The sequence below is a fragment of the Mycobacterium parascrofulaceum ATCC BAA-614 genome, from assembly GCF_000164135.1.
Taxonomy (GTDB): Bacteria; Actinomycetota; Actinomycetes; order Mycobacteriales; family Mycobacteriaceae; genus Mycobacterium; species Mycobacterium parascrofulaceum.
This window is the reverse complement of the sequence record NZ_GG770558.1, coordinates 121271-177596: the sequence shown is the minus strand read 5'-3', so window position 1 is coordinate 177596 and position 56326 is coordinate 121271. Positions and strand designations below refer to the sequence as shown.

Sequence of the window (56326 nt, the reverse complement as noted above, 5' to 3'; positions counted from 1 at the left end):
TGGCGCGGGTCAACGCGAAGTCCGGCACGCTGCCGGCGGCGAAGGCGGTCGGCCCGCGCACCAGATCGTTCCAGCCGAGGTCTTCGTCGGGCATCCGCAGCCGCACCACCGGTTTGCGGCCCTCCGCGAGGAACGCCGCGCGCTGGGAATCCGTCAGCTGCCGGTCGAAGTTGTCGTACCCCAGCTTCGGGTTGCGCCCCGCCGCGATGTGACGCGCCTCAACCTCTTCCGGTGTCGAGAACGCGTGGTAGGCCTCGCCGGCCTCGAGCAGCTTGGCCACCACGTCGCGGTAGATGTCTTTGCGCTGCGACTGCCGGTACGGGCCGTAGGGTCCGCCGACCTCGGGCCCCTCGTCCCAGTCCAGGCCAAGCCAGCGCAGCGCGTCGAGCAGGGCCAGGTAGCTTTCCTCGGTGTCGCGCTGCGCGTCGGTGTCCTCGATGCGAAACACGAAGGTGCCGCCCGTGTGCCGGGCGTAGGCCCAGTTGAACAGCGCGGTGCGGACCATGCCGACGTGCGGGGTGCCCGTGGGCGACGGGCAGAAACGGACTCGTACTGTCACGACTTTCCCTTACGGACCACGGGATTGGTGAGGGTGCCGATGCCCTCGATGGTGATGGAGACGGTGTCGCCGTCCTCGATCGGACCGACGCCGGCCGGTGTCCCGGTGAGGATGAGGTCGCCGGGGAGCAGGGTCATCACGGCCGAAATCCATTCCACGATGGCGCCGACGTCGTGAATCATCAGCGAGGTGCGGCTGTGTTGCTTCACCTCGCCGTTGACCTCGGTCCGGATCTCGAGATCGGCCGGGTCGACATCGGTGACGATCCAGGGACCCACCGGGCAGAAGGTGTCGTGCCCTTTGGCCCGGGTCCATTGGCCGTCGGCTTTTTGTTGGTCACGGGCCGACACGTCGTTTCCGATCGTGTAGCCGAGGATGCTGTCGGCGGCCTCGGCGGCCGACACGTCCTTGCAGGGCCGGCCGATGACTGCGGCCAACTCCCCCTCGAAATGCACGGGTGATGCATTGGCCGGCAACCGAATCGGCACGTTCGGCCCGACGATGGCCGTATTGGGCTTGAGGAAGATGATCGGGTCCGCCGCCGCCGGGCCGGTGAGATCGGTCATCTCGGCGATGTGGTCGGTGTAGTTCTTGCCGATGCAGACGACCTTGCTCGCCAGTATCGGAGCAAGCAGCCGCACATCGGCCAGCGGCCACGAGCGGCCGGTGAAGTTCGGCGTGCCGAAGGGATGCTCGGCGATCTCGCGGGCAATCATTGCGGCGGGATCGGCGAGTTCGCCTTCGATGCTGACGAAGGCGACACCGTCCGGGCTGGCGATTCGACCAAGGCGCATTTCGTTGAGCCTACTGATGGGCGCCCGCGCCGGGCATGGCCGGGCATCGCATCGGCGGCGGCCCCACGAGCATTACCAGCGGATTCCGGTGCGTGTGCAAGCATTGGGGATGCAGAATGCGGCGGCCACCGAGCGCGAGCTGGGCGCGGGAGCGCGCTGGTCCATCCTGGTCGTGTCGCTGGTGGCCACGGCCAGTTCCTTTCTCTTCATCAATGGCGTCGCCTTTCTGATCCCGTCGTTGCAAACGGCGCGCGGAATCCCGCTCGACGAGGCCGGTCTGCTGTCCTCGATGCCCAGCTGGGGCATGGTGGTCACCCTGGTGCTGTGGGGTTACGTGCTGGACCGAGTGGGCGAGCGGATGGTGATGGCCGCGGGTTCGGGGCTCACCGCGGTGGCGGCCTACGCCGCGGCGTCGACGCATTCGATGGTGCTCATGGCCGTCTACTTGTTCCTCGGCGGCATGGCCGCCGCGAGCTGCAACACCGCGGGCGGGCGGCTGGTGTCGGCATGGTTCCCGCCGCACCAACGCGGCCTGGCCATGGGTTTCCGCCAGACCGCGCAACCCCTGGGAATCGCGTTGGGGGCGCTGGTGATTCCCGAGCTGGCCGAACACGGGCCGAGTGCGGGCCTGAGGTTCACCGCCCTGGCGTGCGCGTTGGGCGCGGCGGCGAGTGCTGTCGGCATCATCGACCCGCCGCGCAAGCCGCGGGCGAAGGCCAGCGATGCCGAACTGTCCAGCCCCTACCGAGGATCGTTGACGCTGTGGCGAATTCACAGCGTGGCGGGTCTGATGATGGTTCCGCAGACCGTGACCGTCACGTTCATGCTGGTGTGGCTGATCAGGAATCTGCACTGGTCGGTGGCGGCCGCGGGCAGTCTGGTCACCCTCTCGCAACTGCTGGGCGCCCTCGGCCGCGTCATGGTGGGCCGCTGGTCCGACCGCGTCGGCTCGCGAATGCGCCCGGTGCGCATCATCGCGGTGGGCGCCGCCGTGACGCTCTTCCTGCTGGCCTGGGCCGACTTGCTGAACTCGGTCTACCAGGCGCCGCTGATGGTCGCCGTCTCCGTGATCGCCGTGCTGGACAACGGTTTGGAGGCCACGGCCATCACCGAATTCGCCGGACCGTTTTGGAGCGGGCGCGCCCTGGGCATTCAGAACACCACCCAGCGGGTGATGGCGGCCGCGGCGCCGCCGCTCTTCGGTGCCCTGATCACCGCCGCGAAATACCCGAATGCGTGGATATTGTGCGGCCTGTTCCCGGTATTCGCGGTGCCGCTGGTGCCGGCGCGCCTGCTCCCGCCCGGCCTGGAACCTACAGCCCGGCGGCAATCCGTTCGCCGACTTCGGTGGTGGCGGGCCGTTCGCTCCCACGCGTTGCCAGGTAAGCCTCGACGGCACGGTCCACCCGGCTAGCCGCATCGTCCTCGCCGAGGTGGGCGAGCAACAGCGCCACCGACATGATCGCCGCGGTCGGGTCGGCGATGCCCTGACCGGCGATGTCCGGCGCGCTGCCGTGCACCGGCTCGAACATCGACGGGTTGGTCCGGGTGGCGTCGATGTTGCCGCTGGCGGCCAAGCCAATTCCGCCACACACCGCGGCCGCCAGGTCGGTGATGATGTCGCCGAACAGGTTGTCGGTCACGATCACGTCGAAGCGGCCGGGGTCGGTGACCATGAAGATGGTTGCGGCGTCGATGTGTTGGTACGCGACCTCGACGTCGGGGTAGTCCCGCCCGACCTCCGCCACGATCCGTGACCACAGCTTGCCGGCGAACGTCAGCACGTTGGTCTTGTGCACCAGCGTCAGGTGCTTGCGACGGCGCTGGGCGCGTTCGAAGGCGTCGGCCACCACGCGGCGCACGCCGAATGCGGTGTTCAGGCTCACCTCGGTGGCGACCTCGTGGGGCGTCCCGGTGCGGATGGCGCCGCCGGTACCGGTATACGGGCCTTCGGTGCCCTCGCGCACCACCACGAAATCGATGTGCGGATCCCCCGCGAGCGGGCTGCTCACACCGGGATACAGCCGGCCCGGCCGCAAGTTGACGTGATGATCGAGCTCAAAACGCAGGCGCAGCAACAGCCCCCGTTCCAGCACCCCGCTGGGTACCGACGGGTCGCCGATCGCCCCCAGCAGGATGGCGTCGTGCTGGCGCAGCTCGCCGAGCACCGATTCCGGCAACAGCTCCCCGCTGGCGTGGAAACGCCGCGCGCCCAGGTCGTAATCCGTCTTCTCGACACCGGGCAACACCGCGTCAAGGACTTTGAGCGCCTCGGCTGTCACCTCCGGCCCGATGCCGTCGCCGCCGATAACAGCGAGTTTCACGACAGATCAACCACCTCGAGCTTGTTGGCGCCGACCGCCGCGCCGATCGCCGACCGCACCTCGTTCGGCACGTCCTGATCCAGCCGCAGCAGGATCGTCGCGCCCGGACCCTCGGCGTCCTCGGAGAGCTGCGCGGCCTGGATGTTCACGCCCGCCGATCCGAGCAGGGTGCCGATCTTGCCCAGCGCCCCGGGTTGGTCGACGTAGTTGATCACGAGGTTGGTGCCCTGAGCGCGCAGATCGAAGTTGCGGCCGTTGATCTGCACGATCTTTTCGGCCAGCTGCGGCCCCGACAGCGTGCCGGCCACGTTGACGGCGGTGCCGTCGTGGGCGACCGCGCGCACGTCGACGACGCTGCGGTGGTTCGGGCTCTCCGAGGCCTTGGCCAGCTCGGCGGTGACGCCGCGTTCCTCGGCCAGCGCGGGCGCGTTGACGAACGTCACCGGGCCCTCGACCACCGCCGAGAACAGTCCGCGCAGGGCCGAAAGCTTCAGCACCTCAACATCTTCGGCGGCCAGCTCGCCGCGCACCTGTACGGACACCGACACCGGCGGCCCGTCCGACAGCGAGGCGGCCAGCACACCGAGCTTGCGCACCAGGTCCAGCCAGGGCGCCACCTCTTCGTTGACCACACCGCCGCCGACGTTGACGGCATCGGGGACGAATTCCCCGGCCAGCGCGAGTTTCACGCTCGCCGCGACATCGGTGCCCGCCCGGTCCTGGGCCTCGGACGTGGAGGCGCCCAGGTGCGGGGTCACGACCACCTGCGGCAGCTCGAACAGCGGGCTGTCGGTGCAGGGCTCTTTGGCGAAGACGTCGATGCCGGCCGCCCGCACGTGTCCGCTGCTGACCGCTTCCGCCAGCGCGGCCTCGTCCACCAGGCCGCCGCGGGCGGCGTTGACGATGATGACGCCCGGCTTGGTCTTCGCCAGCGCCTCCTTGCCGATCAGGCCGGCCGTCTCGGGCGTCTTCGGCAGGTGCACCGAGATGAAGTCGGCGCGGGACAGCAGCTCGTCGAGGGGCAGCAGCTCGATGCCCAACTGGGCGGCCCGGGCCGGCGAGACATAAGGGTCGTAGGCGACGAGGTGGGTGCCGAAGGCCGTCAACCGCTGGGCGACCAACTGCCCGATCCGGCCCAGTCCCACCACGCCGACCGTCTTGCCGAAGATCTCGGTGCCGTTGAACGACGACCGCTTCCAGGCGTGTTCGCGCAGCGAAGCGTCCGCCGCCGGGATCTGCCGGGCGGCGGCCAACAGCAGCGCCAACGCGTGTTCGGCGGCGCTGTGGATGTTCGAGGTGGGCGCGTTGACCACCAGCACGCCCCGCTCGGTGGCGGCGTCCACGTCGACGTTGTCCAGCCCCACGCCGGCGCGGGCCACGATCTTCAGCTTGGGCGCGGCCGCCAGCACCTCGGCGTCCACGGTGGTGGCCGAGCGCACCAGCAGTGCGTCGGCCTCGGGCACCGCGGCCAGCAGCTTCTCCCGGTCCGGCCCGTCTACCCAGCGCACCTCGACCTGGTCTCCCAGGGCGGCGACGGTCGATTGGGCGAGTTTGTCGGCGATCAATACAACAGGCAGATTCACCCGGCCAGCCTATCGGCTGCGTTTGACGGGAATTGACGGGCTCACCACTGCCCTAACCTGCGCCGACGCCTGGTTGGCCATGGGTCGTCGCCGTCCTACGATGCGCTCGTGACCAAACTCGCGATCGTCTACTACTCGGCCACCGGCCATGGCACGACGATGGCGCGGCGCGTCGCCGCAGCGGCCGAGTCCGCGGGCGCCGAGGTCCGCCTGCGCCACGTCGCCGAAACGCGCGACCCGCAGTCGTTCGCCCAGAATCCGGCGTGGACCGCGAATTACCAAGCGACCAAAGACCTTCCGGCGGCGACCGGCGAGGACATCGTCTGGGCCGACGCGGTGATCTTCGGTTCACCGACGCGGTTCGGCTCTCCGGCCGGGCAATTGCGCACCTTTCTCGACTCCCTGGGCGGCCTGTGGGCCGAAGGCAAGCTCGCGGACAAGGTCTACGCGGCGTTCACGTCGTCCAACACCCTGCACGGCGGTCAGGAGACCACGCTGCTCTCGCTCTACATCACGCTGATGCATTTCGGCGGCATCATCGTGCCGCCCGGCTACACCGACCCGCTGAAGTTCGTCGACGGCAATCCGTATGGGGTGAGCCTGGTGTCCACCCACGACAACATCAGCGAGCTCGACGAGGCCACCGAGAACGCCCTCGACCATTTGGCCCGCCGGGTGGTCCTGACGGCCGCCCGCCTCGCGACGCGCTAGATGGCCGAGCGTCACGCCAGAGTGACCGTGGTGGCCGGGCGCCACTCTGGCGTGACGCTCGCGGTTACGCCGTCTCGGTGATCGGCCGGTCGACCCAGCTCATCAGGGCGCGCAGCTTCTTGCCGGTCACCTCGATGGGATGCTCGGCGTTCTCCTTGCGCAGCTGCTCGAGTTGCTTGTTGCCACCCTCGACATTGGCGACCAGCTTCTTGGTGAAGGTGCCGTCCTGAATGTCGCGCAGGATCTCCCGCATCCGCTCTTTCGTGCCGGCGTCGATGACCCGGGGGCCCGACAGGTAGCCGCCGAACTCGGCGGTGTCGGACACCGAGTAGTTCATCCGGGCGATGCCGCCCTCGTACATGAGGTCGACGATCAGCTTGAGCTCGTGCAGCACCTCGAAGTAGGCCATCTCCGGCGGGTAGCCGGCCTCCACCATGACGTCGAAACCGGTCTTCACCAATTCCTCTGTGCCACCGCACAACACGGCCTGCTCGCCGAACAGGTCGGTCTCGGTCTCGTCCTTGAAGGTGGTCTTGATGACGCCGGCCCGGGTGCCGCCGATGGCCTTGGCATAGGACAGCGCCAGCGCCTCACCCTTGCCGGTCGGGTCCTGGTCCACCGCGATCAGGCAGGGCACGCCCTTGCCGTCGACGAACTGGCGGCGGACCAGGTGGCCGGGCCCCTTCGGGGCGACCATCGCGACCGTGACGTCGGCGGGCGGCTTGATCAGATCGAAGTGAATGTTGAGCCCGTGCCCGAAGAAGAGCGCGTCACCGGGGTTGAGGTTGGGCTCGATGTCGTTCTTGAAGATGTCGGCCTGCGCGGTGTCGGGCGCCAGCAACATGATCACGTCGGCCCACTTGGCCACCGCGGCGGGGGTGTCGACCTCGAGACCCTGCTCGGTGACCTTGGCCCGGGACTTCGAACCCTCCTTCAACCCGACGCGCACCTGCACACCGGAGTCGCGCAGGCTCAGCGAGTGCGCGTGCCCCTGGCTGCCGTAACCGATCACGCCGACCTTGCGGCCCTGGATGATCGACAGGTCCGCATCGTCGTCGTAGAACATTTCTAGTGCCACTGTTGAATATCTCCTTGTGTGTAATTGGCGTAGCTATTTGGCGCCCAAGCCGCGCGGGCCGCGCGACAGCGACACCACGCCGGACTGGACGATCTCGCGGATGCCGAACGGTTCCAGCACCCGCAGCAGCGCCTCGATCTTGCCGCGGTCGCCGGTGGCCTCGATCGTCAGCGCCTCGGGCGACACGTCGATCACCTTGGCGCGGAACAGGTTTACCGCCTCGATCACCTGGCTGCGGCTACCGGCGTCAGCGCGCACCTTGATCAGCGCCAGTTCCCGCGACACCGCGTGACCCTCGTCCAGTTCGACGATCTTGATCACGTTGATCAGCTTGTTGAGTTGCTTGGTGATCTGCTCGAGCGGGGTCTCCTCGGCGCTGACCACGATGGTCATGCGCGACATGTCTTTCTGCTCGGTGGCGCCGACGGCCAGCGACTCGATGTTGAAACCGCGTCGCGAGAACAGCGCCGCCACCCGCGCGAGCACGCCGGGTTTGTCTTCGACCAACACCGACAGCGTGTGCGTGTGCATCAGGCGTGCCCTTCGCTCTCGTCGTCGAACAGCGGGCGAATGCCGCGGGCGGCCTGGATTTCGTCGTTGCTGGTGCCGGCGGCCACCATCGGCCACACCTGCGCGTCCGCGCCGACGATGAAGTCGATCACCACCGGACGGTCGGTGATCGCGCGGGCCTGATTGATCACGTCCTCGACGTCTTCCTCACGCTCGCAACGCAATCCGACACAACCCAGCGCCTCGGCCAGCTTGACGAAGTCGGGGATGCGATGCGAATGGGTGGCCAGGTCCGTCTGCGAATACCGCTCCTGGTAGAACAGCGTCTGCCACTGGCGCACCATGCCCAGGTTGCCGTTGTTGATCAGGGCCACCTTGATCGGCACGCCCTCGATCGCGCAGGTGGCCAACTCCTGGTTGGTCATCTGGAAGCAGCCGTCGCCGTCGATGGCCCACACCTCCGCCTCCGGGCGAGCCATCTTGGCGCCCATGGCCGCCGGGATGGCGAATCCCATGGTGCCCAGGCCGCCGGAGTTGATCCAGGTGCGCGGCTTCTCGTACGAGACGAACTGCGCCGCCCACATCTGGTGTTGGCCCACCCCGGCGACGTACACCGCGTCCGGGCCGGCGATCTGGCCCAGCTTCTCGATGACGTACTCCGGGCCGAGGCTGCCGTCGCTCTGCGGGCCGTAACTCAGCGGATAGGTGGCCTGAACGCTGTCCAGGTAGGCCCACCATTCGGTCATGTCTGGGATTGCCGCGGTGCCGGAATGCTCGTAGTGCCGCAGCATCGCGATCAGCTCGGTGATGACCGCCCTTACATCGCCGACGATCGGCACGTCGGCGTTGCGGTTCTTGCCGATCTCGGCGGGGTCGATGTCGGCGTGGATGACCTTGGCCTCCGGGGCGAAGGTCTCGAGCTTTCCGGTCACCCGGTCGTCGAACCGGGTGCCCAGCGCGATCAGCAGGTCGCTGCGCTGCAGCGCCGCCACAGCGGCGACGGTGCCGTGCATGCCGGGCATGCCGAGGTGCTGACGGTGGCTGTCGGGGAACGCACCGCGCGCCATCAGCGTGGTGACCACCGGGATGCCGGTCAGTTCCGCGAGCTCGCGCAGTTGCTCGCTCGCCTCGCCGCGGATGACGCCACCGCCGACGTAGAGCACCGGTTTGTGGGCGTCGCCGATCAGCTTGGCGGCCTCGCGGATCTGCCGGCTGTGCGGCTTGGTGTTGGGCTTGTAGCCGGGCAGGTCCATGCGCGGCGGCCAGCTGAACGTGCACTGCCCCTGCAGCACGTCTTTGGGGATGTCGACCAGGACCGCACCCGGGCGTCCCGAGGCGGCGATGTGGAAGGCCTCGGCGATCACCTGCGGGATCTCGTCGCCCGAGCGGACCAGGAAGTTGTGCTTGGTGATCGGCATCGTGATGCCGGAGATGTCGGCCTCCTGGAAGGCGTCGGTGCCGATCAGCGTCCGGCCGACCTGGCCGGTGATGGCGACCACGGGCACGGAGTCCATCTGGGCGTCGGCCAGCGGCGTCACCAGGTTGGTGGCGCCGGGTCCGGAGGTGGCCATCATCACGCCGACCTTGCCGGTGGCGTGGGCGTAGCCGCTGGCGGCGTGGCCGGCGCCCTGCTCGTGGCGAACCAGCACGTGGCGCAGCTTCTTCGAGTCGAACAGCGGGTCGTAGACCGGCAACACGGCGCCACCCGGGATCCCGAAAATGACCTCGACGCCGAGTTCCTCCAAGGAGCGGATCACCGACTGGGCGCCGGTAAGCTTCTCGGGCCCAATGCGTTTCGGCTTGGTGGTCGGCGACTTCTCGGCGGGCTTGGCCGCGTCCGTGGCGATGTCGGCGGCACGCTGCGGCTCGGTGGCGTGCGGCCTGGCGGGAGCGCTCACTGTCTTTGATCCTTATTCACTCTGGGAATCTCGCTCGGGGGCAACAAAAAACCCCCGACAGCTCATCTGCTGCACGAGGGTTGCGCGTTGGTCTGGATAGCTTCAAATGCCGAAGAGGCTAGTCAGGCACCAACGCGCCGACTAATTACTACGAGCATCCCGGGCTTTCCGGCGGTATCCATAACACCCGACGGTAGCCTTCGCACAGCTCAGCAGTCAAATCCGTGACCGTCGGCTCGCGCCGAGGTCCAGGGCCCCCGCGCCGGGTGAAATGATGGTCGGGTGGCTACCGGTTCGTCTTCCCACACACCCGTCGTGATCAAGGTGTCCCCGATCGCGCACCTGGCCGTCGGCTTCGTGACCCTGGGGTTGCTGATACCGGTGATGCTGTGGCCGCCCTCGGCTCCGCTGCTGCTGATCCCCGTGGTGCTGTCGGCGATGATCGTCCGCCTGCGCACCGTCGCCGACGACCGGGGCGTGACCGTCCGAACGCTACTGGGCGGCCGGGCGGTGCGGTGGGATGAGATCGACGGCCTGCGCTTCCACCGGGGCTCCTGGGCGCGGGCGCACCTCAGGAGCGGCGCGCAGTTGCGTCTGCCCGCGGTGACGTTCGCGACGCTCCCACAACTGGCCGAGGTCAGCTCCGGGCGCGTGCCCAACCCCTACGCGTAGCCGGCCTATGCGCAGGCGGATCAGGCGATCGGGTTGACCCCGTTGAGCAGCACCCACACCGCGACCCCGGCGGCGATGCCGACCAGGAGGGCGACGAACGACCCGATGAAGGGCCGGTGGGCCCAGCCGCGCCGCGCGTCCAGGCCGTAGCGGCCCGGCCCGCACAGGATGACCGCGACGGCCACGACGATCAGCGTGATTTGGTACTCGTGCCCGTCCGGCAGGAAGTAGGCGAAGGTGTGCGGGTGCGGCCGCGCCGAGATGGTGGCCAGCAGGCCGTTGATCAGGAACGCCAGCGCACCGGCCGCGGCCACCGGGGTGAACAGCCCAAGCACCAGCAGCACGCCCGCGACCAGCTCACCACCGGCACTGACGTAGGCGAGGATGTCGGCGTGCTGGTAGCCGACGTCCGACAGGGAGTTCTTGAACCCGCCCACCCCCGAGCCGCCCCACCAGCCGAACAGCTTCTGCAGCCCGTGGGCGGCCAGCACGAACCCGAGCCCGACCCGCAATATCAGCAAACCCAGGTGCTGGGTGCCGCGACGCCCGACGTCGTGCAGGCGGCCGTAGTGTTCGTCCCCGTCGATCTCGACGGGCTCGGCGGCCGCGTGCCGGGTGGGTTGCGGCTGGACGTAAGGCAGGGGCTCCTGCTGGTCGAGCACGTTGTAACCCGTCGCCCTGGGGCCGCCGACGGCGGCGTGGTCGCCCATGTAGGGGATGACGGTGGTGGTTCCGGTGGAGGGGTTGAAATCGCCGGGGTAACCGACGGGCGTCAGATCATCCTCGGGGTCAACCACACGCGCCGTGGCGGGGCGTCCCGGGGTCGGCTCCGGGGATTCGCCGGGCCGTTGCCAATGTCCGTCATTCGGTTGACTGGTCACGGGTGTCAGGGTAAGGGCATTTGGCGCTGAATTGGGGATTTGAGCGGCGCTTTCGCCAGGCAATCGGTGGTTTGCCTGCCGAACAAGCCCAGATTGGCCCGAAATGGGCTCGCCGGGGGCTTTGGCGGCGCCGTCGCCGCGGAATCGGGGCCGGAATGGTGCTTACCGGTGCGCGCGAAAATGGCTGCGGTGGAGCGGCGACGGGTAGGCGGGCCGCAGGCGTGTGGCGGGGGCGGGCGCACTGTCCGTAGCCTGTCGGTCATGCGACTACGGCGCTCGGTTCGGTGCGGGTTTGCCGCGCTTTGCGCGGTGGTGCTGGTCGCGAGCGGGTGTGCACGGTTCAACGACGCCCAGTCCCAGCCCTTCACCACCAACCCGGAACTCAAGCCGCAACCCAGCTCGACGCCTCCCCCGCCGCCGCCGCTGCCGCCCACGCCGTTCCCCAAGGCGTGCCCCGCCCCGGGCGTGATGCAGGGCTGCCTGGAGAGCACCAGCGGCCTGATCATGGGGCCCGACAGCAAAACCGCCCTGGTCGCCGAGCGCACCACCGGCGCGGTCAAGGAGATCTCGGTCAGCGCCGAGCCGAAGGTGAAGACGGTCATCCCGGTGGACCCGGCCGGTGACGGCGGCCTGATGGACATCGTGCTGTCGCCGACCTACACGCAAGACCGGCTGATGTACGCCTACATCAGCACGCCGACCGACAACCGGGTGATCCGGGTGGCCGACGGCGACATCCCCAAGGACATCCTGACGGGCATCCCCAAGGGGGCCACCGGCAACACCGGGGCGTTGATCTTCACCAGCCCCACGACGCTGGTCGTCATGACCGGCGACGCGGGCAACCCGGCGGCGGCCGCGGACCCCAAGTCGCTGGCCGGCAAGGTACTGCGCATCGAGCAGCCGACGACCATCGGGCAGGCGCCGCCGACGACGGCGCTTTCCGGCGTCGGCGCCGGCGGCGGAATGTGCATCGATCCGGTCGACGGCTCGCTCTATGTCGCCGACCGCACCCCGACGGCGGACCGGTTGCAGCGCATCACCAAAACGTCGGAGGTCTCCACGGTGTGGACGTGGCCGGACAAGCCCGGCGTGGCCGGCTGCGCGGCGATGGACGGCACCGTGCTGGTCAACCTGATCAACACCAAGATGACGGTGGCCGTGCGGCTGGCGCCGGCGACGGGTGCGGTCACCGGGGAACCCGACGTGGTCCGCAAGGACACCCATGCCCACGCGTGGGCGCTGCGGATGTCGCCGGACGGAAACGTTTGGGGCGCAACCGTCAACAAGACCGCCGGCGACGCCGAGAAGCTCGACGACGTGGTCTTCCCGCTGTTCCCGCAGGGCGGCGGCTTCCCGCGCAACAACGACGACAAGACCTAGCGCGGTCTTCGCGAATCCGATATCGCGGGCGATAGCGCTTTCGACACTCGCCAAATGATCGGCTGACGTCTCGCGCCCGCCGCGAAGCCGCGCCGGCCGGTCTAGCTCTGCCCGCAGGCGGCCAGCACCAGTTCGCGCACCCGCGCGGCGTCGGCTTGCCCCCGGGTGGCCTTCATCACCGCGCCGACGATCGCGCCGGCCGCGGCCACCTTGCCGCCGCGGATCTTCTCCGCCACATCGGGATTGGCGGCCAGCGCCTCGTCGACCACGGCCTGGGTGACCGAGTCGTCGCGCACCAGCTCGAGGCCGCGGGACGCCATCACCTGCCCGGGTTCACCCTCACCGGCCAGCACCCCCTCCACGACCTGGCGGGCCAGCTTGTTGGACAGCTTGCCCTCGTCGACGAGCGCGATCACCGCGGCGACCTGGGCGGGGGTGATGGCCAGTTCGTCCAGCGCGACGTTCGCCTCGTTGGCCTTCTGCACCAAGAAGTTTCCCCACCAGGCGCGCGCCTGCTCGCTGGACGCGCCGTGCTTGACGGTTGCGGTGACCAGGTCCACGGCGCCGGCGTTGACGAGGTCGCGCATCACCTCGTCGGAAACGCCCCATTCCTGTTGAATCCGCTTGCGGCTCAGCCACGGTAGCTCCGGGATGGTCTGGCGCAGCTGCTCGACCAATTCACGGCTGGGCGCGACGGGTTCCAGGTCGGGTTCGGGGAAATAGCGGTAGTCCTGGGCGGTCTCTTTGGCGCGGCCCGGGCTGGTGTACCCCGCTTCGTGGAAGTGCCGGGTCTCCTGGATGATCTGCCCACCCGACGCCAGGACGGCGGCCTGCCGCTGCATCTCGTAGCGGACCGCGACCTCAACGCTTTTCAGCGAGTTGACGTTCTTGGTCTCGGTGCGGGTGCCGAACTCGGTGGTTCCGGTGGGCATCAGCGACACGTTGGAATCGCAACGCATAGAGCCCTGGTCCATCCGCACATCGGATACGTCCAAGGCGCGCAACAGGTCTCGCAATGCCGTGACGTACGCGCGCGCGATCTCCGGCGCCCGGGCCCCGGCGCCCACGATCGGCTTGGTCACGATTTCGATCAGCGGCACACCGGCGCGGTTGTAGTCGAGCAGCGAGGTGGTGGCGCCGTGGATGCGGCCGGTCTCGCTGCCCAGGTGGGTCAGCTTCCCGGTGTCCTCCTCCATGTGCGCGCGTTCGATCTCGACCCGCCAGGTGGTGCCGTCCTCCAGCGGCGCATCCAGATACCCGTTGATGGCGATCGGCTCGTCGTACTGGGAGATCTGGTAGTTCTTCGGCATGTCCGGGTAGAAGTAGTTCTTCCGGGCGAAGCGGCACCAGGGCACGATCTCACAGTTCAACGCGAGTCCGATCCGGATCGCCGACTCCACCGCCGTGCGGTTGAGCACCGGCAGCGAACCCGGCAGGCCGAGGCACACCGGGCAGACCTGGGTGTTGGGTTCGGCACCGAACGCGGTGGAGCAGCCGCAGAACATCTTCGTCACGGTCGACAGTTCGACGTGCACCTCGAGGCCGAGGACCGGGTCGAAGCGCGCGATGACGTCGTCGTAGTCCATGAGATCGGCGCCGGCAGCAACACTCATGCCGTCGATCGTAGTGGTGACCGCGAGCGCGGCGGAGCCGGGCGAAGCGGGTCACCACCGTCAGGCCCGTGGTGACCGCGAGCGCGGCGGAGCCGGGCGAAGCGGGTCACCACCGTCAGGCCCGTGGTGACCGCGAGCGCGGCGGAGCCGGGCGAAGCGGGTCACCACCGTCAGGCCCGTGGTGACCGCGAGCGCGGCGGAGCCGGGCGAAGCGGGTCACCACCGTCAGGCCCGTGGTGACCGCGAGCGCGGCGCTGGGGGCGCCTCCCGCTTGCGGAGGAGGGCGATCTCAGGGCCAGTGCGGCGAGCGGGGCGCCGGGAACCGGCCGAGCTCCTCACCCCTGTCGGGGAACATGTCGGCCAATACTGCCGCCATCTCGAGGTAACTGCGCCGGTTTTCCTTGCTCAGTCGATCCAGCCCGATCTGTTTGCCCTCGTGGATGTGCCGATCGAACGGCAGCACCACCGTCGCGGCGACGCGCGCGGACAAGCGCTCGAGTTCCTTGGCGGCCAACAGGTCCACCCTGGCCGGCTCGATGTGGTTGATCGCCAAAACCGTCGACCGCACCAGCGGCTGATATCCGTTGTTGCCCAGCCAATCCAGCGTGGTGGCCGTCTTCCGGATCGCGTCGATGGAGGTGCTGGTCACCACGACCAGCGCCCGCGCCTCGGGCAGGACCGCTTCCATCACACCCGAATTGAGGGCCTTGGCGCAGTCCACCAGCACCACCGAGTAGTGGTTGCGCAACAGGGAGAACGCCTTGACGACATCGTGGCGCTCGAGTCTCCAGTCGGTCTGCGCATAGTCCGGCAGCGCGAGCACTTCCAGGCCGAAATTGTTCATGTACGTGTGAGCCCGGATGTCCGCATAGTCGGTGATCGCCTTGTCGGCCAGCAGCTCGGCCATGCCCGGCGAGTGCGGACGGCCGTGCCGCTCGGCGAGGTCGCCGGCGTCGATGTCGACGGCGATCACCCGATCGTGACGCACGTCGGCGAACGTCGACCCCAGTGCCTCCACGACCGCCGTCTTGCCGACACCACCTTTGAGGTTGAGCACGGCGATGGGAAATGCGCCGCCCACGGCCGCGCGGATACGGGTGCGCAGGTCCTCTTTGTACTGCGCCTCTTTGCCGACGCCCAGATCGACGCCGGTCACGCGATGGACCACTTCTCGCCAGCTAAACCGCGAGGAATCAGCCCGTTGCTGCTGGTCGAGCCCGTCCAGGGCCGTGCCGCCGGGCAGCCAAGGCCGCCGCGGGGGCGAGGATTCCCGCGAAGTCGCGACGGGCGCGGGCGGGGGCACCCTGGCCGGCGGCCGGCGCACGGATGGCTCCGAGCGGTGCGGCTGCGGCACCGTGGCGGCCGCTGGATCGGCGTCGATACGCCAACCCGGTGGCCGTGGCGGGTTTACCGGCGGGCCCGGTGGCCCAGCCGACGCCGCGGGGTGCTGAACGACTCCGCGAATCGAACCGCGGTTGCTCACACCCCCGGTATAACCGTTCGGAACCAGTCCGGAAACCACTAATTTGTGCCGATCGGCTTTAAGCTGGCCAATCGCCGGGCAAATTCAGGCCGCCGTCAGGCCGGGGCAACCCGCCGTTTGCCGAATCCGTGCGATCAGCCGAAGAAGGCGGCGGCGTCGTCGTAGCGGCTTTCGGGCACCAGCTTGAGCTGGCGCACCGCGTCGGCCAGCGCCACCCGGCCGATGTCCTGCCCCCGCAGCGACACCATCTGGCCGTATTCCCCCGCGTGCGCGGCGTCGGCCGCGTTGACGCCGAACCGGGTGGCCAGCACCCGGTCGTAAGCGGTGGGGGTCCCGCCGCGCTGGACATGGCCCAGCACGGTCACCCGGACGTCCTTGTTGATCCGCTTCTCCACTTCGGCGCCCAGCTGGGCGGCGACACCGGTGAACTTCTCGTGGCCGAACTCGTCAAGCCCGCCCTCGCGCAACGAGATCGAGCCCGCGACGGGTTTCGCACCCTCGGCGACCACGCAGATGAAGTGCGAATCCCCGCGCTGGAAGCGGCGTTTGACCAGCCGGCACACCTCCTCGATGTCGAAGGGCTGCTCGGGAATCAGCGTCATGTGGGCGCCCGAGGCCAGGCCCGCGTTCAGCGCAATCCAGCCGGCGTGCCGGCCCATCACCTCCACCAGCATGACCCGCTGGTGCGACTCGGCCGTGCTGTGCAAGCGGTCGATGGCCTCGGTGGCCACCGTCAGCGCGGTGTCATGGCCGAAAGTGACGTCGGTGCAATCGATGTCGTTGTCGATGGTCTTCGGCACCCCGACGACGGGAACGTTTTCCTCGGACAGCCAGTGCGCGGCGGTCAGGGTGCCTTCCCCGCCGATCGGGATGAGCACGTCGATGCCGTTGTCGTCCAGTGTCTGCTTGATCTGGTCCAGCCCGGCGCGCAGCTTGTCCGGATGCACGCGGGCGGTCCCGAGCATGGTGCCGCCCTTGGCCAGCAGCCGGTCGTTGCGGTCGTCGTTCTGCAGTTGTATGCGCCGGTTTTCCAGCAACCCGCGCCACCCGTCCTGGAAGCCGACCACCGACGAGCCGTACCGCGCGTCGCAGGTGCGCACCACCGCCCGAATGACGGCGTTCAGCCCTGGGCAGTCGCCGCCTCCGGTGAGAACTCCGATCCGCATGCCCTTATCTTGCCTGGGACGGCGGCCGGTGGCGCAATTAACCCGCGACTAGATCGCGCTCGGCAGCGGGCCGCGGGCGGCCTCGTAGGCGGCACCCACCCGGTAGAGGCGATCGTCGGCCAGCGCCGGCGCCATGATCTGCAGACCGACCGGCAGGCCGTCGTCCGGCGACAGCCCCGCGGGCACCGACATGCCGCAGTGGCCGGCCAGGTTCAGCGGCAGCGTGCACAGGTCGAACAGGTACATCGCCAGCGGGTCGTCGACCTTCTCGCCCAACGGGAAGGCGGTGGTCGGAGTGGCGGGCGAGACGACCACGTCGACGGACTCGTACGCCCTGTCGAGGTCGCGGGCGATCAGGGTGCGCACCTTCTGCGCCTGGTTGTAGTACGCGTCGTAGTAACCGGCCGACAGCGCGTAGGTGCCGATCATGATGCGCCGCTTGACTTCCGGTCCGAACCCGGCGGCGCGAGTCAGCGCCATCACTTCCTCGGCGCTGTGCGTGCCGTCGTCGCCGACGCGCAGGCCATAGCGCATGGCGTCGAAGCGGGCCAGGTTGCTCGACACCTCCGACGGCAGGATCAGGTAGTAGGCGGCCAGCGCGTATTCGAAGTGCGGGCAGTCGACTTCGCTCACCTCGGCGCCCAGTTCGGTCAGTCGCCCGACGGCGGCCTCGAACGAGGCCAACACTCCCGGCTGGTAGCCCTCGCCGCGCAGCTGCTTGACGACTCCCACCCGCACGCCCTTGAGGTCGCCGGCCGCGCCGGCTTTGGCGGCACCGACGACATCGGGGATCGCGGCCTCGACGGACGTCGAGTCGCGGTGGTCGTGCCCGGCGATCACCTGGTGCAGCAGCGCGGTGTCCAGCACGGTCCGCGCGCACGGGCCGCCCTGATCCAGCGACGACGCGCAGGCCACCAGGCCGTAGCGCGACACGGTGCCGTAGGTGGGTTTGACACCGACCGTCGCGGTCAGCGCGGCCGGCTGCCGGATCGAGCCGCCGGTGTCGGATCCGATGGCCAGCGGCGCCTGGAACGCGGCCAGCGCCGCCGCGCTGCCCCCGCCGGAGCCGCCGGGCACCCGGTCGAGGTCCCACGGGTTACGGGTGGGCCCGTATGCGGAGTTCTCCGTCGACGAGCCCATCGCGAACTCGTCCATGTTGGTCTTGCCCAGGATCGGGATGCCCGCGGCGCGCAGCCGCGTGGTGACGGTCGAGTCGTAGGGTGAACGCCACCCCTCGAGGATCTTCGAGCCGCAGGTCGTGGGCATGTCGACGGTGGTGAAGACGTCCTTGAGCGCCAGCGGCACCCCTGCCAGCGGCGACGGCAGCCGCTCCCCCGCGGCGACCGCCTCGTCGACGACGGCGGCCGCCCCCAGCGCCTCGTCGGCGGCCACGTGCAGGAAGGCGTGATACCGCTCGTCGGTCGCCGCGATCTGGTCCAGGCACGCGCGGGTGACCTCGACCGACGACAGCTCCTTAGCGGCGATCCGGGCGGCCAGGCTGGCGGCGTCGGACCGGATGACCTCGTTCACTCGCTGTCCCCCAGGATCTGGGGCACCGCGAAGCGGCCGTCGGCGGCCGCGGGCGCCTCGGCCAGCGCTTCAGCCTGGGTCAGGCACGGGGTCGGTTCGTCCGGGCGGGTGACGTTCACGTCCTTGAGGGGGTTGCCGGTCGCTTCGACACCGGTGACGTCGACCGCCTGCACCTGGCTGACGTGGGTCAAGATGGCGTCGAGCTGGCCGGCGAAGCTGTCCAGTTCGGCATCGGTCAGCGCCAGCCGGGACAGCCGGGCCAAGTGCGCCACCTCGTCGCGGGAGATCTGAGACACGACACGAAAGCCTAGCCGCGGGCGTGCGCGCGGGTTCAGGCCCGCCGGTTATCCGTAAAAATGCAGCCCCCGCATCACTGTGCAACAGTGTTGGCCGTGCCGTCCTATCTGTTGCGCATCGAGCTGGTCGACCGCCCGGGCAGCCTGGGGTCGCTGGCCGTGGCGCTGGGTTCGGTGGGCGCCGACATTCTGTCGCTGGACGTGGTGGAGCGCAGCTCGGGATACGCGATCGACGACCTGGTCATCGAGCTGCCGCCGGGAGCGATGCCGGACACGCTGATCACCGCCGCGGAGTCGCTTTCCGGTGTCCGGGTGGACAGCGTGCGTCCGCACACCGGGCTCTTGGAAGCGCATCGCGAATTGGAGCTGCTCGACCACGTTGCGGCCGCCGCCGACCGGGCGTCCCGGCTTCAGGTCCTGGCCGACGAGGCGCCCCGCGTGCTGCGTGTCAGCTGGTGCACCGTGCTGCGCAGCGCGGACGGCGCGCTGCACCGCCTGGCCTCCAGTCGTGGGGCGCCGGAGACGCGGGCGGATTCCGCCCCGTGGCTGCCGATCGAGCGGGCCGCGGCGCTGGACAGCACCGGCGACTGGGTGCCCCAGGCGTGGCGCGACATGGACACCACGATGGTCGCGGCCCCGCTGGGCGATCCGCACACGGCGGTGGTGCTCGGCCGCCCGGGCCCGGAATTCCGGCCCTCGGAGGTGGCTCGGCTGGGCTACCTGGCCGGGATCGTGGCCACCATGCTGCGCTAGCGCCGGCTACGCGGGCACCCGGTCCAGCAGGCTGTTGTAGATGGCGATGATCTTCTCGGTCTGCACGGATTGCCGGCCGCCGTCCCGGTGCCGCGTGGCGACGTCGGACATCTGCCGCAGTCTGTCGCGATCCGAGGCGAGCACACGAATCGCCGCCGCCACCGCGTACGGGGACGGATCGGCGGCGAGGATGCCCCCGCCTTCGGGAACGGTTTCGCTCAGCGCGGGGTCGCAGTAGATGACGGGCGACGACATCGCCACCGCCTCCAGCAGGACGAGCCCCTGGGTGTCGAAGTCATAAGAGGTGAACAGCAGGGCATCGCTCGATCCCATCGCGACCAAACAGGCTTCGCGGTCGACCCGACCGTGCAGGCGGACTCGTTGCGCGAGTCCGGCGGAGCGGATGAGTTTCCTCATCGCCGCCTCCAGGTGGCCCTGGCCATAGATGTCGAGCGTGCAGTTGTCGACCTGAGCGACGGCCTCGATCGCTTCGAGGGCCCGCTTCTCCGACGACAGGCGCCCACACCAGACGAGTCGCAACGGCTCGTCGTCAGACAGTCGGGCAGCCACGGCCGTGCGGGCCCGGTCGACGACGTCGTCGTCAAACCCGTTGGAAATCGCCGAGATCGGACGGGTGACCCCGCGCCTGGCCAGCGACCGCGCAAAATGCTGCGTCGGGGTGATCTGGTGGTCCACGGCCTGCGCGTTGGCCACCATGAACTGCCACGCCAGTCGCGAAGCCGCACTTTCCTTTTCGCGGGTCAGGTGGAATTTCTGTGCCAGATAGCGTTTCTGCACCTGGCTGACCAATACCGCCAGGAAGAGCGGGGCGGGGGTGGCTTGCTCGAAATAGGTGTCGTAGCGGGTGTGCTTGGTCTGAACCACCGGAATACCATGCCGGCGAGCGGCTTCCGCGCCGGCTATCGCCACCCCCAAGTCGCCCTGAGTGTGCACGATGTCGATGGGCCCGCGGCTGCCGAACGCCTCGTCGATGATCGCGCGGTTCGTCTTGGAGGGCCATACCAGGACAAAGTCCTCATGCCTGCCCAGCTTGCGCATGATCGCGTCGACGACGGGTACCGGCTTCAATTCGACGACGCAGGGGTCGGGGTCGACCGCGCCGGGCATCGGTGCCGTGAAGACCGTGACCCGGTGCCCGCACTGCTCGAGCGCACGACGCTGAGTGGCCACCGAAACCTGCGTCCCTCCGAGGCCGGCGGGGTGCAGATCGGTGAAAAGTGCGACATGCATGGAGAACCTCACGAAAGCTGAGTCGGATGACGATTGCCCATCGGATGTGGTCGGCAATCTACGATCGCCCGCCCGCTCTGCCACGAGGGATCGAGCGGTCGTCGGACGCATCCTACTGACCGACCCGGCGGCACCCGCAGGGTGTGGCGCCGCGATCGTTGCGCCGGCGCTAAATCAGTGCACCTGCTAGTTCGATCCCGCCAGCACCGCGTGGTCGTCGTCGTCCCACAGCAGCAGCTGCCGGACCGCCGGCCGCGGACCGTAGGGCCGCAACATCGTGCTCGCCGGACGCGGGCGCACCCGTTGCGGCCACCAGAACCACCGCCCGAGGATTTTCGCGACGGAGGGCGTCATGAACGAGCGCACGATCAGCGTGTCGAACAGCAAGCCGAGCCCGATCGTCGTGCCGATCTGACCGAGGACCTGAAAACCGCTGAACACGAACGCACACATGGTGACGGCGAAGACGATGCCCGCCGAGGTGACCACCGATCCGGAGCCGGCCATCGCGCGGATGATGCAGGTGTTCAGCCCGGCGTGGATCTCTTCCTTGAACCGCGAGATCAGGAGCAGGTTGTAGTCGGATCCGACCGCCAGCAGCAGGATCACCGCGAGCGCAAGCACGACCCAATACAACTGGATGCCGAACAGGTACTGCCACACCAGAACCGACAACCCGAACGAGGCACCCAGCGACATGGCGACAGTGCCCACGATGACAAGCGCGGCGATCAGGCTACGCGTGATGATCATCATGATCAGCAGGATGAGACTCAGCGCGGCGAACGCCACGATCATCAGGTCGTACTTGGCGCCGTCCTGAATGTCCTTGTACGTCGAGGCGGTCCCACCGAGATAGATCCCCGCCCCCGCCATCGGCGTGCCCTTGAGGGCCTCGCGGGCGGCCTTCGCCATCGGATCGATGTGCGAAATGCCCTCGGGTGTCGCGGGATCGCCTTCGTGCGTGACGATCATGCGAGCGGCCTTGCCGTCGGGCGAGAGGAACAGCTTCAGCCCGCGCTTGAAGTCGGGGTTGTTGAAAACGTCGGGCGGCAGGTAGAAGGTGTCGTCGTTCTTGGCGGCGTCGAACGCCCGCCCCAACGCCGTCGCGTTGTCGATCGCGGCCGCGGTCTGCGCGTAAATGCCGGACAGCGTGGCGTAATTGGCCAACGTCAGATCGCGGTTGGTCTGCTGGCTGTCAATCTGCGGAGGTATGAGCGCCACCAGTTTCGGCTGCAGCGCGTCGAGTTTGTCGAGCGAAGCGGTGAGACCCTCGAACTTCTCGGTGAGCTGGTCGATGCCGTCGAGCGCGTCGAACAGTGACCGGAAAGCGAAGCAGGCGGGAATGTCGAAGCAATGCCTCTCCCAGTAGAAGTAGCTGCGGACCGGCCGGAAGAAATCGTCGAAGTTGGCGACCTTGTCGCGCAGATCCTGGATGGTGCTGAGGGTGTCGTGGAAGCTTTGCGTCTCGTCTTGGGTGGTGGTGGCCAGCTGCTGCTGCAAGACGTACTGCTGCCGGAGGATGTTGATCGTCTTGTTCAGTTCGTTGGCCTGCTTGAGGGCATCGTCGGCCCGATCTCGTTGATAGGTCAGGTTTTCCCGCTGCACCGCACTGGAATTGCTGACCACGAAGGCGAGCGAGCTGTGGACCAGCGGGGTGCCCAGGGGACGGGTGATGGTCTGCACCTGCGCGACGCCGGGGACGTGAAACACGGCCTTGGCCACCTTGTCCAGGATGAGCATGCTTTCCGGGTTGCGCATGCCGAGCTGTCGGTGTCGAACTCTCCGAACTTTTCACCGATGCGCTTGATGGCCTTGAGCGATGGGGCGTCGGGCGAGTTCAGCGCCACATTGTGCGTCTTGCCAACCTCTTCCAATTGCGGGACCGCGATGTTGGTGATCGCGGCCAGCGCCACCCAGAACAGCAGGATGGGCAATGCGAGCCGGCGGATGGTGCGCGGGACGAAGGCCCGCGACTGTTCGTGGTTGCTCATCGGGGATTCATCCAGACTTGTCCGGGCAGAAGGTGTAGGCGTCGGCTTTGTCAACGGTGCGTTGGTCTTTCACTTCCCCTTTGACGGTGATGCGGCAGCCGAGGCTGTCCCCGTTGCCCTGCGCGACGACGTTGCCGATGACCGCGGGCTCTGTGGTGGTGATCGTGAACGACCACGGCAACGGCGCGTCCTTGACTTGCTGCGGCTGGGCGTTGACATCAAGGTAATTGATGGTCGCGGTGGCGCCCGGCCTGCCGAAGACCTCGAGCACCACGTGTTTGGGGTTGAACGGGACGATCTCGTTGGCCAGGCCGCTGTTGGCCGAGGTGCCGCTCTGGGAGCCGAAGATTCCGTTCAGGCGGTAGATGGCGAATCCCGCGAGCACGACGACCAGCACCGCAACGATCACCATCCACCCGCGTTTGACGAACGCGGCCAACGAAATCCCCTACACCCGTTCACCTTTCGATCATCGGGCGGCGCCGTCACCCCGAATCGGCGGCGACTTGCCGGCGGGACGGGCGTGATCGACACGTATGGCAGTACGGTACGGGACCGTACTGTACAAGAGACGCGCGCGTACACATTCCGTCTCGGCGATCAAGGCGGCGTTACGCGGTGGTTCTGGTCAAACCCGGGATCAGGAACCCGTCGACGAGCGCTTGCACGGTGCGGCGGGTGGGTGGCCGGCCCGGGATGATGGACCGGAAGATGAGGTACCCCGGCAGCAGGTCCCAGAGTTAGTCGGTGACGACGTCCTCGCTGATCTCACCGCGGTCGACGGCCTGGCGCAGCACATGCTGAATCAGCGCCTTGCGCTGCTTGAGGAATTGCTCCTGCAAGGCGTCGTTGAGCGCCGGGTGCCGCGACACCTCGACCATCACCGCGCGAATGGTGCTGGCGTGCTCGGCGCCGTGCTGGCCGCACGTCTCCCCCATGCTCAAGAGGTCGCCTCGCAAGGTGCCGGTGTTCGGCGGGAGCGCGACCTGGCGGACGCCCTCGATGAAGGCGGCCAGCACCAATTCGGCCTTCGAGGGCCAACGCCGGTACACCGTGGCCTTGCTGGCGTGGGCGGCGCCGGCCACGGCTTCGACGGTCAGTTGGTCATAGCCGTGTTCGTGCAACAGCCGCAGGGTCACCGCCAGTATCTCGGCCTCACGCGGCGACCACGGCGATGCCTGCGTGCACTCCTGCACCGTCTGGGTCCTAACGACCACGATAGAGCGGCTTGGGCGGTGCGCCCCAATTTCGGGCGAGCCCGTGCGTGCCTAGTCCGCCGGAGTGCCCGGCGGGCCCCCGGCCAACAACTCCCGGAAACCGTCCTCGTCGAGGACCGGAACGCCCAGCTTGACCGCCTTGTCGTACTTGGAGCCCGGCGCGTCGCCGGCGACGACGTAGTCGGTCTTCTTCGACACCGACCCCGCGGCCTTCCCCCCGCGGGCGATGATCGCCTCCTTGGCGTCGTCGCGGGAAAAGCCGGCCAGCGAACCGGTGACGACGACGGTCAGCCCTTCCAGGGTGCGGGGCACGCTGGCATCGCGCTCGTCGGCCATCCGCACCCCCGCGGCGCGCCACTTGTCGACGATCGCGCGGTGCCAGTCGACGGTGAACCACTCGGTGAGCGCGGCGGCGATCGTCGGTCCGACGCCCTCGACCGCGGCCAACCGCTCGGTCGACGCCGCCATGATCGCGTCCAGGCTGCCGAACTCGGTGGCCAGGGCGCGCGCGGCGGTCGGTCCGACATGCCGGATCGACAGCGCCACCAGCACCCGCCACAGCGCGACCGTCTTGGCCTTGTCCAGGTTGTCGAGCAACCGCCTGCCGTTGGCCGACAAGGTGCCGGCCTTGGTCCGGAAGAGGTCGGTGCGCAACAGGTCGTCCTCGGTGAGGGTGAACAGGTCGCCCTCGTCGGCGATCACGCCGGCCTTCAGCAGCGCGGTGGCCGCCTCGTAGCCGAGCCCCTCGATGTCGAGCGCTCCGCGGCCGGCGACGTGGAAGACGCGCTCCCGCAGCTGCGCCGGGCAGGACCGGGCATTGGGACAGCGGATGTCCGCGTCGCCCTCCTTGGCGGGGGCCAGCGTGGTACCGCACTCAGGACACGTTGTGGGCATGACGAATTCGCGTTCGGAGCCGTCGCGCAGGTCGACGACGGGACCCAGCACCTCCGGGATCACGTCGCCGGCCTTGCGGATCATCACGGTGTCACCGATCAGCACGCCCTTGCGCTTGACCTCGGCGGCGTTGTGCAGGGTGGCCAGCCCGACGGTCGATCCGGCCACCTTCACCGGCGTCATGAACGCGAACGGCGTGACGCGCCCGGTGCGCCCGACGTTGACCCGGATGTCGAGCAACTTGGTCTGCGCCTCCTGCGGCGGGTACTTGTACGCGACGGCCCACCGGGGCGCCCGCGAGGTGGTGCCCAGCCGGCGCTGCAACGCGAAGTCGTCGACTTTGACCACCACGCCGTCGATTTCGTGATCGATCTCGTAGCGGTGCTCGCCCCAGTACCCGATCCGGTCCTCCACGGCGGCGAGGCCACGCACGCGCGCGGTCTGTTCGGCCACCGGCAGTCCCCAGGCTTTCAGCGCCGTGTAGGCGTCGTGCAACGACGCGGGCGCGAACCCGTCGGTGCGGCCGATGCCGTGGCAGATCATCCGCAGCTTGCGCCGGGCGGTGACCGCCGGATTCTTCTGCCGCAGCGAACCGGCGGCGCTGTTGCGCGGATTGGCGAACGGCGCCTTGCCGTCCTCGACCAGGCTGGCGTTGAGCGCCTCGAAGTCGGCGAGCATGAAGAACACCTCGCCCCGCACCTCGAGCACGGCGGGAATCGGCAAATCGGCAGCGCGAGTTAGCCGCTCGGGCACGTCGTCGATGGTGCGCGCGTTGAGCGTCACGTCCTCGCCGACGCGGCCGTCGCCGCGGGTGGCGGCACGTTCCAGCCGGCCGTCGCGGTACACCAGCGACAACGCCACGCCGTCGATCTTGAGTTCGCACAGGTAGTAGGGGTCGCGACCGACCTCGTTCTCGACCCGGTTGTTCCAGGCCACCAGCTCGTCGCGGTCGAACACGTCGTCGAGGCTCAGCATCCGCTCGAGGTGCGCGGCCTCGGTGAAGTCGGTGGCAAAGCCCGCCCCGCCGACCAGCTGCGTCGGCGAATCCGGAACCCGCAGCTCCGGGTAGCGGTCTTCCAGCGCGAGGAGGTCGTTGAACATCGTGTCGAATTCGGCGTCGGAGACGATCGGGGCGTCTTTGATGTAGTAGCGGAACTGGTGCTCACGGACTTCGTCCGCCAGTTCCTGCCACCGCCGCCGGACCTCGGGCGACACCGGTTCAGCTTCTGCTGAGCTCACCCTCGCAGGCTATCGGAGGACGCCGACACCACGACGAGGCGGAGCTAGATGGCGTCGGGGTCCTCGGCGAACGCCTCGGCCGCCGTGCGGGCGAGCTCGATCGCGGTGCGCGCCCATTCGGGGGTCGCACCGGCCAGGCCACACGCCGGGGTGACGCCGATGCGGTCGCGCAGCGCCGATCGCCCGAAGCCGAGGCGATCCGTCACCGCAACCAGCGCGCCGGCCACCTCTTCGGTCGACGGCCGCCGCTGCGGGGCGCTGCCGGGCACCACGCCGAGCATGACGGCGCGACCCGATTCGACGAACGCGGCGACACCGTCGAGATCCGCCGCGACAAGGGTGCTCGAGTCCACCGAGACCGCACTGAAACTGCTGTCCTGCAACACCTTCCACGGCAGATCGGGGGCGCAACTGTGTACCAGGACCTCCCCGCCCACCGTGGCGACACAGGCGTCGAGCAGACCGACGGCCACGGCCTCGTCGATCGGCGCCACCGGGCTCAGGGCGGTCACCCCGGTCAGCCGTCCGCCCAATGCCATTGGCAGCGACGGCTCGTCGAACTGCACCACCACCGGGGTCCGCAGCCGGCGGGCCAGCGCCGCCCGGTGCGCGGCCACGCCCTCGGCCAACGACGCCGCCAGATCGCGCACGGCGCCGGAGTCCGTGATCGCCCGGTGGCCGTTGGCCAGCTCGAGCCCGGCCGCCAGCGTGATCGGCCCGGGGGCCTGCACCTTGACCACGCGGTCGCCACCGCGCAGGCCGGCGACCTCCCAGGCCTCCTCCAGCGCGTCCATGTCCTCGTCCAGGAGGCTCACGGCGCGGCGGGTGATCGCCCCGGGCCGGGCGGCGACGCGGTAACCACGGGGCACGGTGTCGATGGCCACGTCGATCAGCAGCGCGCCGGCCCGGCCGAGCATGTCGGCGCCCACGCCGCGGGCGGGCAGCTCGACGATGTGGGCCAGCGCGCCGGCCAACTCCCCGACGACGACCTCGGCGGCCTCCCGCGGCCGGCTGCCGGGCCACGAGCCGACGCCGCTGGCCCTCGCGAAAACACTCACCGGCCCAACCGTATTCGACGGCGCCCGACCCGGCGACGGCCAGGGGTGTCAGCCGCGCGTGTGCACGGGTAAGTTCGACGCGAGAAGGGTGCGAAACGTGTCGCGGATGACGAGATTGGCACGGCCGCTGCTGTTGTGCGGGGCGGTGGTGCTGGCTGCGGCATGCACCCGGGTGGTGGACGGCGCGGCGGTGGCCGGCTTCGGTTCCCCGCGCAGGGACGTGCAAGGCGTCAACGTCGACACGATCTTGCTGGACCAGTCGCGGATGCGCGCGATCACCGGCGCCGGCGAGCACCTGACGATCATCCCGTCGATGGACGGCACCAGCCCCGTCGACATCGACTCCCTCGCGGGCACCGCACCGCGCGAATGCCGGTTCGTCTACGCCGAGACGGCGACGTTCGGCCCCGATGTCGAAGAATTCCACAAGACGACGTTCCAGGACCCGCCCGACGGCGCGCTGATCTCCGAAGGGGCGGCCGCCTACCGGGATGTCGACACCGCGCGACGCGCGTTCGGCGCCCTGGTGGCGGCGGTCGGGGACTGCGCGAACACCGCGGACGGCCAGCAGTACGTCGGCGACTGGGCGGCCGACGCCGGCACGCTGCACCTGCGGCCGGGTGGCTGCGGCCGCGACTACCGGCTGCGGTCGGTGGCCATCCTCGAGGTCACCTCGTGCGGCTTTGCGCAATCGGTGTCCGACATCGTGATGACGAACATCGTCGCGAACATGCCGGCCTAGTGCGCGGTGCCGGCGATCGTCGCGCTGCCGAGCACCTCGTCGCCGTCCGGGTCGGGCCGGTACAGCACCAGCGTCTGGCCGCGCGCGACACCGCGCAGCGGGACGCGCAACCGCACGATGAGCTCGTCACCGACCAATTCGGCGACGGCAGGGGCGGTTTCACCGTGCGCCCGCACTTGTACCGCGCACTCGACGAGGCCCGACGGCGGTCGTCCCGCGGTGAAGACCGGCTCCCGACCGCGCAACTCGAGCACGTCCAGGTCGGCCGCGTCCCCCACCCGGACGGTCGCGGTGTCGGCGTCGATCTCGGTCACGTAGCGCGGGCGGCCGTCGGGTCCGGGCCCCGCGATGCCCAGGCCTTTGCGCTGGCCGACGGTGAAGCCGTGCACCCCGTCGTGTTGGGCGAGCACCGCGCCGTCGGCGCCGACCACGGCGCCTCGGCGGACCGCGATGCGCTCGCCCAGAAAGGCCCGGGTGTCGCCCGACGGGATGAAGCAGATGTCGTGGCTGTCCGGCTTCGCCGCGACCGCCAGGCCGCGGCGGGCGGCTTCGGCGCGAATCTGTGCCTTGGGGGTGTCCCCGATCGGAAACGTGGCATGGCGCAGCTGCTCGGCGGTCAGCACGGCCAGCACGTAGGACTGGTCCTTGTCGTGGTCGACGGCGCGGCGCAGCCGCCCACCGGACAGCCGGGCGTAGTGGCCGGTGGCCACGGTGTCGAACCCCAGCGCAAGCGCCTTCGCCGACAACGCCGAGAACTTGATCCGCTGGTTGCACCGCACGCAGGGATTGGGCGTCTCGCCGCGCGCGTACGACGACACGAAATCGTCGATCACGTCCGCTTGAAATCTCTCAGCGAAATCCCAGACGTAGAAAGGGATTCCGAGCACATCGGCGACGCGGCTCGCATCCGAGGCGTCTTCCTTGGAGCAGCAGCCGCGCGAGCCGGTGCGCAGAGCGCCGGGCGCGCTCGACAACGCCAGGTGCACGCCGACGACGTCGTGCCCGGCGTCGACCATGCGGGCGGCGGCGACCGACGAGTCGACGCCCCCGCTCATCGCGGCGAGAATTTTCATTTACGGGGCCCCCGCGGCGGCCAGCGCGGCCCGGCGGGCGCGGTCCACCGCCGCGGGCAGCACCCGCAGCACCGCGTCGACGTCGGCATCCACACTGGTGTGCCCCAACGACATTCGCAACGATCCGCGGGCGCTGGCCGGGTCGGCACCCATCGCGAGCAACACGTGCGACGGTTGCGCGACACCGGCGGTGCACGCCGACCCGGTCGAACATTCGATCCCGTTGGCGTCCAACAGCATTAGCAGCGCGTCGCCTTCGCAGCCGCGGAAGGTGAAGTGCGCGTTGCCGGGCAACCGCTGGGGGTACCTCCCGCTTGCGGGGGACGGGCCGCGGGCGCCGTTGAGGCCGACGTCCTCGATGCCGGACAGCACCCCGTCGATCAGGCGATCCCGCAACGCCCGCAGGCGCGCGCCGTTCGCCTCGATCCCGTCCACCGCGATTCGGGCCGCGGCGGCCATGCCGACCGCGCCGGCGACATCGGCCGTCCCGGAGCGGATGTCACGCTCTTGGCCGCCCCCATGCGACAGCGGTACGCATGTCACGTCGCGGCGCAGCAGCAATGCGCCCACACCGGGAGGTCCGCCGAACTTGTGCGCGGCCACGCTCATCGCCGAAAGCCCGCTGGCGGCGAAGTCCACCGGCAACTGGCCCACCGCCTGTACGGCGTCGCTGTGCATCGGGACCCCGAATTCGGCCGCGACTTCGGCGAGCTCGGCGGCCGGCATGACGGTGCCGACCTCGTTGTTGGCCCACATCACCGACACCAGCGCGACGTCGTCGTGGTTGGACAGCGCATCGCGCAGCGCGGCGACCGATACCGAGCCGTCGGTGTCGGTCGGCAGCCAGGTCACCTCGGCGCCCTCGTGTTCGACGAGCCAGTTCACCGAGTCCAGCACGGCGTGGTGCTCCACCTCGCTGGTGACGATGCGGCGGTGGCGCGGTTCGGCGTCGCGGCGGGCCCAGTAGATGCCCTTGACGGCCAGGTTGTCGCTCTCGGTCCCGCCCGCGGTGAAGATGACCTCGGACGGACGGGCGCCCAGCCGGTCGGCGATCAGCTCGCGGGATTCCTCGATGCGACGCCGCGCCGCCCGGCCGCTGGTGTGCAGCGAGGAGGCGTTGCCGACGGTGGCCAGCACCGCCGTCATCGCCTCGACGGCGGCGGGGTGCATCGGCGTGGTAGCGGCGTGATCCAGGTAGACCATGACCCGACCCACGATACCGGCAGGTGAAGGGCGTCCAGCGCTAGGAGGCGACCAGCACGGGCCCGTGAGCTGCGGGCCGGCCCGCCCGGGCGCCCAACACCGACTGGCAGCGGCTCGCCAGGGCTCGCCGATCGGTCCCCGGGAGCTGCAGGGATTCGACGTGCACCCGCGCCAGCGTGCGCCGCACGGTGAGCAGCCTGCGGATGGAGCCGAAGAGTGTCTCGTCGCCGACGAAGGCCGGCACCGTCGAGACGGAGCCGTCGGCGTGGTGGTAGGTCAGCCGAAGCGGCTGTACCGGACGGCCGGCGTCGATCGCGGCCTGGAACATCGCCGGGTAGAACGCCCCGCCGTCCCGGCCGCACCAGGTGGTGCCCTCCGGGAAGCACACGACCGTTTGGCCGCCGTGCAGCCGGCGAGCGACCGTGTCCACCACGGCGGGCAGCCGCCGCAGACTGGACCGCTCGATCGGGATGATCTTCAGGATGCGGGCCACGATCCCCGTGGCGAGTCCGGTGAACATGTCGGCCCGGGCGACGAACGAGCCGGGCAACACCGAACCGATCGCGAAGACGTCGAGCCAGGACATGTGCGGGCTGACCACCAAGACCCCGCTCAGGTTACGGATCGGGCTGCCCGTCACGGTGATCCGGATACCGAAGCAGCGCAGCACCATCCGGCAATAGATGCGCTGCACGCGCGTCCGGCCCGGCAGCGGCACCGCGAGCAGCGCCACCCCGGGTGCCAGCAGCAGCGCGAGCATCACGCGAAGCGTCACGCGCAGCGCCACCAGCAGCCGCGGCGACGCCGCGGCGTCGCCGGGGCCCACGCAGTCGGCGTCGCACGATGCACGGGGCAGCCAGGAGTGCGCGGTGCCCGCGGGCGCGTTCATCGGTCGCCGGCCAGCTGCGACGCCGCCGATACCGACCGGAGTCGCTTGAGATATCGGGTATCGGCGCGCCCCTTGTCCAGCAGCACGCAGAAGTCGCCCACCCCGAAGTCGGGATCGTGGGCGGGCTCACCGCACACCTGCGCGCCCAGCCGCAGGTAGCCGCGCATCAGCGCCGGGACGGACGGCCGCGCGGGGGCGGGAATGTCGTCGAGGGCGGTCCCGTCGATGACCACCGGCCGGTGTGGTCGCACCCGGTACTGCGGCGGAGCGGCGTGACGGCCGAGGATGAAGTCGCGGACGCCGCGCAGCTGGCGGCCCGGTACCTCGTTTTCGGGGTCGCCGGGCTCACCGCCGATGGGCACCGAGACGCAGCCGGTCACGTAGTCGTAGCCGTAGCGATCCAGATAGGCCAGGATTCCCGCCCACATCAGCAGCACCACGCCGCCGTTGCGGTGGCCGTCGCGCACCACCGCGCGCCCCATCTCGACCAGCGACGGCCTGAGCGCGTCGAAGGCGCGGATGTCGAACTCCGTCGCGGTGTAGAGGCCCCCGGCCGCGATGGCGCCCGCCGGGGCCAGCATGCGGTAGCAACCCACCAGTTCGCCGGTGCCGTCGTCGCGGACGAGCAGGTGGTCGCAGTACTCGTCGAACCTGTCGACGTCGCGTCGTTCGTGGTCGTTCGCCGCCAGGGCGAAGCCGGGCGTGCTGGAGAAGACGTCGTACCGGAGCCGCTGAGCCGTCTCGATCATGCCGGCGTCGGTGGACAGCAGGAGCGAGTAACGGGGCCCGCCGGACGACGCCGTCGTCGCTTCGTCGGACTTGTCGCTGGGAATCAGGACAGAAGCAATGCTCATGTCAACCAACGTTGCGTAGTCGATGAGCGAGTCGGCATCGTGGCTGTGACGTGTCCGTGCACGTCAGGTGACGAGATGTGGTTGTGGGGGACCCGGGCTCCCCCTCCAGAGCCCGGGTCAGGAATTCCGCAGCGGCGCGCTCCAGCGGACTCGGGTGCCGCCGCCGGGCGAACTGGTGATCGCGCAATCGCCGCCCAGGTCTTTGGCCCGCCGGGCGATCCGGTCCAGGCCGCCGCGCCGCCGGTGGCCGGGTGCGACCCCGCACCCGTCGTCGGTGATCTCGATGAGCAGTTGGTCGGTGACGGTGACCTCGACGGCGATGGTCGCGGCGCGCGAGTGCCGCACCGCATTGCCGAGCGCTTCCCTGACGACGGCTTCGGCGTGCTCGGCGAGTTCGTCGCCCACCGCGGTCATCGTTCCCGCCATGCGCAGGGTGGTGCCCTCGTTGCCGTCGTCGGTGAGCCGCGCGATCGCGTCCTGGACCCGCTCGGCGAGACTGCGCCGCCGGGCCGGCGGCTGCTGCAGATCGAAGACGGTGCGCCGGATGTCCTCGATGACGGCCTGCAATTCGTCCACGGATTGGGTGAGCCGCGCCGCGAGTTCCGGTGAGCGGAGGCGGGCGAGGACGCCCTGCAGGTCCATGCCGACGGTGAAGACGCGGCTGATCACCTGGTCGTGCAGATCGCGGGCGATGCGTTCCCGGTCGACCAACACGCTCAGGTCTCGCGCGTTTCGTCGCTCGGTGGCCAACGTGAGGGCGATTGCGGCGTGGTCGGCGAAGTCGCGAACGAGGTCCAGATGCTGTTCGTCGAACGGGCTGGCGTCGGTGTTGCGGGCCACCACGATCACGCCGAGCGTGTGCTGGTCGGACGTCAGCGGCATCAGGATCGCGGGTCGCTCGCCCACATCGGTGAACGCGGGGATGGGGCGGCGAAACGTCTCGGTGAGCAGGGGCCGGCCGGACCGGAACACCTCGCCGCTGGTGGATCCCCGCACCGGAACCTCTTGTCCGAGAACCCTCTTGGCGTGCAACCCGACCGCCGCGGACACGACCAGGCGGTCCACCTCATCGCTGGGCTGGTCGGGGTCGGCGGGGACCAGGACGATCGCCTGCTCGGCGTCCGTCAGCTCCGCCGCGCGTTCGGCGATCAACTGCAGCGGTCGTACATCCGGGTACGACTCGGAGAGCAGGGCGGTGCTGATCTCGCGGCTGGCGTCGGTCCATCGGGCGCCCGCGCGCACCCGGTCGAACAGCCGGGCGTTGTCGATGGCCACCGATGCCGCCGACGCCAGCGCCCGCACGGTGATTTCGTCGGCCTCGCAGAAGCCGCGCCCGGGCCGGTCGTCGGTGACGTAGAGGCTGCCGTACACCGCGCCGCGGATGATGACGGGCATGCCGAGGAAGGCCTGCATCGGTGGATGGTGCTCCGGGAACCCCACGGCGCTCGGGTGGTCCGTCAGCCGGCTCAGGCGCAGCGGCTCGGTGCGGTCGCGGAGGGCGCCGAGCACCCCTTTGCCCACCGGCAGGTGGCCGACCAGCGCCACCGTGTCGGGATCCATCCCGCTGTGCACGAAGGAGGTCAAGGTCCCCTCCGGCCCCCAGACGCCGATGGCGCCGTAGCGGGCACCCGTCATGCCGATCGCGGCGGCCACGATGCGGTGCAAGATCGCGTCGAGCTCGAGGTCGGAGCCGATCTCGATTGCCACCTGCAGCAGTTGTCCCATCTGCTGACGTTCGGCGACCAACTCGTCGAGTTGCTCGTGCATCCGGATCAGGAAGTCGGGTTGACGCAGCCCGAAAACCGATGTCCCCGGCTTCTCGCCCATGTCCCGACCTTTCCCGACTGTGCCCGGCGTCCGGACGCCCAAGTCCGAGCCGCTCCAAATTGTTTGCTGTACGTGCCGAATCCCTGTCGGGATTTCTCCTCATTCCGCCGGTGAAAGCCACTCTAGCAGCGGAAAGACGGCAAGGCGCCATAGTTGCTATGCGTTACGAATAGGCGTAACATGCCGTTATGGTCGCCCGCCGATTGCAGTGCTGGGAATGCGGCACTGCGTTCTACGGCCGCGCGGACGCGCGCTACTGCAGCGCGGCCTGCCGGCAGAAATCCCACCGCGCCCGCGCCCGACGCCGCGTCGCCGACGAGACGGTGGCCGTGCCTGGGCTGGGAGATGCCATTGCGCGGGCGCGAGAGGCGCGCGAAAAGGCGCGCATCGCCCGGGAACGCGCGCACGCCACCTGCGGCGAGGCATCGAAAGCCCGTGCCGCACTGGCCCGTTTGAGCGCCCGCGACGGCGGCGAGCCGGCCCCGGTGCGGCGCGCGACGCCCGATTGACACCCGCCCACAGATGGAAGGAATGATGCTTACCGTGGACCGCGCGGTCGACGCGCCCCCGGCGGCGGTCTGGGGCCTGCTGGTCGACCTGGACGCCTGGCCGAAGTGGGGCCCGACGATCCGGGGAGCACGGCTCGACGAACCCCACACCGAATTGGCGCTGGGGGCGACCGGTGTGGTTCAGACGTCGCTGCTGGTGCCGGTGCCGTTCGTCGTCACCGACTTCGAGCCGGGGCGCCGATGGGCATGGGAGGTGGCCGGAATTCCCGCGACGCGTCACTGGGTCGACCCCATCGGCGACGGGGCGCGAGTCGGCATGGCCGCTCCGTGGTGGGCGGCGCCGTATCTGACGGTGTGCGCGACGGCGTTGCGGCGCATCGACGCGATGCTGACCGGGGCGCGGTAGTCAGCTTCGGGATTAGCGCTTAGGACCGCCCGAATACGCTCGAGCCCCCGGCACCGGGGCGCCGGGGGCTCATGGCCGAGACGAACTCAGCCCTTGCGCTGCTTGATGGCGTCGGTCAGCTGCGGGGCGACCTTGAACAGGTCACCGACCACGCCGTAGTCGGCGATCTCGAAGATCGGCGCCTCCTCGTCCTTGTTGACGGCGACGATCGTCTTCGAGGTCTGCATGCCGGCGCGGTGCTGGATCGCGCCGGAGATGCCCAGCGCGATGTACAGCTGCGGCGACACCGTCTTGCCGGTCTGGCCGACCTGGAACTGGCCCGGGTAGTAGCCGGAGTCGACGGCGGCGCGCGACGCACCGACGGCACCGCCGAGCGAGTCGGCCAGCTCCTCGACCACGTGGAAGTTGTCCGCGCTGCCCACACCGCGGCCGCCGGACACCACGATGGTGGCCTCGGTCAGCTCCGGGCGGTCGCCGGCGACCGCCGGCTCGCGCGCGGTGATCTTGGTGGCGTTCTCGGCGGCCGCCGGCACCTCGACGGTGACCTGCTCGCCGGCGGCGGCCTGCGGCTCGGCGTCGATCGCGCCCCCGCGCACCGTGACGACCGGGGTGTCGCCGTTGGCCTGCGCCTCGACGGTGAACGCGCCACCGAAGATGGAGTGCACGAACTTGTTGCCGTCCTGGACGCCCACCACGTCGACCAGCAGGCCGGATCCGATCCGGGCGGCGAGCCGGCCCGCGACCTCCTTGCCGTCGGCGTTGGCGGACAACAGCACGGCGGCGGGCGCGTTCGACTCGGCCAGCGATGCCAGCACGTCGACCACCGGGGTGATCAGGTAGTTCTCGGCGTCGTCCGACTCCGCAACGTAGATCTTGGCGGCGCCGGCCTCCTTCAGCCCGTCGGTCAGCGGCGCGGCCGTTCCCGGCTTGCCGACCACGACGGCGGACGGCTCGCCCAGCGCGCGGGCGGCGGTGATCAGTTCGGAGGTGACCTTCTTCAGTGCGCCTTCGGCGTGCTCAACGAGCACCAAAACTTCAGCCATGGTTTATCGCTCTTCTCGTCTGTGGGATGTGCTCGTCTTAGATGATCTTCTGGCCGACCAGGTACTGGGCGATCTGGTTGCCGCCCTCGCCCTCGTCGGTGACCTTCTCACCAGCGGTCTTCGGCGGCTTCGGCGTCGACGACAGCACCGTCGACCCGGCGTTGTCCAGCCCGACCTCGTCGCCTTCGACGCCGATCTCGGCCAGGGTCAGCACCGTGACCTCTTTCTTCTTCGCGGCCATGATGCCCTTGAAGGAGGGGAAGCGCGGCTCGTTGATCTTCTCGGTCACGCTCACCACCGCGGGCAGCGACGCCTCGAGCGTGAACACGCCCTCGTCCGTCTCGCGCTCACCGGTGACCTTGCCGCCCTCGAGGGACAGCTTGCGCAGGTGGGTCAGCTGCGGCAGGCCGAGGTACTCGGCGATGATGGCCGGTACCGCCCCGCCCGAGCCGTCGGTGGACTCGTTACCGGCGATGACGAGCTCGGTGCCCTCGATCGTGCCCAGCGCGCGCGCCAGCGCCCACGCGGTCTGCACGACGCAGGAGCCGTGCATGCCGTCGTCCTTGAGGTGGACGGCCTTGTCGGCGCCCATCGACAGGGCCTTGCGGATCGCCTCGGTCGCCCGCTCGGGGCCGGCGGTCAGCACGGTCACCGAGCCCTCGCCACCCTCCCGCTCACGGATCTGCAGGGCCTCTTCTACTGCGCGCTCGTTGATCTCGTCCAGCACCGCGTCGGCGGCCTCGCGGTCCAGCGTGTAATCGCCGTCGTTCAGCTTGCGCTCCGACCAGGTGTCTGGGACCTGCTTTATCAGGACCACGATGTTCGTCATGGGTGTGGTTCGTCCTCCTCGAAGGGGCCCCGCAGCGTCGACTGCGAAACCTCGGTACGCGATTAGCTACGCACAGCCGTGTTACTACCCGGTAACTTTGTGCGGTCTGCCTTCACACCATAGCTGGTCGTAGTGCACGTTCTTGCGGGCCGTCTACCCTGGGCAACCGCGGGCGCGCCGCTCGCGGTTCGCGAATCCGACACTTCGCGTTAGCCTGCCTATGCGATGAGCGCAACCGTCCCCGACGTCCCCCGGCACAGCCACGGCGATCCCTTGCCGGCGGCTGACGCGGTGCTGACGCTGACCGGCGAGCGCACCGTCCCCGGCCTGGACATCGAAAACTACTGGTTTCGCCGCCACGAGGTCGTCTACCAGCGACTGGCCGGGCGGTGCGCGGGCCGGGAGGTGCTCGAGGCGGGCTGCGGCGAGGGGTACGGCGCCGACCTGATCGCCGGCGTCGCGCGCCGCGTGGTGGCGGTGGATTACGACGAGGCCGCCGTGGCCCACGTGCGCGCCCGCTACCCGCGGGTCGAGGTCACGCGGGCGAACCTGGCCGAGCTGCCGCTGCCCGACGCGTCGGTGGACGTTGTGGTCAACTTCCAAGTCATCGAGCACCTGTGGGATCAAGCACAATTCGTCGCGGAGTGCGCGCGGGTGCTGCGGCGCGGCGGGTTGCTGATGGTGTCCACACCCAACCGGATCACCTTCTCCCCGGGCCGCGACACCCCGATCAACCCGTTCCACACCCGCGAGCTCAACGCCGCCGAGCTGACCGAGTTGCTGGTCGACGCGGGCTTTCGCGAGGTCTCGGTCAGCGGGCTGTTCCACGGTCCGCGGCTCCGCGAGATGGACGCCCGCCACGGCGGCTCGATCATCGACGCGCAGATCGCATTGGCGTTGGCCAGCGACGAGGGGGTGCCGTGGCCGCCCGGCCTGGCCGCGGACGTCGCCGCCGTCACGTGCGACGACTTCGAGATCGTGGAGAGCGGCGGGCGCGACGTCGACGACAGCCTGGACCTGATCGCGATCGCGGTAGCGCCGTGACCACTTCGCGCGACCGGGTGCCCGGCATGTTCACCCTGGTGCTGCACACCCACCTGCCGTGGCTGGCCCATCATGGCCGCTGGCCGGTCGGCGAGGAGTGGCTCTACCAATCCTGGGCGGCGGCCTATCTCCCGCTGATGCGGGTGCTGACCACGCTGGCCGACGAGGACCGCCGCGGGCTGCTCACGCTGGGTGTCACCCCCGTGGTGAACGCGCAGCTCGACGACCCGTACTGCCTCGACGGCATGCACCACTGGCTGGCCAACTGGCGACTGCGCGCAGCCGAGGCCGCCAGCGTGCGGTCGGCCCCCCGGTCGAGGTCGGCGGGCTACCAGGCGTGCACCCCGGAGGCACTGCGCGCCTTGGGCATTCGCGAGTGCGCGGAGGCCGATCGGGCGCTGGAAGAGTTCGCCACACACTGGCGGCACGGCGGCAGCCCACTGTTGCGGCGCCTGATCGACGCCGGCACGGTGGAACTGCTCGGCGGTCCGCTGGCCCACCCGTTCCAGCCGTTGCTCACTCCGCGGCTTCGCGAGTTCGCCCTGCGCGAGGGGCTGGCCGACGCGCAGCAGCGGATCGCGCATCGACCGGGCGGGATCTGGGCCCCGGAATGCGCCTATGCCCCCGGCATGGAACGCGACTACGCCGCCGCGGGCGTCAGCCACTTCATGGTCGACGGCCCGTCGTTGCACGGCGACACCGCGCTGGGCCGGCCCGTCGGTGACACCGACGTGGTCGCCTTCGGGCGCGACCTGCAGGTGAGCTATCGGGTGTGGTCACCCAAGTCGGGCTATCCGGGGCACGCCGCCTACCGCGACTTCCACACCTATGACCACCTCACCGGGCTGAAGCCGGCGCGGGTGACCGGCCGCAACGTGCCCTCGGATGCCAAGGCGCCCTACGATCCCGAGCGCGCCGACCACGCGGTCGACACGCACGTCGACGACTTCGTGGGCGTGGTCCGCAACCGGCTGGCGAGCGAATCCGAGCGGATCGGGCGGCCCGCGCATGTGGTCGCCGCGTTCGACACGGAGCTGTTCGGCCACTGGTGGTACGAGGGGCCGACGTGGCTGCAGCGGGTGCTGCGGGCCATGCCGGCGGCGGGCGTGCGGGTGGGCACGCTGACCGACGCCATCGCCGACGGGTTGGTCGGGTCCGCGGTGGCGTTGCCGCCCAGCTCGTGGGGTTCGGGCAAGGACTGGCAGGTGTGGGCGGGCGACAAGGTGGCCGATCTCGTCCAGCTCAACACCGAGGTGGTGGACACGGCGCTGACCACGGTCGACAAGGCGCTGGCGCAGCGGGCGTCGCTGGACGGGCCGCTCCCCCGCGATCACGTGGCCGACCAGATCCTGCGCGAGACCCTGCTCACGGTGTCCAGCGACTGGCCGTTCATGGTCAGCAAGGACTCGGCCGCCGACTACGCGCGCTACCGCGCCCACCTGCACGCCCACGCGACCCGCGAGATCGCCGGGGCGCTGGCGTCCGGGCGGCGCGACGCCGCGGGGCGGCTGGCCGACGGGTGGAACCGCGCCGACGGCCTGTTCGGCGCCCTGGACGCGCGCAGGCTGCCGCGATGAGCGTTGCTTCGCCCGCGAGCGACCGTGTTTGTACGGCGACACGCCGCCGCGGCTGGCATTTTGGGGACTCTCGGGCGCCGGTAGCGGGATAGCCGATGAAGGTCCTGATGGTGTCGTGGGAGTACCCGCCGGTGGTGATCGGCGGGCTGGGCCGGCACGTGCATCACCTGTCCACCGCGCTGGCCGCGGCGGGTCACGAGGTCGTCGTGTTGTCGCGCCATCCGTCGGGCACCGACCCCAGCACGCACCCGTCCTCGGACGAGGTGGTCGACGGTGTCCGGGTGATCGCGGCCGCGCAAGACCCGCACGAATTCTCCTTCGGCGCGGACATGATGGCGTGGACGCTGGCGATGGGCCATTCCATGATCCGCGCCGGGCTGTCGCTGAAGAAGCGGGGCAGCAACCGGCCGTGGCGCCCCGACGTCGTGCACGCGCACGACTGGCTGGTGGCCCACCCCGCGATTGCGCTCGCCCAGTTCTACGACGTGCCAATGGTTTCCACCATCCACGCCACCGAGGCCGGACGGCACTCCGGCTGGGTTTCCGGCGCGATCAGCCGTCAGGTGCACGCCGTCGAGTCATGGTTGGTGCGCGAATCCGATTCGCTGATCACGTGTTCGGCCTCGATGGCCGACGAGATCACCGAACTCTTCGGTCCCGGCCTGGCCGGAATCACCGTCATCCGCAACGGTATCGACGCGGCGCGTTGGCCCTTCGCGGAGCGGCGACCGCGCACCGGCCCCGCCGAACTGCTCTACCTCGGGCGGTTGGAGTACGAGAAGGGCGTGCACGACGTCATCGCCGCCCTGCCGAAGATCAGGCGCACCCATCCCGGGACCACGCTCACCATCGCCGGGGAGGGCACGCAGCAGGGCTGGCTCGTCGAACAGGCGCGAAAGCATCGCGTGCTCAAGGCGACTCGGTTCGTCGGGCATCTCGACCACGCCGGGCTGCTCGCCGTGCTACATCGGTCCGACGCGGCGGTGCTGCCCAGCCACTACGAGCCGTTCGGGATCGTCGCGCTGGAGGCGGCCGCGGCCGGCACGCCGCTGGTGACGTCGAACATCGGCGGGCTGGGCGAGGCGGTGATCAACGGCCAGACCGGGGTGTCGTGCGCGCCCCGCGACGTCGCCGGGCTGGCCTCGGCCGTGCGGGTCGTGCTCGACGATCCGGGCGCCGCGCAGCGGCGCGCCCGCGCCGCCCGCGAACGGCTCACCTCGGCCTTCGACTGGAAGACGGTGGCCATGGAGACCGCGCAGGTGTATCTGGCGGCCAAGCGCGGTGAGCGGCAACCCCAGCCGCGGATGCCGATCATCGAGCACGCCCTGCCCAACCGTTAACCTGCAGTATGGGGCTGGAATATTCGAGCGTCGTCGACGCGCCGATCACCGATGTTTTCGCCTGGCATGCCAGACCGGGGGCCTTCGCCCGGCTGTCGCCGCCCTGGCAGCCGATGCGGCTGGTCACGGAGGCCGCCTCCCTCAGGGACGGGCGGGCGACGCTGGCGTTACCCGGCGGGCTGCGCTGGGTCGCCGTCCACCAGGCGGACGGCTACGACCCCCCGCGGCGCTTCGTCGACGCCATCGGCGGTGACGGGCTCGCCGCGCTGCCGGCCCGAACCGCGGTGCGCTGGCGGCACACCCACGATTTCGAAGACCTCGGCGACGGTCGTACCCGGGTCATCGACCGGGTGGACGCGCCGGTTCCCGGGTCGATGCTGCGACCGATGTTCACCTACCGGCACCGGCAGCTGGCCGACGACCTGGCCGCGCACCGGCTGGCCGCCGAGAACGGGCTGGCTTCGGCGACGGTCGCCGTGACCGGAGCGTCGGGCCTGGTGGGTTCGGCGTTGACGGCGTTTCTGAGCACCGGCGGCCACCGTGTCATCCGGCTGGTCCGGCACGACCCGCGCTTCGAGAACGAGCGGCAGTGGAAGCCCGACGACCCGGCGCCCGACCTGTTCGACGGGGTGGATGCGGTCATCCACCTGGCGGGCGCCTCGATCGCGGGGCGGTTCACCGAGAAGCATCGAAAGGCCATCCGCGACAGCAGGATCGGCCCGACCCGGTTACTCGCCGAAGCGCTGGGCCGCGCCGCGCACCGGCCATCGGTGCTGGTCTCCGCGTCGGCGATCGGCTACTACGGATACGACCGCGGCGACGATCTCCTGACCGAGGACAGCCAGCGCGGCGACGGCTTCCTCGCCGACGTGGTGGCCGACTGGGAAGCGGCGACCGCGCCCGCCGAGCAGGCCGGGGTGCGGGTGGTGCGGGCGCGCACCGGCATCGTGCAATCCCCGCGCGGCGGCACGCTGAAGCTGATGCGCCCGTTGTTCGGCGCGGGGCTGGGCGGGCGGCTCGGCGACGGCCGGCAGTGGCTGTCGTGGATTTCGATCGACGACCTGGTCGACATCTATCACCGCGCGCTGTGGGACCCCGGTCTGTCGGGACCGGTGAATGCCGTTGCCCCGCAACCCGTGCGCAACAGCGAATACACCGCCACGCTGGCCCACGTGCTGCACCGGCCCGCGGTGTTGCCGGTGCCGTCGCTGGGACCCACGCTGCTGCTCGGCGCGCAAGGCGCACGCGAACTCGCGTGCGCCAGCCAGCGGGTGCTTCCGCACAAGCTCGCCGGGGCCGGGCATCGGTTTCGCCAGCCCGACCTGGAACAGGCGCTGCGCCACCTGCTGGGCCGCGCCCAATAGGTGGTCCTTTTCGTTGAGCTGATCAGGCCCACCCGCCATGGCAAAATGGTTCAATTTCTGAATGATCTCGGGTGCGTCGGTGCGGCTTGGCCGTCGGACCGGCGCGGCCATGTTGGGCATCATCGCGGTGGCCGCCACGGTGCTCGCCGCTCCCGCCGCCCGAGCCGAGTCGACCGAGGCGGACAGCACGACCGAAGTCGTGTGCGCAAGCGCGACCCGGGCGATACCGACGACGTGGTACTTCCCGACCACCCCACCGCTCGGACTGGTCTGGCTACAGCACGGGTTCGTCGAAGGCAAGAAGGTGTGGTCGTCCTTCGCCACCGAACTCGCCGACGGCGGTTATCTGGTGATGGCGACCACGCTGTCCACCCTCAGCCCGCTGGGCTGCACCGTCGAGCACCTCGTCGACAACAGGGGCTTCCTGGCCAACATCGCCGATGTCTTTGCCCACCGGGACGATCCGACCGGCGCGCTGGCGACGTCCTTCGCGGCCGCGGCGGAGAGCGCCGGCCGGCCAGTGACGCCGTTACCCGACAGGCTGGTCTTCGTTGGACATTCGGCGGGGGCGGAGGCCGTCGAATACGTCGCCGAGCGCCTGCACAGCACGTACCCGGCCGCCTTCGCCCAACTGCGCGGCATCGTCAGCGAAGACGGCGTGAAATCGTTCATCGGGTCCAATACCGACGAGGCGCTGGCGGGCCTGGCGGCCACCGCGCTGCCCATCTACGCCACGTCGTCGCCGCATCTGCTCTGCAACTTCTTCCGACGCGGCACCAAGGCGATCGAACGGTATCTGCCGGACCGGCCGTTTCACGGGGTGAACATCACGACCGGGGCCCACGGTGACGCGCTGGGCCCCTCCGCACCCGGCTACGAGAACCTGGTGTGCGGACGTCCGAAACCGGCCAACATCGCGGCGGTGTGGGGACTGACGCGAGGCTGGATCGCCGACATGGTCGCGGGAACGACCACACCCGATTTCTACCCGGGCGGAAGCTATTACACCGAACTCGAGGCGGCGGGCACCATCACCACGCTGCCGTGACGCCTCACGGCACAGGCCGCACGGTGAGCGGACCCGCGGACGCGTCCCGGGCGACCGCCTCCGCGAACGACCGCGAATCCAGCACCGGGCTCGGCGTGCCGGACGTGTCGAGGAACCCGTCGATGACGTCGGCCAGGACTTCGGTCGACCGCCACCGCGGCGACCAGTCCAGCACGGTGCGTGCGCGCTGCGTGTCCAACAACGGCACGGAGAACATCAGGTCGAGCCAACCGCGATCGATGGGCTGTAGCCTCGTTCGCCACGACGCGTCGGCCAGCAGCCCGAGCACGGCCGCGGGGACGTGAACGGGCCAGGCGCGCAACGCTTCCGCGAGCTCCCCGCGGTGCACCGGCGGCTCGGCGGCAAGGTTGAACGGGCCGAGCGCGCAGCGCTCGACGGCCCGCACACACGCGTCCGCGACGTCGTCCGCGTGCACCATGGGAATCGCAAGGCCGCGGTCGAGCGGCAGCACCCGCAGCCACCGCACCCAGCGGGGATCGACGTAGGCCGGCAGAATGTATCGCCGCAGTCCCATCGCGGCGTCGCGCTGCCCGATGAAGCCGGGCCGCATCCGGGTGATGCCGACACCGTCGGGATTGCGATCCTCGTAGCCGTCCAGCATCTTCTCCACCGCCGACTTCGCCCTGCTGTAGGCGGATGACCTGATCCCGGCGGTCGACCAGGTCTCGTCGACGCGTTCCCCGTACCGGCCGGGGGCGTAGGCGCCCACCGACGACATGTGCACCAGGTGGGGCACTTTGGCGTTGTGGGCCGCGCTCAGCACCGCGGAACTGCCGTTGATGGCGACCGCATCCAGGTACCGGGTGTTGCGGGTGGGCTGAAATCCCCAGGCCAGGTGGACCACACACGCAGCGCCGCGGAAGATCCTGTGCAGCTGGATCTCCACGCCCGGCTCGGCCAGGTCCACTTGATGCCAATCGGCACGGGCGTAGACGCCCTCCTGAGGCGGCGGCCGGCGGCTGACGCCGACGATGTCGTAGTCGTGGCCGTCCCCGACGAGCCGGCGCAGCAACGCGGTTCCCACGTTGCCGCTGGCCCCGGTGACGACGATCCGCTTGGACACGACGACCTCCTATTCCGCGTCTCGCCCGTGTCGGCTCCGCCGGTAGGCCCGGGCCCGCAGGTCGGCGAGCCACCGCGGGTGCAGGTTCAGTCCGGGCGCCGTGTTGAGCACGGGGTCGAACGACACGTCGCCCGCTTGGTCCGGACCGAGGACGCGGTTCAGCGTGAGGCGACCCAGGGGGGTGAAATCCCCTCTGCCGCAAGCCTGATCGAGTGACATCTCGATCGTGTCGCTCTCGAGCCGCTTGCGGACGCTGCCCAGCGACAGGCCGAGACCATCGATCTGGCTGAGGATCCGCGCCCGCAGCCACCAGTTGTCGCCCTGATAGTGCAACGGCATCAGGGTGGTCAGCGTCTGCCCGCTCCACGACACCGCGGGCCGCAGCGCCAGCGCACGGGAGAGCACGCCTGAACCCGACGAGACCACCAGAATGTCCCACGGTCCCGTCCCCTGCGGCGGTGTCACCCGGAAGGCCAGGCCGATGAAGTCGGGCAGGGCTCCGGGGGTGCCACTGGCTTTGGACACCCGGGCCACGATCTCCGACGATGCGACGGGCAGCCCCTCACCGGCGGGGGCGGACCGTTCGACGAACCCTTCCGCCAGCACGCCGATGGGATGGAACAACCGTTTGCCCCGGATTGCGGAGCCCCACTGGAAGGGCAACGCGACAAGATCGGAAACGCTCACCGGCCGCGGATTCCCGTTTCCGGGCGAGGGAAACGCGATGCCGCGGCTCCGATATCGCGCTGTGCGCCGCGGCCGTCAGGCGGCCGCCCGCGCGGCAATCATGCGCGCCGCCACGGGCGGTCGTTGCTCCTGGTCATGCGACCGGCCGTCGATGTAGACCTGCTGCATCACGGCCTGCCACGACTCCATCGCCGGGGCCGATCCCCACATGCCCTCGAACAACCCCACGATCACCGCCGCGTTGTCGTCGGTCAGCGCGTAGACGGGACCGCCGAAGTCGCGGCTGTCCACGGCCACGTCGGCGATGATGAAACGGCCGTTGCCGACCGAGCTGATCGAGCCGCATCGCTGGCCGGCCGCCCTGCGGAACTGGCACACGGGCAGGCCCGGTTGCGCGCGCAGGCCGGGCGCGGACCTCAGTTGCCGGCCAGTCGGCAGGACGTCGGAGGCGATCACGCCGGGCCCAAGCGCGATGACTTCATACTCGACCGGCACCATCGCCTCGCCCGCCGCGGCCTCGTCGGCGGCCTGGCGGCGGGCGAGCACCACCGTGCCCACCGGGTTTCCGTCATGGTCGGTGACGCCCGATTCCCCGCTCCCGCACTGACCGCTGGTGATCGCAACCCGCAACCGCGGCTCGACCAGGCCCACCATGCAGACCGTGGCGCCTTGACGAATCTCCATGCCGGGAAAGACCGTGATGCCCGGGTCGGCGCTCGCCCGGCCCGGGGCTCCGACCGCCAGCACCGCGACCGCGAAGGCGATCGCCAGGCGACCGCACCGGCAGCTGATCGCTTCCATTGGGCCCCACCAACCCTCACGTCCATCCGAGGGATCTCGTCGGATACTGCGCCGCGGATACCCGGCGGCACCGCCGCCAAACGGGCCGAAAGTCACCCAGGATGCCCGGACGGTAGCGGCGGGCACCGATCGCCGGTCAATGCCGGGCGGCGCCCAGCTCGCCCTGAAATCGTTGCATCGCGTGGACCACCGCTCCGAGCACCCGGTGGGCGGCGATCAAGTCGGCGTCCGGCAATTCCTCGAGGGCGAACCGCGTGTGGTCGCCCAGCGGGGTGAAGAACGACCGGGCGGTGGACAGGCCGGATTCGCCGGGACGCAGGATGACCTTGCGACGGTCGTCGGGGTGTGAATCACGGCGGAGGTGGCCGGAGTCGATCAGCCGGTCCACCAGGTAGGTGATGGCCGAACCGGACAGCCCCATCCGCTGACTGAGGTCGCCCGAGGTCATCGGCCGCCCCGCCGCCTCCGCCACCATCACGTACATCAGGGCGCGGAAGTCGTTGGGCCGCAAGCGATGAGACATCGCGAACCAGCGGCCGATCTGATCGGATTCGGTTGCTATCTCCCGTAGATCCGCCGAGATCAGCGATTCCAGCGCCTCGCGGCGCGGGCGCTGCCCGTCAGGTTCCATAACGATGTGCAGCATATCCCCGAACCAGGGGACATTTCAGTTGGTTAATGGTTAATTGACTGAACCGCCCGGCGTACCGCCCCGTTATACGGGCGTGCGGCCACGACCGTCGCGGCGTAAATCACCGACAGGTCTGGCCAAGCACGATGATGTTCAGTAAGTTAATGTTTAAATTATTGAAGATAGTGGCATGTACGACCGGTGCGGGCCTGCCGGCGCGGTTTCGCCCGTCCGGGCGGCCGCGACGGCCCAGCGTGTTTGAGCCGTCCCAGCCCGGGAATGCCAGGCCGTTCAGGAGGGAGCGCGTGGCCAAGATGGGTGCTTTGTCGTTGACACCCGCCACCGAGTCGCCGGCAATCGCGGCGCAATGGCCGGACACCGGTCACTTCCACGAGTGGCGCTCCCGCCTGCGGCACGGGGTGCTCGCCCACCTCGTCGGCTTCGTCGGGCCGCGCCGCCGCGAATTGGACGACACCCGCGTCGACGCCGCCGGCGACATCCTGATGTCCTACGTCTCCGGCGGTAAGTGCCTGCGGTCGACCTTCGTGTACCTCGGATGGCTCTGCGGTGCGGCGCCCGGCGAGGCGGCGCTGCGGGCGGCGGCCAGTTTCGAATTGCTACACGTGTTCGCGCTGCTGCAGGACGACGTCATGGACGGTTCGGCCGAACGGCGCGGGCGCCCGTCCGCGCACCTGCGATTCGCCCGCTGGCACCGCGAACGCGGCCTGTCCGGGTCGTCGCGGCGGTTCGGCGAATCGGCGGCCATCCTGCTGGGCGACCTCTGCCTGATCTGGTCCGAGCAGATGCTGCGCGAGAGCGGAGTCGACAGCACGCGCCTGCACCGGGCGTGGCCCCGCTACGACACGATGCGCACCGAGTTGGCCGTGGGTCAGTTCGCGGACCTGACGAGCGATGTCCGGCAGATGCCTTCGCTCGAGGCCGTGCTGGACGTGGCGCGGCGCAAGTCGGGCAACTACACCGTGCGGCGGCCGCTCGAAATCGGGGCGGCGATGTCGGATTGCGACGATCGGACCCTGACGCAGCTCGGCCGCTACGGCGCCGCCGTCGGAGAGGCGTTCCAGCTGCGCGACGACGTGCTCGGGGTCTTCGGATCGCCGGCGACCACCGGCAAGCCGTGCGCGGGAGATCTGCGGGAACGCAAGGCCACCAGCCTCGTGGTGACCGCCCATCAGCTGGCCGACGCACCGGCCCGCGCCGAACTGGCCGCCCTGATGACGGGCCGTACCCTCGATGACGAGGCGATCGGCAGGTGGAAAGCGTTGATCGTGGCGAGCGGGGCCGTCGAGATGATCGAGGAGATGATCAGCGACCGGGTCGCCGCGGCGCGCGAGCACCTCGGCGGCGCGCCGATCGCCGAGCCGGTCCGCGCGGCGCTGGACCAAATGGCGACCGCCTGCACGGATCGCGCCGAATGAGCGCCACAAGTTTGGGAGCATGTTGAGATGCGGACCATCGAAGGACGCGGCGAGCACGTGGTGGTGATCGGCGCCGGCCTGGCCGGGCTGTCCGCCGCACTGCACCTGGCCGGCCGGGGGCGCGCGGTCACCGTGGTCGAGCGCCAGCCCTGGCCGGGCGGACGGGCCGGCCGGCTCGACATCGACGGCTATCGCATCGACACCGGTCCGACGGTGCTGACGATGCCCGACATCATCGACGAGGCGTTCGCGGCCGTGGGCCAGAGCCGATCGGGCCGGCTGGAGCTGCTGCCGCTCGACCCGGCCTACCGGGCGATGTTCGCCGACGGCAGCGCGCTCGACGTGCACACCGACGCCGAGCGGATGGCAACCGCCATCGAAGAGTTCGCCGGCTCCGGGCAGGCGGCGGGCTACCGGCGGCTGCGGGAGTGGCTGACGCGGTTGTACCGGATCGAATTCGACGGGTTCATCGCCGCCAATTTCGATTCGCCGTTGTCGTTGCTCACGCCGCAACTGGCGCGCCTGGCCGCGATCGGCGGATTCCGCAAGTGGGACCGCATGGTCAAGCGCCACCTCAGCGACCCGCGGCTGCAGCGCGTGTTCACGTTCCAGTCGCTGTACGCCGGCGTGGCGCCGCGCAACGCGCTGGCCGTGTACGCGGTCATCGCCTACATGGACACGATCGCGGGCGTGTTCTTTCCGCGGGGCGGCGTTCGCGCGCTCCCGGATGCGCTGGCCAAGGCGGCCGCCGACGCGGGGGTGCGATTCTGCTACGACGCGACGGTGACCGGGCTGGACCGCGCCGGCGGGCGGGTCAGCGCCGTGCGAACCGATCGCCTCGATCCCATCGCCTGCGACGCGGTGGTGCTGACCACCGAACTGCCGCAGACCTATGAATTGCTCGGCCGCACACCGCATCGCCCCGTCCGGCTGCGGCCGGCACCGTCGGCGGTGGTGGCGCACCTGGGCTGCCGTCGCGTCGCGTCCGACACGGCGCACCACACGATCCTGTTCGGCGAGTCCTGGGACCAGACGTTCACCGACATCATCCGCGACGGACGGCTGATGCGGGATCCTTCCCTGCTGGTCACCCGGCCGACCGCGAGCGACCCGGCACTCGCGCCGAACGGGCGCGACCTGCTCTACGTGCTCGCCCCGGCACCGAACCTGGCTCGCGGGCGGATCGACTGGGACGGCGCCACGGCCCGCTACGTCGACGAGCTCATCGGCGACGTCGCGGCGCGGCTGCTGCCCGGATTGCCCGACGACGCAACGATATTGGATGTCGTGACCCCCGCCGACTGGGCACGGCAGGGCATGGCCGCGGGCAGCCCGTTCGCGCTGGCCCACACCTTCGGGCAGACCGGTCCGTTCCGGCCCGCGAACATGGTGCGCGGCGTCGACAACGCGGTGCTCGCCGGGTCGTCGACGGTACCCGGCGTCGGTGTCCCCACCACGCTGATCTCGGGCCGGCTGGCGGCCGACCGCATCACCGGCCCCGATGCCGGCCGGGCCAACCGGATGGCGACGCACCACGACATGGGAGCCGGACTGACATGATCCGCAGTGAGCTGGACGCGGCCGGAATCGAGGATCCGCGCCTGCGCGAGGGGTACCGGCGCTGCCGCGAACTCAACGCCGCCCACGGCCGCACCTTCTTCTTGGCCACCCGGCTGCTGGCGCCCGATCAGCGGCCGGCGGTGCACGCCCTCTACGGCTTCGCGCGCTATGCCGACGACATCCTCGACGACCTGGACCCGCACCTGCGCACCGACATTCGTGCCCAGCGGCTGCAGGAATTGGCCGACCGATTCTTCTCCGCCGGGGACCACCTCGACGATCCCGTGTTGGCCGCGGTCACCGACACCGCGCGCCGGTACCGGATCGGCAGCGACTTGTTCGACGATTTCCTGACGTCGATGCGCATGGATCTGACGGTCACCGACTATCCCGACCGCGCGGCGCTCAACCTGTATATGCGTGGATCCGCCGAAGCCATTGGCCTGCAGGTGCTTCCGGTGCTGGGAACCGTGGTGCCCGTCGAGGAGGCCGCGCCCTACGCCGCCGCGCTGGGCAGGGCGTTCCAGCTCACCAACTTCCTGCGCGACATCGACGAGGACCTGCTGCGGCACCGGGTGTACCTGCCCGCCGACGAACTCGCCGCCCACGGCGTCGACCGCGAGCTGCTGACCTGGTGTCACCAGCACCGCCGCACCGACCCGCGGGTCCGCAAGGCGTTGGCCGCCCAACACCAGATCACCCGGGAGACTTACCGTTTCGCCGACGCGGGCATCGCCATGCTCAGCCCCCGCTCGCAACCGTGCGTGGCCGCGGCTTCGACCCTGTACTCGGAGATCTTGGACCGCATCGAGGAAAGCGGCTTCGCGGTGTTCAACCACCGGGCCACCGTCGGCAAGGCCCGACGGCTGCAGGTCGCCGGGATCGGGCTGTTACGGTCGTGGCGGGCGCGCAATAGTTCGCCCGGTGTTTCGGATCGCCCGGGGGCCGCATGACCGATCGCTGGCAATACCTGGTGGTTTTGGCCGCATGCCTGGCGATCACCGCTCCCCTGGAGCTCTTCGGCGCCGGCGTCTACCGGCAATGGCGGCGGCTCGCCAAGGCGGTCCTGCCCGTGGCCGCCGTCTTCCTGATCTGGGACGAGATCGCGATCGCCGCGCACGTGTGGACCTACAACCCCGCCTACATCACCGGCCTCGAGATCCCGTTCGGGGTGCCGATCGAAGAGGTGCTGTTCTTCGTCGTCATCCCGATCTGCGCGCTGCTGACCTACAACGCCGTCAGCACCATCCTGGAAAGGGTCAACCGCCGATGACCGGCCTGGGTTACACCGTGCCGGCCGTGGCGGCCGTGTTCGCGGTCTGCGCAGTGGAATTGGCGGTGCTGCGGACCGGGCTCTTCCGGCGGCCGGCCTACTGGCTGTCCATGCTGATCGTTCTCGGCTTCCAGATCCCGGTCGACGGCTGGCTGACCAAACTCAGCTCGCCCATCGTCAGCTACGAGCCTCGCCAGATCAGCGGCCTGCGCTTCCCGTTCGACATCCCGGTCGAGGATTTCTTGTTCGGCTTCGCACTGGCCACCGCGGTGCTGCTGGGATGGGAACGTCACCGTGCGCGTCGGTGAAGCCGGACCCAGCCCCGACCAGTTGTCGGCCGCCTTCGACGCGGGTGCGACGGAATACGACCGGCTGGTGGGCGCCAGCCCCGGCTACCACAAGCAGCTGCTGCTCTCCGCGCGCCGCATGCGAATCCGCGACCGCGGCAAGGGCTTACGGCTGCTCGACGCCGGGTGCGGCACCGGCGCCTCGACGGCCGCGCTGTTGGCCGTGGCCCCGGAGGCCGAGATCGTCGCCGTCGACGCCTCGCGGGGAATGCTCGACGCGGCGACCGCGAAGGACTGGCCGCCCTCGGTGCAATTCGTGCACACCCCCGTCGAGCAGCTGGCGGAGCACGGCATCACCGGACCGTTCGACGGCATCCTGGCCGCCTACCTGATCCGCAACCTGGCCGACCGGGACGGTCAACTGCGGAAGCTCCGGACCCTGCTGCGGCCGGGCGCCACCCTGGCGGTGCACGAATACTCGGTGCGCGACTCCGCCGCCGCCACCCGCATCTGGCATGCCGTGTGCTGGGGCATCATCATCCCCGCCGGCTGGTGGCGCACCCGCGACGCGGCGCTGTACCGCTACCTGTGGCGCAGCGTGCTGGAGTTCGACGGCGCCACCCGATTCCGGGCCCGCCTTGCCGACGCGGGCTTCACCGCGGTGCACAGCGAAACGATGCCCGGCTGGGAGGCCAACATCGTGCACACCTTCCTGGCGGACGCGCCGGCATGAGAGCCTTCGGCACCGATCGCCGGCGCGAAACCCTGCCCGCGCCAACCGGTTTGCCGGATGCCGCGGCCCTGGCGTCGCGCCCCCGGGTGGTCGTCGTGGGGGGCGGCATCGCGGGACTGACCGCGGCCACCGGGCTCGCCGAACGCGGCGTCGCCGTCGAGGTGATCGAGCGCGAGGACTACCTCGGCGGGCGGGTGGGCGGCTGGACCGACCACCGGGACGGGGCGGACCTCGCGATGAATCGCGGCTTCCACGCGTTCTTCCGGCAGTACTACAACCTGCGGGCCCTGCTCGGGCGCATCGATCCGCACCTGCGGATGCTCACGCCCGTCGACGACTATCCGCTCATCGACGGGGCCGGCCGGCGCGACACCTTCCGGGGCCTGCCGCGCACCCCGCCGTGGAACGCGGTCGCCTTCGCCGCGCGCAGCCCGACGTTCCGGCTTCGCGACTTCCTGCAGATCGACGCGCGCGCGGCCGCGCCGCTGGCCGCGGTGTCGGTGCCCGGCATCTACGAGCGTCTCGACCATTTCGACGCCGCGACGTTCCTCAAGAGCATCCGGTTTCCCGAGGCCGCACGGCATCTGGCATTCGAGGTCTTCTCCCGCAGCTTCTTCGCCGACCCCGCCAAGTTGTCCGCGGCCGAGTTGGCCACCATGTTCCACATTTACTTCCTCGGGTCGTCCGAGGGTCTCATCTTCGACGTCCCCACGTCGAACTACGACACCGCCCTCTGGGAGCCGCTGCGCCGCTACCTCGAGGCGCGGGGCGTGGTCTTCCGGTTGGGTACCGGCGCCGCGCGCATCGACACGGCAGCGGCGAATCCGTTTCGGGTGCAGACCGACTCGGGTGACACCGTGGCGGCGGATGCCGTGGTGCTGGCCACCGACGTGGCCGGCTTGCAGCGCGTCGTGGCCGCATCGGCCGGGCTGGGCACCGACGACTGGCGCGCCCAGATCGCGCAACAGCGCACCGCGCCGCCGTTCGCCGTGCACCGGTTGTGGCTCGATCGGCCCGTCTCCGCCGAGCGCCCGGCCTTTCTCGGTACGTCCGGCCACGAACCGCTGGACAACATCAGCGTCCTGGAGCGCTACGAACGGGAGGCCGCCGAGTGGTCGCGCACCCACCGCGGGTCCGTCGTCGAGCTGCACTCCTACGCCCTCGACTCCGCGCCGTCCCGCGCGGCCGCCCTGCGCCAACTGCACAGGGTATACCCGGAAACCGCGGCGGCGCAGATCGTTTCCGAGCGGCTGCTGCACCGCAGCGACTGCCCCCTGTTCTCACCCGGGTCCTATGCGCGGCGGCCGAAAGTGCTCACGCCGCAGCCCGGCCTGCTGTTGGCCGGCGACGCCGTCCGCATCGACCTGCCCGTGGCGCTCATGGAGCGCGCCGCCACGACGGGTTGGTGCGCGGCGAACCATTTGCTGAGAAGATGGGGGTTGGCCGGGCACCCGTTGGTCACCGTACCCACCCGCGGCCGGTCACCCGCGTTGCGATGGCTCGCTACCCGTGAAGGACCCGCCGAACGATGAACATCCGCGAACAGCTGCAGCACCTGTGGCCCGGCGCGCGGCCCAAAGACTGGCCACTGCAGGTGATCCCGCGTACGTCGTGGGCCGAGCAGCGCCCAACCTATCGGGACGCACAACCCGCCATCATCGACGGCGCGCTGCAGCGGGCGCGGCAGAGGCCGACCGGCAACTGGTTCGTGTTCGCCGGCAGCGCCGACGTGCGTGCCGGGCGGCCGTTCGGCGCGCGAGTCGCCGGAGTCGAGGTCGTCGCCTGGCGGGACCGGGCGGGCCGGCTTTGTGTGGGTCCCCGCAGTTGCCCCCACCTGGGGGCCGACCTGGCCACCGGAACCGTGCACGGCGGCACCCTGATCTGCCGATGGCACGGACTGGCGCTGGACGGTCACTCGCGGGAATTCGGCTGGACCCCGCTGCCGAGCCACGACGACGGCACGCTGGCGTGGGTTCGGCTCGACAACGTGGGCGGGGAGGCCCCCCTGGACAAGCCGGTGATCCCGGCCCGGCCGATCGGCGACACCGTGGCCGCCGTGGCCCGCATGGCGGGCGTGTGCGAGCCCGCCGACATCATCGCCAACCGGCTGGACCCCTGGCACGGCGCGTGGTTCCACCCGTATTCGTTCACCCGGCTCGAAGTGCTCACCACGCCAACCGAAGACGTCGATCGTTTCCTGGTGGCGGTGACCTTCCGGATGGGTCCCGTGGGCGTCCCCGTCGTGGCGGAATTCAGCTGCCCCGAGGCGCGCACCATCGTGATGCGCATCGTGGACGGCGAAGGGACCGGCAGCACCGTCGAAACCCATGCCACGCCAATCGGTTCCGGCCCCGACGGACGCCCCCGCACCGCGGTGCTGGAAGCCACCATCGCCCATTCCGACCGTCCCGGGTTCAGGCGGGCGGCTCGGGCCGCGCCCCTGATCACGCCGCTCATGCGCCTCGCGGCCAACCGGCTCTGGCGCGACGACCTCGCCTACGCCGAGCGCCGCTACCGGGTGCGTGCCGGCCTCGGGTGACGGCTCGGCCATGCGTAAGGGGTACGTCGCCGCCGTCGTGGCGACCGTCGGCGTGCACCTGGCCTACCTGGCCTACGTGCCGGCCGGCGGCTTCCTGGCCTTGCGATGGCCGCGCACCATCGTGCTGCACCGGGCGGCCGTCGCGTGGGGCGTCGCCGTCGTGGCGCTGAAGTTGCCCTGCCCGCTGACAGCACTGGAAGCGTGGGCACGCCGCCGCGCCGACATGGATCCCCTGCCGACCACGGGGTTCGTCGACCGCTATGTCGCGGGCCTGTTCGTCCCGTCCGGCCGCGTCGGCGTCGCGCAGGCGTTCGCGTTCCTGTCGGCCGCCGTCTCCTGGAGCGCGTTCGCGAGGCGGGCTCAGCCGCCCAGGCCGGCGCGGTCGGGCGGCTGGCCGCCCCATGACGGGTCCGTGAGGGGCGGCACCGCTTCGGGTTGACGCCGACGGGATTTGCGTTGCCACAACGCCCAAGCGATCGCCGAAAGCACAACGGCCGCCAGGATCACCGTCGGCCACAGGGCCAGCTGCGCAAGCCACAAGTCTCGCTGGAGCCGCATCACCTTGCGCCGACCTCGCCAGACTCGCTCCGGCATCTCCGTTACAGTCATTGCGAGCCAGTTACCCCACAACTGGCCGATTAAACGCGGGGGTCGCGTGTTTGGCCCGCCGCGCGGGGGGCTAGTCAGCGGCATGAGCACTAAGCCGCGCGGTTCCGCCGAGCCGTCTTCCCGATCGTTCACCCGCCTGGCGGCCGCGTGGTGGGCCTTGGTCTTCGGCCTGATCATCCTCATCGTTCTGCTGATCTTCGTCGCCCAGAACACCGAATCGATCACCACGCATTTCCTCGGCTTCCACTGGAGCCTGCCGGTGGGAGTGGGCTACCTGTTGGCGGCGGTGGCCGGCGCGACCACCACGTTGCTCGTCGGCGCCGCACGGATCATCCAGCTGCGCAGGGCCACCAAGAAACAGCTCAAGGCGGTGTGATCCGGAACCACGCAAAGCCGTTGGTCGACAGGCGTTCACGCGTGGACCACGGCGCCGGCACGGACGTTGTGGCGCTTACCGACGGCCACCGTCACGTCCACGAGGCACAACTGAGACGGCGGCGGCGCAACCCCGGGCGTCCCGCCCACGCCGCCACCCCCGACGACCACCCGGCAAAGGAGTGAATTGATGCACTGCGTCGTATTCGGCGCCACGGGGTACCTGGGCACGCGGCTCATCCCCCAGCTGCTCGACAACGGCCACACCGTTCGGGTGCTGGCCCGGGACCCCGCAAAACTCGACGACGTCGCCTGGCGCGGCCGGGTGGACGTCGTAGAGGGTGACGTCATCGACCCGACCGCGGTGCGGCGGGCGCTGGACGGTCAGCAAGTCTTGTATTACCTGGTGCATTCGCTGATGCGGTCCGATTTCGTCGACTTCGACGAACGCGCCGCCCGCAACGTGGCCGAGGGCGCGGGGCAGGCCGGCCTGTCACGCATCGTCTACGTCGGGGGCATCACGCCCGACGGGCAGAAGCTCTCCGATCACCTGGCCTCGCGGGCGCAGGTGGGGCGCCTGTTCCGGACTTCGGGCGTGCCGTCCGTCGAGTTGCGCGCCGCCGCCATCATCGGGGCGGGCTCGGCCAGCTTCGAGATGCTGCGCTACCTCACCGAGCGGCTGCCGCTGATCGTCGCCCCGCGCTGGTTGCGCACGTGCGTCCAGCCCATCGCCGTGCGCGACGTGCTGTACTACCTCGTCCGCGCGGCCGAGCTGCCCGCCGGGGTCAATCGGCCGTTCGACATCGGCGGGCCCGACCGCTTCACCTACACCGAGATGATCCGCAAATACTCCGTGATCGCGGGCCTGCCGCGGCGGCCCACGGTGCCGGTGCCCCTGTTGACCCCACGCCTCTCGGCGCCGTGGGTCGACCTGCTCACCCCGCTGCCTCGTCAGCTCGCCATCTCGCTGATGGAGTCGCTGGAAAACGACGTGGTGTGCGCCAATCACGACATCGCCCGCCACATACCGGATCCCGACGGCGGGCTGACGCACTACGAGGAGGCGGTCGAGCTGGCCCTGGCGCACGTGCGCGAGAAGGACTTGCGCACCCGCTGGGCCCGCGCCGACACGAACGGTTCACCGTCGCAGCCACTGCCCACCGACCCGCAGTGGGCCGGCGGCTCGCTGTATGAGGATGTGCGGCAACGTCAGAGCCCCGCGGATGCCGAAACGCTGTGGGGCGCCATCCAAGCCGCGGTGACCGAGCGCAACTGGTCGGCGCTCCCGCTGGAATGGCCCCTGCGCGGCTGGATCAACGGCGCGCTGGGCGTCATCCGGCCCCGCCGCCGGCCGCTCGACCGGGCGCAGTTGCACGAAGGCGAGGCGCTGGACTGGTGGCGGGTCGAGCGCATCGACACGCCCCGCTCGCTCCGGTTGCGCGCCGACATCCCGCTGCCCGGACGGCTGTGGCTGGAGCTGTCGGCGAGCCCGGACGGCAACGGCGGCTCGCGGTACCGCCAGCGGGCGATGTTCCAGCCGTACGGGCTTGCGGGACAGCTGTTTTGGAACGCGTCGGCGCCCTATCGGGATGTGGTGTTCGGCGGGATCGCGCGCGACGTCACGGCGACGGCCCGCGCCGGGACGACGCGCGCGGCGGCCCCCTCCCACTGTTGAA

Annotated in this window: 52 protein-coding genes and 2 pseudogenes (1 of these 54 only partly in view); 24 read left to right on the top strand and 30 right to left on the bottom strand. The window is 69.9% G+C overall.

Annotation, left to right across the window (positions count from 1 at the left end; all coding sequences use genetic code 11):
• Both gltX and HMPREF0591_RS24145 read right to left on the bottom strand, forming a co-directional pair.
• On the bottom strand, positions 1–559 hold the beginning of the coding sequence (gene gltX, locus HMPREF0591_RS24150) for a glutamate--tRNA ligase (protein ID WP_007171322.1). 899 nt of this gene lie to the left of the window's left edge; the window shows 559 of its 1458 coding nt (coding positions 1–559); the start codon lies at positions 557–559; its stop codon lies beyond the left edge, outside the window.
• Positions 556–1353 carry a fumarylacetoacetate hydrolase family protein gene (locus HMPREF0591_RS24145; protein ID WP_007171321.1) on the bottom strand — a complete coding sequence of 266 codons (798 nt, stop codon included), beginning with the start codon at positions 1351–1353 and terminating at the stop codon, positions 556–558. The genes gltX and HMPREF0591_RS24145 overlap by 4 nt, the downstream gene beginning before the upstream one ends.
• Before the next feature lie 109 nt (positions 1354–1462).
• On the opposite strand from HMPREF0591_RS24145, the gene HMPREF0591_RS24140 reads away from it, so the two are divergent.
• Complete coding sequence (locus tag HMPREF0591_RS24140; RefSeq protein WP_040623951.1) at positions 1463–2767, top strand: MFS transporter; 1305 nt, start codon at positions 1463–1465, stop codon at positions 2765–2767.
• Here the strand turns inward: HMPREF0591_RS24140 and HMPREF0591_RS24135 are convergent.
• Entirely contained in the window at positions 2667–3677 is a 1011-nt protein-coding gene (locus HMPREF0591_RS24135; RefSeq protein WP_007171319.1) for a 3-isopropylmalate dehydrogenase, read from the bottom strand. The two genes, HMPREF0591_RS24140 and HMPREF0591_RS24135, sit on opposite strands and share 101 nt — an antisense overlap.
• Positions 3674–5260, bottom strand: coding sequence for a phosphoglycerate dehydrogenase (gene serA / locus HMPREF0591_RS24130; RefSeq protein WP_007171318.1), 1587 nt, complete (start codon positions 5258–5260; stop codon positions 3674–3676). The genes HMPREF0591_RS24135 and serA overlap by 4 nt, the downstream gene beginning before the upstream one ends.
• Positions 5261–5368: 108 nt before the next feature.
• Here serA and wrbA point away from each other — a divergent pair, with 108 nt between their 5' ends.
• Positions 5369–5971: an NAD(P)H:quinone oxidoreductase gene (gene wrbA / locus HMPREF0591_RS24125; protein WP_007171317.1), complete on the top strand. Its 603-nt coding sequence runs from the start codon at positions 5369–5371 to the stop codon at positions 5969–5971.
• Positions 5972–6035: 64 nt separating this feature from the next.
• On the opposite strand, the gene ilvC is transcribed toward wrbA, so the two are convergent.
• The 3 genes from ilvC to HMPREF0591_RS24110 are packed head-to-tail and all read right to left on the bottom strand — an operon-like array spanning position 6036 to position 9457.
• The gene (gene ilvC, locus HMPREF0591_RS24120; protein WP_083208675.1) at positions 6036–7037 is read right to left on the bottom strand and encodes a ketol-acid reductoisomerase; all 1002 of its coding nucleotides are present in this window, start codon (positions 7035–7037) and stop codon (positions 6036–6038) included.
• A 45-nt stretch (positions 7038–7082) separates the two neighbouring features.
• Positions 7083–7580, bottom strand: coding sequence for an acetolactate synthase small subunit (gene ilvN / locus HMPREF0591_RS24115; protein ID WP_007171315.1), 498 nt, complete (start codon positions 7578–7580; stop codon positions 7083–7085).
• Positions 7580–9457: an acetolactate synthase large subunit gene (locus tag HMPREF0591_RS24110; RefSeq protein WP_007171314.1), complete on the bottom strand. Its 1878-nt coding sequence runs from the start codon at positions 9455–9457 to the stop codon at positions 7580–7582. The genes ilvN and HMPREF0591_RS24110 overlap by 1 nt, the downstream gene beginning before the upstream one ends.
• Before the next feature lie 315 nt (positions 9458–9772).
• On the opposite strand from HMPREF0591_RS24110, the gene HMPREF0591_RS24105 reads away from it, so the two are divergent.
• Positions 9773–10129: a PH domain-containing protein gene (locus HMPREF0591_RS24105; protein WP_040623832.1), complete on the top strand. Its 357-nt coding sequence runs from the start codon at positions 9773–9775 to the stop codon at positions 10127–10129.
• Between the two features lie 20 nt (positions 10130–10149).
• On the opposite strand, the gene HMPREF0591_RS24100 is transcribed toward HMPREF0591_RS24105, so the two are convergent.
• Entirely contained in the window at positions 10150–11010 is an 861-nt protein-coding gene (locus tag HMPREF0591_RS24100) for a DoxX family protein (RefSeq protein ID WP_040623830.1), read from the bottom strand.
• Between the two features lie 261 nt (positions 11011–11271).
• Here HMPREF0591_RS24100 and HMPREF0591_RS24095 point away from each other — a divergent pair, with 261 nt between their 5' ends.
• Entirely contained in the window at positions 11272–12393 is a 1122-nt protein-coding gene (locus HMPREF0591_RS24095; RefSeq protein ID WP_007171311.1) for a PQQ-dependent sugar dehydrogenase, read from the top strand.
• A 101-nt stretch (positions 12394–12494) separates the two neighbouring features.
• Here HMPREF0591_RS24095 and gatB read toward each other — a convergent pair whose 3' ends face one another.
• The 5 genes from gatB to gatC all read right to left on the bottom strand — a co-directional run bounded on the left by gatB (position 12495) and on the right by gatC (position 18481).
• Positions 12495–14006 (bottom strand): Asp-tRNA(Asn)/Glu-tRNA(Gln) amidotransferase subunit GatB, encoded by a 1512-nt coding sequence (gene gatB, locus HMPREF0591_RS24090; protein ID WP_007171310.1) that lies wholly within the window; start codon positions 14004–14006, stop codon positions 12495–12497.
• Positions 14007–14295: 289 nt separating this feature from the next.
• Complete coding sequence (locus HMPREF0591_RS24085) at positions 14296–15162, bottom strand: MinD/ParA family ATP-binding protein (RefSeq protein WP_244269092.1); 867 nt, start codon at positions 15160–15162, stop codon at positions 14296–14298.
• Positions 15163–15623: 461 nt separating this feature from the next.
• Entirely contained in the window at positions 15624–16655 is a 1032-nt protein-coding gene (locus HMPREF0591_RS24080) for an ATP-dependent 6-phosphofructokinase (protein WP_007171308.1), read from the bottom strand.
• A gap of 48 nt (positions 16656–16703) precedes the next feature.
• Entirely contained in the window at positions 16704–18185 is a 1482-nt protein-coding gene (gene gatA / locus HMPREF0591_RS24075) for an Asp-tRNA(Asn)/Glu-tRNA(Gln) amidotransferase subunit GatA (protein ID WP_007171307.1), read from the bottom strand.
• Positions 18182–18481 carry an Asp-tRNA(Asn)/Glu-tRNA(Gln) amidotransferase subunit GatC gene (gene gatC / locus HMPREF0591_RS24070; RefSeq protein WP_007171306.1) on the bottom strand — a complete coding sequence of 100 codons (300 nt, stop codon included), beginning with the start codon at positions 18479–18481 and terminating at the stop codon, positions 18182–18184. Before gatC ends, gatA begins: the two co-directional genes overlap by 4 nt.
• A 96-nt stretch (positions 18482–18577) precedes the next feature.
• Here gatC and HMPREF0591_RS24065 point away from each other — a divergent pair, with 96 nt between their 5' ends.
• On the top strand, positions 18578–19234 hold the full coding sequence (locus tag HMPREF0591_RS24065) for an ACT domain-containing protein (RefSeq protein WP_085981732.1): 657 nt from the start codon (positions 18578–18580) through the stop codon (positions 19232–19234).
• Positions 19235–19240: 6 nt separating this feature from the next.
• On the opposite strand, the gene HMPREF0591_RS24060 is transcribed toward HMPREF0591_RS24065, so the two are convergent.
• The 6 genes and pseudogenes from HMPREF0591_RS24060 to HMPREF0591_RS24035 form a co-directional block, all read right to left on the bottom strand.
• Positions 19241–20485: a glycosyltransferase gene (locus tag HMPREF0591_RS24060; protein WP_007171304.1), complete on the bottom strand. Its 1245-nt coding sequence runs from the start codon at positions 20483–20485 to the stop codon at positions 19241–19243.
• Between the two features lie 186 nt (positions 20486–20671).
• Positions 20672–22246 (bottom strand): annotated as a pseudogene (locus tag HMPREF0591_RS33255) (MMPL family transporter); the annotation flags it as partial.
• 240 nt (positions 22247–22486) lie between these two features.
• Positions 22487–22918, bottom strand: coding sequence for an MmpS family transport accessory protein (locus HMPREF0591_RS24050; protein ID WP_425270243.1), 432 nt, complete (start codon positions 22916–22918; stop codon positions 22487–22489).
• A gap of 172 nt (positions 22919–23090) precedes the next feature.
• Positions 23091–23699: pseudogene (locus tag HMPREF0591_RS24045) on the bottom strand (TetR/AcrR family transcriptional regulator).
• A gap of 48 nt (positions 23700–23747) precedes the next feature.
• The gene (gene ligA, locus HMPREF0591_RS24040; RefSeq protein WP_007171300.1) at positions 23748–25829 is read right to left on the bottom strand and encodes an NAD-dependent DNA ligase LigA; all 2082 of its coding nucleotides are present in this window, start codon (positions 25827–25829) and stop codon (positions 23748–23750) included.
• Between the two features lie 44 nt (positions 25830–25873).
• Positions 25874–26887 carry a uroporphyrinogen decarboxylase/cobalamine-independent methonine synthase family protein gene (locus HMPREF0591_RS24035; RefSeq protein WP_007171299.1) on the bottom strand — a complete coding sequence of 338 codons (1014 nt, stop codon included), beginning with the start codon at positions 26885–26887 and terminating at the stop codon, positions 25874–25876.
• Between the two features lie 106 nt (positions 26888–26993).
• Here HMPREF0591_RS24035 and HMPREF0591_RS24030 point away from each other — a divergent pair, with 106 nt between their 5' ends.
• Complete coding sequence (locus HMPREF0591_RS24030; RefSeq protein ID WP_007171298.1) at positions 26994–27629, top strand: sensor domain-containing protein; 636 nt, start codon at positions 26994–26996, stop codon at positions 27627–27629.
• Here the strand turns inward: HMPREF0591_RS24030 and mnmA are convergent.
• From mnmA to HMPREF0591_RS24005, 5 genes are all read right to left on the bottom strand, one after another.
• On the bottom strand, positions 27626–28702 hold the full coding sequence (gene mnmA / locus HMPREF0591_RS24025; protein ID WP_007171297.1) for a tRNA 2-thiouridine(34) synthase MnmA: 1077 nt from the start codon (positions 28700–28702) through the stop codon (positions 27626–27628). The genes HMPREF0591_RS24030 and mnmA overlap by 4 nt on opposite strands.
• On the bottom strand, positions 28703–29905 hold the full coding sequence (locus HMPREF0591_RS24020) for a cysteine desulfurase family protein (protein WP_007171296.1): 1203 nt from the start codon (positions 29903–29905) through the stop codon (positions 28703–28705).
• Positions 29906–29945: 40 nt separating this feature from the next.
• The gene (locus HMPREF0591_RS24015; RefSeq protein WP_007171295.1) at positions 29946–30794 is read right to left on the bottom strand and encodes a lysophospholipid acyltransferase family protein; all 849 of its coding nucleotides are present in this window, start codon (positions 30792–30794) and stop codon (positions 29946–29948) included.
• Positions 30791–31648: a GNAT family N-acetyltransferase gene (locus tag HMPREF0591_RS24010; protein WP_007171294.1), complete on the bottom strand. Its 858-nt coding sequence runs from the start codon at positions 31646–31648 to the stop codon at positions 30791–30793. Before HMPREF0591_RS24010 ends, HMPREF0591_RS24015 begins: the two co-directional genes overlap by 4 nt.
• A gap of 117 nt (positions 31649–31765) precedes the next feature.
• Positions 31766–33415, bottom strand: a complete 1650-nt coding sequence (locus HMPREF0591_RS24005; protein WP_244269100.1) for a GAF domain-containing sensor histidine kinase — start codon at positions 33413–33415, stop codon at positions 31766–31768.
• A 248-nt stretch (positions 33416–33663) separates the two neighbouring features.
• Between HMPREF0591_RS24005 and HMPREF0591_RS24000 the strand changes: the two genes are divergently transcribed.
• Both HMPREF0591_RS24000 and HMPREF0591_RS23995 read left to right on the top strand, forming a co-directional pair.
• Positions 33664–33984, top strand: coding sequence for a hypothetical protein (locus HMPREF0591_RS24000; RefSeq protein WP_007171292.1), 321 nt, complete (start codon positions 33664–33666; stop codon positions 33982–33984).
• 22 nt (positions 33985–34006) lie between these two features.
• Positions 34007–34390 (top strand): SRPBCC family protein, encoded by a 384-nt coding sequence (locus tag HMPREF0591_RS23995; protein WP_007171291.1) that lies wholly within the window; start codon positions 34007–34009, stop codon positions 34388–34390.
• Between the two features lie 86 nt (positions 34391–34476).
• On the opposite strand, the gene HMPREF0591_RS23990 is transcribed toward HMPREF0591_RS23995, so the two are convergent.
• A complete protein-coding gene (locus tag HMPREF0591_RS23990) occupies positions 34477–35433 on the bottom strand; it encodes an electron transfer flavoprotein subunit alpha/FixB family protein (protein ID WP_007171290.1) in 957 nt (318 codons plus the stop codon).
• Positions 35434–35470: 37 nt separating this feature from the next.
• Positions 35471–36262, bottom strand: a complete 792-nt coding sequence (locus tag HMPREF0591_RS23985; protein ID WP_007171289.1) for an electron transfer flavoprotein subunit beta/FixA family protein — start codon at positions 36260–36262, stop codon at positions 35471–35473.
• 225 nt (positions 36263–36487) lie between these two features.
• On the opposite strand from HMPREF0591_RS23985, the gene HMPREF0591_RS23980 reads away from it, so the two are divergent.
• From HMPREF0591_RS23980 to HMPREF0591_RS23960, 5 genes are all read left to right on the top strand, one after another.
• Positions 36488–37306: a class I SAM-dependent methyltransferase gene (locus HMPREF0591_RS23980; protein WP_007171288.1), complete on the top strand. Its 819-nt coding sequence runs from the start codon at positions 36488–36490 to the stop codon at positions 37304–37306.
• 26 nt (positions 37307–37332) lie between these two features.
• Complete coding sequence (locus HMPREF0591_RS23975) at positions 37333–38883, top strand: 1,4-alpha-glucan branching protein domain-containing protein (RefSeq protein WP_085981731.1); 1551 nt, start codon at positions 37333–37335, stop codon at positions 38881–38883.
• A gap of 95 nt (positions 38884–38978) precedes the next feature.
• Complete coding sequence (locus HMPREF0591_RS23970) at positions 38979–40223, top strand: glycosyltransferase family 4 protein (RefSeq protein ID WP_007171286.1); 1245 nt, start codon at positions 38979–38981, stop codon at positions 40221–40223.
• A gap of 8 nt (positions 40224–40231) precedes the next feature.
• A complete protein-coding gene (locus HMPREF0591_RS23965; protein WP_007171285.1) occupies positions 40232–41587 on the top strand; it encodes a TIGR01777 family oxidoreductase in 1356 nt (451 codons plus the stop codon).
• Positions 41588–41648: 61 nt separating this feature from the next.
• On the top strand, positions 41649–42635 hold the full coding sequence (locus HMPREF0591_RS23960; RefSeq protein WP_007171284.1) for a hypothetical protein: 987 nt from the start codon (positions 41649–41651) through the stop codon (positions 42633–42635).
• A gap of 4 nt (positions 42636–42639) precedes the next feature.
• On the opposite strand, the gene HMPREF0591_RS23955 is transcribed toward HMPREF0591_RS23960, so the two are convergent.
• The 4 genes from HMPREF0591_RS23955 to HMPREF0591_RS23940 all read right to left on the bottom strand — a co-directional run bounded on the left by HMPREF0591_RS23955 (position 42640) and on the right by HMPREF0591_RS23940 (position 45853).
• Complete coding sequence (locus tag HMPREF0591_RS23955) at positions 42640–43719, bottom strand: NAD-dependent epimerase/dehydratase family protein (protein WP_007171283.1); 1080 nt, start codon at positions 43717–43719, stop codon at positions 42640–42642.
• A 9-nt stretch (positions 43720–43728) separates the two neighbouring features.
• Entirely contained in the window at positions 43729–44406 is a 678-nt protein-coding gene (locus tag HMPREF0591_RS23950; protein ID WP_007171282.1) for a hypothetical protein, read from the bottom strand.
• A gap of 75 nt (positions 44407–44481) precedes the next feature.
• Entirely contained in the window at positions 44482–45207 is a 726-nt protein-coding gene (locus HMPREF0591_RS23945; protein ID WP_007171281.1) for an Rv1815 family serine proteinase, read from the bottom strand.
• Between the two features lie 136 nt (positions 45208–45343).
• Positions 45344–45853: a MarR family winged helix-turn-helix transcriptional regulator gene (locus tag HMPREF0591_RS23940; RefSeq protein WP_007171280.1), complete on the bottom strand. Its 510-nt coding sequence runs from the start codon at positions 45851–45853 to the stop codon at positions 45344–45346.
• 239 nt (positions 45854–46092) lie between these two features.
• Between HMPREF0591_RS23940 and HMPREF0591_RS23935 the strand changes: the two genes are divergently transcribed.
• The 11 genes from HMPREF0591_RS23935 to HMPREF0591_RS23885 all read left to right on the top strand — a co-directional run bounded on the left by HMPREF0591_RS23935 (position 46093) and on the right by HMPREF0591_RS23885 (position 56325).
• Complete coding sequence (locus tag HMPREF0591_RS23935) at positions 46093–47274, top strand: polyprenyl synthetase family protein (protein WP_040623820.1); 1182 nt, start codon at positions 46093–46095, stop codon at positions 47272–47274.
• Positions 47275–47301: 27 nt separating this feature from the next.
• On the top strand, positions 47302–48834 hold the full coding sequence (gene crtI / locus HMPREF0591_RS23930; RefSeq protein WP_007171278.1) for a phytoene desaturase family protein: 1533 nt from the start codon (positions 47302–47304) through the stop codon (positions 48832–48834).
• Entirely contained in the window at positions 48831–49787 is a 957-nt protein-coding gene (locus HMPREF0591_RS23925) for a phytoene/squalene synthase family protein (protein ID WP_007171277.1), read from the top strand. Before crtI ends, HMPREF0591_RS23925 begins: the two co-directional genes overlap by 4 nt.
• The gene (locus HMPREF0591_RS23920; RefSeq protein ID WP_007171276.1) at positions 49784–50107 is read left to right on the top strand and encodes a lycopene cyclase domain-containing protein; all 324 of its coding nucleotides are present in this window, start codon (positions 49784–49786) and stop codon (positions 50105–50107) included. Before HMPREF0591_RS23925 ends, HMPREF0591_RS23920 begins: the two co-directional genes overlap by 4 nt.
• The gene (locus HMPREF0591_RS23915; protein WP_007171275.1) at positions 50104–50415 is read left to right on the top strand and encodes a lycopene cyclase domain-containing protein; all 312 of its coding nucleotides are present in this window, start codon (positions 50104–50106) and stop codon (positions 50413–50415) included. The genes HMPREF0591_RS23920 and HMPREF0591_RS23915 overlap by 4 nt, the downstream gene beginning before the upstream one ends.
• Positions 50402–51127 (top strand): class I SAM-dependent methyltransferase, encoded by a 726-nt coding sequence (locus tag HMPREF0591_RS23910; protein WP_007171274.1) that lies wholly within the window; start codon positions 50402–50404, stop codon positions 51125–51127. The genes HMPREF0591_RS23915 and HMPREF0591_RS23910 overlap by 14 nt, the downstream gene beginning before the upstream one ends.
• Positions 51124–52659 (top strand): FAD-dependent oxidoreductase, encoded by a 1536-nt coding sequence (locus tag HMPREF0591_RS23905; protein WP_007171273.1) that lies wholly within the window; start codon positions 51124–51126, stop codon positions 52657–52659. Before HMPREF0591_RS23910 ends, HMPREF0591_RS23905 begins: the two co-directional genes overlap by 4 nt.
• Complete coding sequence (locus HMPREF0591_RS23900) at positions 52656–53666, top strand: Rieske (2Fe-2S) protein (RefSeq protein WP_007171272.1); 1011 nt, start codon at positions 52656–52658, stop codon at positions 53664–53666. The genes HMPREF0591_RS23905 and HMPREF0591_RS23900 overlap by 4 nt, the downstream gene beginning before the upstream one ends.
• A 10-nt stretch (positions 53667–53676) precedes the next feature.
• Entirely contained in the window at positions 53677–54105 is a 429-nt protein-coding gene (locus HMPREF0591_RS23895) for a DUF2784 domain-containing protein (RefSeq protein ID WP_050790136.1), read from the top strand.
• A 252-nt stretch (positions 54106–54357) separates the two neighbouring features.
• The gene (locus HMPREF0591_RS23890; RefSeq protein ID WP_007171270.1) at positions 54358–54651 is read left to right on the top strand and encodes a LapA family protein; all 294 of its coding nucleotides are present in this window, start codon (positions 54358–54360) and stop codon (positions 54649–54651) included.
• 189 nt (positions 54652–54840) lie between these two features.
• Entirely contained in the window at positions 54841–56325 is a 1485-nt protein-coding gene (locus HMPREF0591_RS23885; RefSeq protein WP_007171269.1) for an SDR family oxidoreductase, read from the top strand.
• The last annotated feature ends 1 nt before the right edge of the window (position 56326 follow it).

Bases quoted from the DNA above. Each gene is read 5' to 3' on its own strand.
- HMPREF0591_RS24145 (WP_007171321.1), bottom strand. From the start codon at position 1,353: ATGCGCCTTGGTCGAATCGCCAGCCCGGACGGTGTCGCCTTCGTCAGC.
- HMPREF0591_RS24140 (WP_040623951.1), top strand. From the start codon at position 1,463: ATGCAGAATGCGGCGGCCACCGAGCGCGAGCTGGGCGCGGGAGCGCGC.
- ilvC (WP_083208675.1), bottom strand. From the start codon at position 7,037: ATGTTCTACGACGACGATGCGGACCTGTCGATCATCCAGGGCCGCAAG.
- ilvN (WP_007171315.1), bottom strand. From the start codon at position 7,580: ATGCACACGCACACGCTGTCGGTGTTGGTCGAAGACAAACCCGGCGTG.
- HMPREF0591_RS24095 (WP_007171311.1), top strand. From the start codon at position 11,272: ATGCGACTACGGCGCTCGGTTCGGTGCGGGTTTGCCGCGCTTTGCGCG.
- gatB (WP_007171310.1), bottom strand. From the start codon at position 14,006: ATGAGTGTTGCTGCCGGCGCCGATCTCATGGACTACGACGACGTCATC.
- HMPREF0591_RS24080 (WP_007171308.1), bottom strand. From the start codon at position 16,655: ATGCGGATCGGAGTTCTCACCGGAGGCGGCGACTGCCCAGGGCTGAAC.
- HMPREF0591_RS24060 (WP_007171304.1), bottom strand. From the start codon at position 20,485: ATGCATGTCGCACTTTTCACCGATCTGCACCCCGCCGGCCTCGGAGGG.
- HMPREF0591_RS24030 (WP_007171298.1), top strand. From the start codon at position 26,994: ATGACGAGATTGGCACGGCCGCTGCTGTTGTGCGGGGCGGTGGTGCTG.
- mnmA (WP_007171297.1), bottom strand. From the start codon at position 28,702: ATGAAAATTCTCGCCGCGATGAGCGGGGGCGTCGACTCGTCGGTCGCC.
- HMPREF0591_RS24020 (WP_007171296.1), bottom strand. From the start codon at position 29,905: ATGGTCTACCTGGATCACGCCGCTACCACGCCGATGCACCCCGCCGCC.
- HMPREF0591_RS24015 (WP_007171295.1), bottom strand. From the start codon at position 30,794: ATGAACGCGCCCGCGGGCACCGCGCACTCCTGGCTGCCCCGTGCATCG.
- HMPREF0591_RS24010 (WP_007171294.1), bottom strand. From the start codon at position 31,648: ATGAGCATTGCTTCTGTCCTGATTCCCAGCGACAAGTCCGACGAAGCG.
- HMPREF0591_RS24005 (WP_244269100.1), bottom strand. From the start codon at position 33,415: ATGCACGAGCAACTCGACGAGTTGGTCGCCGAACGTCAGCAGATGGGA.
- HMPREF0591_RS24000 (WP_007171292.1), top strand. From the start codon at position 33,664: ATGGTCGCCCGCCGATTGCAGTGCTGGGAATGCGGCACTGCGTTCTAC.
- HMPREF0591_RS23995 (WP_007171291.1), top strand. From the start codon at position 34,007: ATGATGCTTACCGTGGACCGCGCGGTCGACGCGCCCCCGGCGGCGGTC.
- HMPREF0591_RS23990 (WP_007171290.1), bottom strand. From the start codon at position 35,433: ATGGCTGAAGTTTTGGTGCTCGTTGAGCACGCCGAAGGCGCACTGAAG.
- HMPREF0591_RS23985 (WP_007171289.1), bottom strand. From the start codon at position 36,262: ATGACGAACATCGTGGTCCTGATAAAGCAGGTCCCAGACACCTGGTCG.
- HMPREF0591_RS23980 (WP_007171288.1), top strand. From the start codon at position 36,488: ATGAGCGCAACCGTCCCCGACGTCCCCCGGCACAGCCACGGCGATCCC.
- HMPREF0591_RS23975 (WP_085981731.1), top strand. From the start codon at position 37,333: ATGTTCACCCTGGTGCTGCACACCCACCTGCCGTGGCTGGCCCATCAT.
- HMPREF0591_RS23970 (WP_007171286.1), top strand. From the start codon at position 38,979: ATGAAGGTCCTGATGGTGTCGTGGGAGTACCCGCCGGTGGTGATCGGC.
- HMPREF0591_RS23965 (WP_007171285.1), top strand. From the start codon at position 40,232: ATGGGGCTGGAATATTCGAGCGTCGTCGACGCGCCGATCACCGATGTT.
- HMPREF0591_RS23960 (WP_007171284.1), top strand. From the start codon at position 41,649: ATGATCTCGGGTGCGTCGGTGCGGCTTGGCCGTCGGACCGGCGCGGCC.
- HMPREF0591_RS23945 (WP_007171281.1), bottom strand. From the start codon at position 45,207: ATGGAAGCGATCAGCTGCCGGTGCGGTCGCCTGGCGATCGCCTTCGCG.
- HMPREF0591_RS23940 (WP_007171280.1), bottom strand. From the start codon at position 45,853: ATGCTGCACATCGTTATGGAACCTGACGGGCAGCGCCCGCGCCGCGAG.
- crtI (WP_007171278.1), top strand. From the start codon at position 47,302: ATGCGGACCATCGAAGGACGCGGCGAGCACGTGGTGGTGATCGGCGCC.
- HMPREF0591_RS23925 (WP_007171277.1), top strand. From the start codon at position 48,831: ATGATCCGCAGTGAGCTGGACGCGGCCGGAATCGAGGATCCGCGCCTG.
- HMPREF0591_RS23920 (WP_007171276.1), top strand. From the start codon at position 49,784: ATGACCGATCGCTGGCAATACCTGGTGGTTTTGGCCGCATGCCTGGCG.
- HMPREF0591_RS23915 (WP_007171275.1), top strand. From the start codon at position 50,104: ATGACCGGCCTGGGTTACACCGTGCCGGCCGTGGCGGCCGTGTTCGCG.
- HMPREF0591_RS23905 (WP_007171273.1), top strand. From the start codon at position 51,124: ATGAGAGCCTTCGGCACCGATCGCCGGCGCGAAACCCTGCCCGCGCCA.
- HMPREF0591_RS23900 (WP_007171272.1), top strand. From the start codon at position 52,656: ATGAACATCCGCGAACAGCTGCAGCACCTGTGGCCCGGCGCGCGGCCC.
- HMPREF0591_RS23895 (WP_050790136.1), top strand. From the start codon at position 53,677: ATGCGTAAGGGGTACGTCGCCGCCGTCGTGGCGACCGTCGGCGTGCAC.
- HMPREF0591_RS23890 (WP_007171270.1), top strand. From the start codon at position 54,358: ATGAGCACTAAGCCGCGCGGTTCCGCCGAGCCGTCTTCCCGATCGTTC.
- HMPREF0591_RS23885 (WP_007171269.1), top strand. From the start codon at position 54,841: ATGCACTGCGTCGTATTCGGCGCCACGGGGTACCTGGGCACGCGGCTC.